Below are 47445 nucleotides of genomic sequence, written 5' to 3' on the forward strand. Positions count from 1 at the left end.
CGGACGACGGTGACCGTCACGCCCTCATCGCGCAGCGTCTCGCCGAGCCCCAGGTAGAACCCGTCCATCCCGGCCTTCGTCGAGCCGTACACGAAGTTCGCCCGCCTGGCCCGCTCGCCGGCCACAGAGGACAGTGCGACCAGTGCGCCGTGGCCCTGTCGGCGAAGCGCCGCGGCGAGCAGCACGCCCACCGAGACGGCAGCGGTGTAGTTCACCTGGGACAGTCGCACCGCGGTCGCGTGGTCGGTCCACGCCTGCTCCTGGTCCCCGAGCAGCCCGAACGCCACCAGGGTGACGTCGACGTCGCCATCGGCGAACGCCTTGTCGACGGTCTCGGCGTGCGTGCCGGTGTCCTCCGCGTCGAACGGCACGACCGACACGGTGGCGCCGTTGGCGCGCAGCCGCGCGGCCGCCTCGTCGAGCCGGTCCGACGGCCGGGCGGCGAGGATCACCCGCAGCGGTCGCCGCGCGAGGTAGTGCTCGGCGGTGGCCAGCGCGATCTCCGAGGTGCCACCGAGCAACAGCAGGGACTGGGGATTACCAACGGCGTCGATCACAGTTCCAGCCTTCTGGACATGTCGGAGGCGAAGATGCCATCTGGGTCTACCGAAGCGCGGATCTTGCGCCACTCGTCGAGGCGCGGGTACATCTGGGCGAACGTCACGGCCGAGGTGCGCGACTCTTTGGCGAGATACAGCCGGCCACCCACGCCGAGCACCATCTCGTCCAGCCGGTCGCACAGCTCGTGCAGACCCCGCTTGATCGGAAAGTCCACAGTGATCGTCCATCCGGGTTGCGGGAAGGACAGCGGGGCCGGGTTCGCCTCGCCCATCCGCTTGAGCACGTTGAGGAACGACACGTGCCCGGACTCGGCGATGCGCCGCACGATCCGCCGGAACTCGTCGGTGGCGTCGAACGGCACGATGAACTGGTACTGCAGGAACCCGTTGCGGCCGTACGCCCGGTTCCACTCACCGAACATGTCGAGCGGGTGGTAGAAGGAGGTCAGGTTCTGGATCTGGCCCCGGCCGCGCTGCGGCGCCTTGCGGTACCAGAGCTCGCCGATCGCGCCGAACGTGAGCTTGTTGGCTAGGCCGTTCGGGAAGACGTCGGGCAGCGTCAACAGCTGTGGCGCGTCGAAACGCAGCGGGTCGGCCCGCAGCTTGCGGGGCAGCTCGTCGCGCTTGGCCAGCGACCCGCGAGACAGCACGGCGCGGCCGAGCTTGGCGCCGACCGAGATCGAGTCGAACCACGCCATCGAGTAGTCGTAGCCGGCGTCGGACCCGTCGCTGAACACCGCGATGGTCTCGTCCAGGTCCGCGGTGCGGTCGGTGTCGACGATGAAGTACGCGCTCTCGGTCGGTTTCAGCCGCACGGCGGCGCGCAGCACGATGCCGGTGAGCCCCATGCCGCCGGTCGTGGCCCAGAACAGGTCGGCGTCCGGGCCGTCCGGGGTGAGCGCGCGGACGGTGCCGTCGGCGGTGAGCAGGTCCATGGCGCGCACGTGGTTGCCGAAGCTGCCCTCGACGTGGTGCGCCTTGCCGTGGATGTCGCTGCCGATCGCGCCGCCGACGGTGACCTGGCGGGTGCCCGGGAGCACCGGCAGCCACAGGCCGAACGGGAGCAGCGTGCGCATCAGCGTGTCGAGCGTGACGCCCGCGTCGACCTCGACCAGCCCGGCGTCGGCGTCCACGTGGTGGATCCGGTCGAGCGCGGTCAAGTCGACCACGACGCCGCCCGCGTTCTGCGCCGGGTCGCCGTAGCTGCGCCCGAGCCCCCGCGCGATGACCCCGCGCTCGCCGGCCTCCCGGACCACCGTGGCGATCGCGTCGACGTCCGTGGTGCGGACCACGCGCGCGCCGGTCGGCGCGGTACGTCCCCAGCCGGTGAGTTGGGCCAGCTCGTCATGTCCTGGCTTCACCGCACCGAGGGTAACGGCCCCGCGGGCGGTCCCTAGACTCGCGTCGTGGCGACGGCGACGGAGGCGGATGTGCCGAGGATCGGGCTGGTCAACCAGCTCGGCCGGTTCGTGCTGATCGGCGGTTTCTGCGCGCTGGTCGACTTCGGCGTCTACCAGGGGCTGCTGCACCTGGGGCTGTGGGTGCACCTGGCGAAGGCGCTCAGCTTCGTCGCCGGCACGGCCACGGCCTACTTCCTCAACCGCCGCTTCACCTTCGCCGCGGGCCGCACCGACGGCGCCGCGCAGCTGGGCGGGTTCGCGCTGCTGTACACGGTGACGTTCTTCGTCAACGTCGGCACGAACGCCCTGATGCTCGCGGTGCTGCCCGCCTCCGGCTGGGAGATCACGCTGGCGTGGGTGGTCGCGCAGGGCACCGCCACGACGATCAACTTCGTGATGCTGCGGACGGTCGTGTTCAGAGCCGCTTCGTGAACCAGTGGTGCGCGTGGTACTCGTCGTTGAACGGTTCGATCGCCTCGGTGAGCGACTGGCTGGTCTCCAGCCGCGCCGTGTCGCAGCCGTTCGCCGCGGCCCGTGACTCCAGCTCGCCGAGCAGTCGCCGGCCGATGCCGAGCCCGCGCGCCTCGTCCGTGACCCACATGCGCGTGAGCTGAGCCGGCTCGCCCGGCGTGAACCGCAGCGCGCCGCACCCCACCGGACTCCCGCGCAGGTCGGCGACGAGCAGCAGGCCGGCGGGCTGGCGCAGCCGGTCGCCCTCGGCCGAGATGCCCCGTGCCGGATCGAAGCCCTGCTCGAACCGCCGGTCGAACGCGGCGAAGTAGAAGTCCCCGCAGTACCGGGCGTGCTCGTGGTCGGGGACCGGCGTGATCGTGACCAAGGCGGCGGTCAGCATCCGGTCGACCTCCTTCATCGCCGTCACGAGCCGCCGGCGCTGGTTCGCGTCGAGCGGCTCGAGGAGGGAGGCCGCAGCCTGGTCCGCGCGGTCGTCGAGCTCCGCGCGCTCCCGCAGGCCCGCCTTCGTCAGCTCGGCGACCCGGACCCGCCGGTCGTCGTCGCTGGCGGCGACCGTGACCAGGCCGGCGGCCTCCGGCGAGCGCAGCGGCCGGCTCACATACCCCGGGTCGAGGTCGAGCCGGCCGCGCAGCTCACGGACGTCCGCGCCGCGGCCGATCTCCCAGAGCAGCCGGGCCTCGCCGAGAGGCCGGTCGCGGGCGAGGAAGTGGTCGTTGAGCGCGCCGACCCGCTAGCGATCCTTGGTTGCTAGCACTCGTGCATTGTGCCGCGTTGCTAGTTCGCGAACCCGTGTCGCTTCGGCTGCCCGCTCCCGTAGACCCGCGCGAGCGGCGGCAGCTCGTCGAGGTGCGCGGTGACCACATGGGCGAAGTTGACCGCGACCGTGGTGCCGTCCGCGAGCTCGGGCGCGTGCACCCGGCCGTCGGCGAGCAGTTCGGTCAGGCGCGAGTCGAGGTCCTGGGCACCGGCCCCGGACAGCGCGAACACCAGCGGTTCACCGCCGTGGGCCAGGTGGATGACAAGAGCACGTTTGGGATCAGCCATACCGAGGACACCACCACCGATGCCGGCGCCCGGCAAGATGAGTTCGCCCGTAGCCGATCAGCCGAGAGCGAAGCCGAAACCGGCCGAGTCGTCCACAACAACGCCGGTTGTCCACAGCCCAACTGTTCATACCCCTGACGGTCCCGCCCACCGGACGCGGCGCGCAGCGACACCTCGACGACGAGCCAGCCGCCGGGCCGGGGCGATGAGCGCCGACCAGCAACAGTCCGGGTCCGGTCGAGATGCGGCTCACCCGGGTCGCGGCGGGCGACCGGGCCGGCCTACCGAGCGCCGGCCCGCAGCGCCAGTACGGCGGCCACCGCTTCCAGCCAGCGAGCCACGCTCTCGTCGCGGTCGGCGGTGGTGGCGGTCTCGGTTGCCGCGGCCAGCCACGGTCGGATGACCGCCGTCTGCTCGGCTGTCGGCAGCGGCTCCGGCAGCCCGGCCGCGTACGAGGCGCCGCCCCGCCGGACGATCTCGGCGAGGAAACCGACCGACCGCGGGATCACGTCCACCCGGTCCAGGAGGATCGCCCCGGCCACCGCGCCGTCGCCGAACAGCGCCGTCCGGTCGGCGTCCGCACCGGCCTCGGTGCCGCCGAGGCCGGCCCGCAGCATCATGTCGACGTCGAGCTCGGCGAGCTGTGCGTCGGTCTTGCCGCTCTGGTTCGTCACCTGTCATCCACCTCGTTCCCAGGGTGCCATGCTCACGTGGGCAGGTGCACGCCGTCGACCGTGGGCAGCCGATCGTCCGACGCCCCTTCCATGTGCCCGTTCACGAAGTCGTCCTCGCTGACCCAGACCGTGTGGCCCCACGGGTTGTAGATCTGCAGCATCCCGTTCTCATGCCCGATGATCATCATCTGGTGGCCGGACCGGTTGCCCTCGTCGTCGAAGCCCTCGACCTGGATCGGCACCGGTCGGCCCTCGTCGACCGACTCGGCGACGTCGTTGAAGACCGCCTCGCGCTCCTCCGGGGTGTTCAGGTCGCGGAACTCGTACTCGCCGCCGGTGGCCGGCCCGAGCTCGTTGTTCGCCGCTTCGACGCCCTGCTCCTTGCTCAGCCCGTCGTCGTCGATCGGCCGGCCGTACACGCGCTCGGTCTCGTCGAGAAACCGCTGCTCGAACGCATCCGGGCTCGTGGACTCCTCGTCGCCGGGGTTGCCGCCGGTGGTCAGCTCGAACGCGTACAGCGGGTCCACCATCGCCCGCGCGGTCACCGTCGACGCCGCGACGCAGGTGCCACCCGTCTGCTCCCACGGCGCCCCGTCGTAGCTCACCGGGACCGTGTCCCCTGTCGTCTCGTCGGTCTGGTTGTACGTCGGCTGCAGGTGGTTGCGAAGCCACTCCGGGTCGTCGCCGTAGGGGTGGATCTGCTCGCCGAACCGCTCGATGTCGTCCATCGAGTGCCCGGCGGCGAGCGCGCGCATCAGGTATGCCTTCTCCTGCGGCGACTTGGCCGCGTCGAGCATCGCGTCGAACCGCTCCCGGTCGCCCGCGCTCAGCTCGTCCAGCCGCTCGCTCGCCCGCTCGGCGTCGTTCGCGCTCATGATGATGTTGACGTCGTGCGGTCCGCCCGGCACCGCGCTCTGTCCGAGCACCAACCGGTCCGCCGCGTCGAGGTGCTCGCTGTCCAGTTGCGAGGCCCTGGCCTGTGCCGCGAGGTCGGTGAACACGCGGGCCGCGCACTCCTGGCTGTCCTTGGCCCGGTCGAAGCCGGCGATCACCTGGTCCATCCCGGTGAGCGCGATGGCGCGGGCCCGTTGGATGTCGCCGGCGACCTCGTTCTTGGCCTGGTGTAAGGCGTCCTGGCCGCTGCTGTGTGTGTCCTGCGCGTCCTGGATGCCGTCGGCCAGCATGTCCAGCTCGCCCCGCGCCTTGCCCATCACGGTCACCGACTGGTCCAGCTCCCGGGCGACCGCGGTGATCACCTCGGACGCCCGCTCGCGCGCCTGGCCGACCCAGACCTCGGGCAGCTTGCTTTTTGCCAGGTTGTCGACCTCGACCTGCGCCCCGTCGGCGTCCTTCCCGATCGACTGGTAGGTCCCGGCCATCGCGCGCAGCTCGTCCGGGTCTCCCTTCGGCGGCGGCACCTCGAGGTAGGCCTCGATCGCGGACGGGAGCACCGCCACGCCGAGGAACCCGTCGGCGCCGGCCATCATGCGCCACTTCACCAGTTCCTCGCGACTGGTCGCCATGGTCGTCCCCCTCCTCAGCGCACAGCGCGGTCGAAGTCGCCGGCGTGCAGCCGGTCCAGCCTGTCGTACTGCTCGGCCGAGGCGTCGAGCTTCACGCCGGTCTCCTCGAGCGCCTTCGACGTGAGTTCGAACTCCTCGACCCAGGCGTTCAGGAAGCTCCCGTACGCGGCGGCCACGTCCGCGTGCTCGCCGAGCAGGTTCTCGCTCGGGCATTGCAGTTGCCGCATCGCCTTGGGGTACGCCGCCACCCGGACGGACTGGTCGTGGACGGTCCCGGCATGCGTGCCGAGGCCCGCCGTGTTGACCTGGTAACCCGTGTCGACAGTCATCGCACCCCTCGCGTCTCGTCCGGCGCAGGGTGAGAGTGGCCCCCGCCGGCTCCGGTTCCGCCCAGGCGCGAGACCGGGCGGAATGCTTCGCACGAGCACACCCGCCGAACCCGCACCGGGCGCGCTGCCACGCGGGTAGGGTCCCCGAAACAGTCAGTGACGACAAAGGGGTGAGCGGATGCGCCGGGTTACCGGGTGCGCGGCCGTCGCCGCGCTCATCCTGCTCGGGTCGGCGTGCGCGGCCGAGCGGCCTGGCACGGCGAGCCCCGGGACCACGGTCCCGGAGGCCACGGAGCCCGAGCACGGCACCGAGTTCTCGGTCGAGGACACCCACATCGAGGTCGCGCGGGGGGAGTCGTTCACCATCGCGGTCACCGACAACGCGTCGGTGGGTGACAAGTGGACACTCAGCGAGGAACCCGACGCCGCCGTCGTGACCACCAATGGCGACGACTACGTCCCGGACTCCGCGGACAACCGGGAGGGCGACGGGGGCACCCGCTACTTCCTGTTCGACGCGACGGCTGCCGGGACAACGTCACTGGCGCTGTTCAACTGCTTCCAGGGCTGCCACCAGCCCAAGGACGAGAGGCGCTACCCGATCCAGATCGAGGTCGGCTGAGCGCCCTCAGATCCGGAAGAAGTGCTCCTTGCGACCCTGCCGGCACAGCTTCAGCCACTGCACGAACGCCTTCGGATCCCGCTTCGTCCCGATGAAGTACAGGCCGAACCGCACGATCTCCAGGAGGCCGATCTTCCGCAGCCCCGGCTGGGACAGCAGGTACCCGCGGTTGCGGTAGGTGTAGTACCGCTTCACCTCGTTCTCGGGGTCCTGCGCGTGCAGCCGGCCGCCCAGCATCGGCTTGAACTCGTCCGAGCCGTCCGGGTGCAGGTACGCCGCCTTCAGGCAGGTGCCGAACGGCAGCCCGGACCGCACCAGCCTGCGGTGGATCTCGACCTCGTCGCCGCGGAAGAAGAGCCGGTAGTCCGGCACGCCGATCACGTCGAGCGTCGACGCGCGGAACAGCGCGCCGTTGAACAGCGACGCGATGCCCGGCAGGAAGTCCGTGCCGAGCTCGGCCGTGCTGCGCTTCCACGTCAGCCCGCGGCGCAGCGGGAACGCCAGCTTGGTGGGCGTCTCGATGTTCGTCACCACGGGCGAGATCTCCGCCAGCCCGCGGGTCGACGCCTCGGTCAGCAGGGTCTCGAGCACGGCCTCGTCGGCCGGTCGCCCGTCGTCGTCGGCGCACCACACCCACTCGGCGCCGAGCGCGAGCGCGTGCAGCATCCCGAGCGCGAACCCGCCCGCGCCGCCGAGGTTGCGCCGCGACATCAGGTAGGTCGTCGGCACCGGACAGGACTCGACGATGTCCCGCACCGGCTCGTCCGGCCCGTTGTCCACCACGACGAGGTGGTCCGGCGGCCGGGTCTGCGCGGCGATCATCTTCAACGAGTCGGCGAGCAGCTCCCTGCGGTGCCGGGTGACCACCACGGCGACGACCGCGTCGGCCGGCAGCTGCTCACTTGACTTCATCAGACCTCGCCGCTCTTGGTGATGAGCACCGGGGACTCGCCGAGCCGCTCGAGGGTCTCCTTGTCCATATGTGAGTACGGGTCCTTGCCCTTGTACGCGGTGATGACCTCGCGCAGCGAGCCCTGCATCTTCATCTGACCCTCGTCCATCCAGATCGCCGTGTTACACAGCTCGAACAATAGGTCGTCCTGGTGTGATGCGAACACCAACATGCCGGAGCGCTTGACCAGGTCGACGAGCCTGGTTCTGGCCTTGTTGAGGAACGGAGCGTCCACGGCGCCGATGCCCTCGTCGAGCAGCAGGATCTCCGGGTCGATCGAGGTGACCACGCCGAGCGCGAGCCGCACCCGCATGCCGGTGGAGTAGGTGCGCAGCGGCATCTGCAGGTAGTCGCCGAGCTCGGTGAAGGCCGCGATGTCGTCGACCCGCTTCTCCATCTGCTTGCGGGTCATGCCGAGGAACAGTCCGCGGATCATGATGTTCTCGAGCCCGGAGATCTCCGGGTCCATGCCGACGCCGAGGTCGAACACCGGCGCGACCTTGCCCACGATCCGCGACGAGCCCCTGGTCGGCTCGTAGATGCCGGCGAGCAGTCGCAGCAGCGTGGACTTGCCCGCGCCGTTGTGGCCGACCAGGCCGATCCGGTCGCCCTCGTTGATGGAGAGCGTGATGTCGCGCAGCGCCTCGATGATCGGCACCTTCTGCTCGGTGCCGATCTTGCCGCCGACCTTGCCGAGGACCGCCTTCTTCAACGACCGCGACTTCGCGTCGAAGATCGGGAAGTCGACCGAGGCGTTCCAGACGTTGATGCTGACCATGTCGATTGTTCGCCTCACTCAGACCCAGTAGGAGATCCGGGCACGGTAGTTGCGCATGGCCAGGAAGGCCAGGCTCCACCCCACCACGGTAAAGCCGCCGACGACCGCCCAGTGGTGCCAGCTCTGCGTATTGCCGATGAGTGGCGCCCGCAGCAGTTGGATGTAGTGGTAGAGCGGGTTCAGCTCGGCGACCAGGACCCGCCAGCCGCCCTCGCCGCCGAAGTTCGCGGTGAGGATGTCGGTGGACCACACGATCGGCGTCATGAAGAACAGCAGCTGGGTCAGGCTCTCGACGACCGGCGGGATGTCCCGGTAGCGGGTGCTGATGATGCCGAAGAGGATCGCCACCCAGCCGCCGTTGACGGCGAGCAGGGCGAAGGCCGGGATGGCCAGCAGGATCGTCCAGCTGATGCCCGGCTGGGCGGTGCCGCCGGGGCTGATGGTGTAGCCAGGTGTGGTCAGGTCGGACCAGAAGATGGCCACGACCACCACGTAGACCAGCAGGTTGTGCCCGAACATCAGGGTCAGCCGCCACACCGTGCGCAGCGCGTACACCGTGAGCGGCGCCGGCAGGTGCTTGATGAGGCCCTCGTTGCGGATGAACGTGTCGGTGCCCTCGGTGAGGCAGCCGTTCATGAAGTTCCACACGATGAAGCCGACCGTGATGTACGGCAGGAACGTCTGGATCTGCGCGTGGAACAGCTGCGAGTAGAGCAGTCCCAACCCGAGGGCGGTGATGGCCATCGACAGCGTGATCCACAGTGGTCCGATGACCGACCGCCGGTACCGCTGTTTGATGTCCTGCCACCCCAGATGCCCCCAGAGCTCCCGCTGGCGGAGGCCCTGGGTGATGTCCTCGAACGCCCGTCCCCAGGTGCGGGACGACGGAGGAGGGGGGGGAGGTGTGGCCTGCTCCTGCTCGGCCGTGCTGGTTGCTGGCACGGCTCTCGAGCCTACCGGCGGCGTGTTGCGGCTCCGCATGGGCCGGATTGCGCGCTCGACCTGGGGCGGCCACCCGATCCGGGACACCTGGTGCTGGTAGCTTCTGCGCTCATGGTCGACGTCGCCCCGGGGCAGAGCATGCTGCGCTCGTTGTTGGACGTCTACGCCGCGCTTCCGGAGCCGCGCACGGTCGCCGTGGTGGGCAACCAGCCGCTGGAGCCGGACGAGGAACGCGGCAAGGCGATCGACGCGGCGGATCTCGTCATCCGGGTGAACGGTTTCCGGATCGACGACCCGGGTACGCCGCCCACGGTCGGCAGCCGCTGCCATGTGGTGGTGTTCAACCGCGCGCTGCGCGCGACGAAGTGGGTCTTCGAGGACTACCGGCGGCGGCTGTACCTGATGGTGGAGCCGGGCCGGCTGCACTGGGAGCCGGACAACGTTCCGGGCTGGTGGCCGGCGGACCTGGGGTTCGTGCCGGTGTCCAACCGCGAGGTGACGCTGCCGCTGTCCGACGCGCTGGGTCTGCCGACGGGCGAGCAGGCGACGTGGGCCACCACCGGGACGATGGCCGCGTGGATCGCGCGGACCAGCTATCCCGAGGCGGAGCTGATCCTCACCGGGTTCTCGTTCGTCGACAACCCGACCCAGACGTCCTGGATGCACGCCGCGGGCGACTCCTGCATCGTCGGCCCGGAGCACCAGATCGCCGCCGAGGGTCGATTGCTGGAGACTTGGCTGCAGACCAGCCGAACCACCCTGCTCCGCTGAGTCGAGGATTGAGAAGTTGACCATGTCAGACAGCCGCATCGCCACCCTGCGCAAGCGCGTCTCCGACCGCATCGGACGCCTCGTCGACTGGCGGATCAACCATCCGGTCGAGGGCAACCGGCTCTACGACTTCTACGGCACCGTCGACAGCCACGGGCGGCACCTCGAGGACGTCGAGCGCGCCCGCAAGGACTACGAGCGCCGGCTGGCCGCCCTCGAGCGCCGGTTCGGCGAGGTGGCGCGGGTGCAGCACTGGTCGGCCAACGAGCTCGAGCGGATCATCCCGCAGATCGCCGCGCAGGAGTCCCAGCTGGAGTCGCTGCGGGAGAAGATCGCGGCCGTGCCGCCGGCGGACCAGCCCCAGATCGACGAGTCGCGCACGCTGATCGACGAGATCCGGCGCGAGCACAGCCAGATCCGGGTGCGGCTCACCGCGGTCGCGCAATACGAGGATCGCTTGCGAAAGCTCGAGGATCGCACGCGGAGTAACTGAACTCCGCTGTATACAACCCTCCGTTACCATTATTCACAGTTGATGCTTCAACTGTGAATTGTTGACCGGAAGACTCCACTACTCAACGGTTCAGTCAACGGTCCCCTTCCTGGACGCTGTGTATACACAGGTTGCGGGAGGTCGGGGCCATGGTGGACGTCCAGTGGTGGTTATCCGGTTACGACAATCGGGTGCACGCGTTCGGCAGCGAGGAGGCCGGGCGCGACTTCGGCGAGGCGCTCTGCGAGCACAGCGTGCCCAACTCCAAGATCACCTGCACCGACGACGGCGAGCGGTGTCTCGCCTGCCTGTTGATCTTCGGCGACCTGCTCGCCGACACTTACGGCGAGGCGACCTGGCGCGCGTCGTAGTTGTACGTTGGTGGCCATGCGTGAGGTCCGAATCGGCAAGCACACGATCGGGCCGGGTCATCGGCCGTTCGTGATCGCGGAGATGTCCGGCAACCACAACGGCGACCTGGACCGGGCCCTGGCGATAGTCGACGCGGTGGCGGCGTCCGGCGCCCAGGCCCTCAAGCTGCAGACCTACCGGGCCGACACCATCACGATCGACGTCGACCTCCCCGCCTTTCGTATCTCCGACGACCACTCCCTGTGGGGCGGGGAGAACCTCTACCGGCTGTACGAGAAGGCCCACACTCCGTGGGGATGGCACGAGCAGATCTTCCGGCGGGCCCACGACCACGGCCTGACCGTGTTCTCGAGCCCCTTCGACCCCACCGCGGTCGACCTGTTGGAGTCCCTGGACGCCCCGGCCTACAAGATCGCCTCCGCGGAGATAGTCGACCTGCCGCTCGTGGAGCTGTGCGCCCGAACCGGCAAGCCGCTGGTCATCTCGACGGGAATGGCGACGGTGGCCGAGATCCACGCCGCGGTGACGACCGCCCGGGCCGCCGGCAACGACCAGCTCATCGTCCTGGGGTGCACGGCGTCGTATCCCGCGCCCCCCGAGGACAGCAATCTTCGGGGCATCCCGCTGCTCGCCGACACGTTCGACGTGGTCCCGGGCCTCTCCGACCACACGATGGGCATCGGCGTCCCGGTGGCCGCCGTGGCCCTGGGCGCCTGCGCGATCGAGAAGCACGTGACGCTGGCCCGCTCCGACGGCGGCGTGGACAGCGACTTCTCCCTGGAACCGGCGGAGCTGGCCGCGCTGGTCGTCGAGACGGAACGCGCCTGGCAGGCCCTGGGCGCCCCGCGCCTGGGACCGCGAGAGAGCGAGCGAGAGGTGCTCCGCCTGCGCCGCTCCCTGTACGTGGTGGAGGACGTGCGGGCAGGCGACGAGGTGACGACGTCGAACGTCCGCTCGATCCGCCCCTCCGGCGGCCTCCCACCCGCCGACCTGGGAACGGTCCTGGGCCGCCACTTCCGCGGTGGCGCGCCGAAGGGAACCCCGCTGACCTGGGACCTGATCTGACCCGGCGCGAGTTGTCCACAACGCCCGGACTTGTCCACAGTCCCGCCGCTAGCGCTGTTCTTGTCGGTCTTGCCCGATAGACTGACTCCGAGGGGTGCCCCCGGAGAGGGTGGGGGCGTTCGGGACTTGGGTTCTGCACGTGCGCGCATGCGCGCGGGAGCTTTCGCGCCACGTCGTCGGTCTTTTGTGCTGGCGGGTCGCGGTTGCGAGACGCGGCGGAGCGCTCCTAGTCGGACCGGGCCAGCCTGGCCAGCCGCGACCGCGCGTAGTCCGGCTCCAACTGCCACCCGGCCGCCGCCTCCCAGGCGTCGATCGCCGCCCGCACCGGATATGGCAGGTCCGAACCCGGCAAGTCGGCCAGGTCGAGATCCGGATGGTCCACCCGAGCCTCGTCCCAGTCCAGCAGGCCGATCCCGGCCGCCGTCACCCGCACGTTCTCCGCGCACGGGTCGCCGTGCACGACCGCCTGCGGGCCGGTCAGCGCCGCCCACGCGCGTCGGCACGCGGCGACCGCCCACGCGGGCATCACGCTCAGGTCCACGTCGCCACCGTGGGAGACGGTCAGCAGCTCTGTGGTCGAGCGAAAGTCGGGGCGCTGCGGCCGGCCGGCCGTCACCGAATGCAACCGGCGCAGCTCCGACGCCACCGCCGGCCAGTCATCCGCCGTCGGCTCCCGGCCAGGCAGCCAGCGCTGCACGACCACCCCGTCGACCTGCCGCCGCCCATCGACCGTCGGCACCACCGCCGGCACCAGGAACCCCGCGCCCGACAGGAACTCCAGCAGATCCAGCTCCCAGTCGAGCGACGCCACCGACCGGCGGCTGACCCGGCCGACCACCCGCTCCCCACCCAGCCGCAGCTCCAGCACCTCGTTCCGACGCCCGCCGCCGAGCCGGCCGACCACCGACACCGCGCCCCAGGCGGCGAAGCTCACGTGCAGAACGCCCGGATCAGGTCGATCACCCGGTCCACATCGGAGTCCGCCAGGTCCGGGAACAGCGGCAGCGACAGCTCCGCGGCGTAGAAACGCTCCGCGTTCGGACACAGCCCGCGCTTGTAGCCCAGATCGGCGAACACCGGATGCCAGTACACCGGAACGTAGTTGACCTGCACCCCGATCCCGTTCTCCCGCAGGAACGAGTACAACTCCCGCCGTCGCCCGCCGAGCACCCGCAACGGATACAGGTGCCACGCCGGCTCGGCGCCAGGCAGCCTCGCGGGTGTCGCCACGCCGTCCACATCGGACAGTCCGGCCGTGTACCGGGCGTGCAGCGTAGCCCTCCGCGCCACGAACGACGCCAACCGCTTCAGCTGGCTCGACCCCAAGGCGCACAACACATCCGGCAGCCGGTAGTTCAGCCCGAACTCGTGCACCTCCTGGTGCCAGCCACCCTCGTCCGGGAACCGCTGCCGGTCCCGCGACCGCACCAGCCCGTGGTTGCGAAACTCCTGCGCCCGACGCAGCAGCGAGGGATCCACGCACGCCACTGCCCCACCCTCGGCAGTGGTCAGGTTCTTCGTGGGAAAGAACGAGAACGTCGTCAGATCCGCCCACGACCCGACCGGCCGCCCCTGCCAAGACCCACCGATCGAGTGAGCCGCGTCCTCCAGGAGCAACGCCCCGGCGTCGTGCGCGACCGGCACCAGGGCGTCCAGGGGAGCCGGATGCCCGGCATAGTCGACGGCGGCCACCACGCGGGTCCGCGGCGTCAACGCCGAGGACACCGACGCCGCCGACACGTTCCCGGTGTCCGGTGACACGTCGGCGAACACCACGGAAGCCCCGCGCAGAACGGCGGTCGCGGCCGTCGCCACGAACGTCATCGGCGAGCACACGACCTCGTCGCCCGGCCCGATCCCCGACGCCGCGTACGCGACGTGCAACGCGGCGGTCCCCGACGTCACGGCCACCACCGGCACCCCACCGGTCCACCCGGCGAGGTCCGACTCGAACCGGGTCACCGCCGGTCCGGTCGTCAGCCAGTCGCCGCGCAGCACCGCCGCCACCGCCGCGACGTCATCCTCCACAATGGACTGACGACCGTAGGGCAGCAGGTCAGCCATACTGCTCGACCAACGTGCGCAGGTCCTCGTCGGTGAGCCACCGGTCGTTGGTGTCCGAGCGATACGCGAACCCTTCCGGCACCGCCGCACCGTCCGTCGGCGGCTCGTAGCCCCAGCCCGCGATGTGCGGCATCACGACGTACCGGTCGCCGAGCAGCAGCGTCCGCCGCGCGTCGTCCTGCGCGATCATCTCCTCGTGCAGCTTCTCGCCGGGCCGCACGCCGACCTCCTTCATCGGGCTGTTCGGCGCGATCACCCTGGCCAGGTCGACCAGCCGCATGCTCGGGATCCGCGGCACGTACAGCTCGCCGCCGTGCATCAGGTCGAACGAGCTCACCACGAACTCGACCGCCTGCGGCAGCGTGATCCAGAACCGGGTCATCCGCAGGTCGGTGATGGGCAGCGCCTCGCCACGCTCCGCGAGCGACCGGAAGAACGGGATGACACTTCCGCGTGAACCCATCACGTTGCCGTAGCGCACGACCGAGAACCGGGTCGGATGCCCTGCGGCGTAATGGTTTCCGCTGATGAACAGCCGGTCCGCGCACAGCTTCGTCGCGCCGTAGAGGTTGATCGGGCTGGACGCCTTGTCCGTCGACAGCGCGACGACCTTCTGGACGCCGCGGTCGATGGCCGCCTCGATCACGTTCTGTGAGCCGGTGACGTTGGTCTGCACGAACTCGAACGGGTTGTACTCGGCGGTGTCGACCTGTTTGAGCGCCGCGGCGTGCACGACGAAGTCGATGTCGTGCATCGCGCGCTCGAGCCGCCGCCGGTCCCGGACGTCGCCGATGAACCAGCGCAGCCGCGGGTCGTCGCCGAACAGCTGCCGCGCCTCGTACTGCTTGAGCTCGTCGCGGGAGAGCACCACGAGCCGTCGCGGGTTGAGGTGCTCGAGCGCGTACGCGATGAACGCCTTGCCGAACGACCCCGTCCCGCCGGTGAGCAGGATGCTGGCCCCATCCAGCAAAGCCATCGTTACCTCCGTGATATCTGGGCTGCGCCAGTGCGCCATCATGGCACCCGTGCGAGTCAACGCGGTCATCCAGGCACGGCTCTCGTCCACCCGCCTGCCCGGCAAGGTGCTCCGGCGGCTGGGCGGGCGCAGCGTCCTGAGCTGGGGAGTCAGAGCCGCGGCGCACGCGGCGAACCTCGGGACCGTGATCGTGGCGACGTCCGATTCGCCCGATGACGACCCGGTCGCCGAGGAGGCCGTCCGCGCCGGGGCCGCGGTGGTTCGTGGCCCGCTCGACGACGTGCTGGCCCGCTACGAGCTCGCCGCGCGCGAGCATCCGTGCGACGCGATCGTCCGGCTCACCGCGGACTGCCCGCTGCACGACCCGACACTGATCGGGCAGGTGATCGGGCTGTGGCTGGCCGACCCGAGCCTGCAGTACGTGAGCAACGTCGTGGTGCGCACGCTGCCGCGCGGGTTCGACGCGGAGCTGGTGCGCCGCGACGTGCTGGCCGAGCAGAACGAGCGGGCCACCGGCGGGCACCGCGAGCACGTGACCTCGGCGATCTACCCGCAGCCGGCCGTCTACCGCTGCGCGGGCGTGATCGTCGGCGAGGACAACTCCGACCTGCGGGTGACGTTGGACACCGAGCAGGACGCCGAACTGCTCGACGCGATCGTCGCGGAGCTGGGCGACGCGGTGCCGAGCTGGCGGGACGTGGTCGCGCTGCTGCGGTCCCGGCCGGACCTGGTCGCGCTGAACGCCGAGGTCGTCCAGAAGGCCATGCCGACCGCATGACGGCGCTGCTGCTCCGGGCCGACGCCGGCCCGGCGATCGGCGTCGGCCACCTGTCGCGGTGCGTGGCGCTGGCCGAGGCCGCGGTCGGGCGTGGCTGGCGGGTGTTCTTCGCCGGCGACGTGGGTGGCGCCGGGTGGCTGGCCGATCGGCTCGCCGCGCTGGGTGTGCCGGTGCTGCCCGCGGTTTCCCTTGCTACACAGGCCGTCGACATCGGGGCGGACGTGGTTCTCGTCGATCACTACGGGCTGGGCGAGCTGCCGGAGGTGCGGTCGGTCGCGCGGCTGGTGTCCATGGAGGACGGCCACTTCGGACGTCGTGCCGCGGACATCGTGGTCGACGCGAACCTCGTCACGGTGCCCCGGCCACCGGATGGTTCGCCGGTCCTGCTGGCGGGCCCGCGCTTCGCCCCGCTGCGGTCGGACGTCGTCGCGGCCCGCTCGGCCCGCTCGGCCCGCCGCCGGCCCGGGACGTCGCCGCGGGTAGTGGTGGTGATGGGTGGCGGCGCGGCCGGCGAGGCGGTGCGTGCCGCGCTGACCGCGTTGCGCGACACGGGCGCGCCGATGTCCGTCCGGGCCATCTCGGCCGCGCCGGTCGACGTCCCGTCCGGACCCGACCAGCACTTCACGGTGCGGCCGCCGACCATCGAGCTGCCGGCCCTGTTCGCCGCGGCCGACCTCGTGGTCAGCGCGGCCGGCGTGACGTTGATGGAGCTGTGCTGCGTCGGCGTCCCGGCCGCGCTGGTCCAGCTGGCCGACAACCAGGCCGCGGGCTACGAGGCGGCGCTGGCCCAAGGCTTGGCCGCGGGTCTCGGCACCGTCGCCGACCTTCCTGGTGCCGGCGAAACCCTCCGCGACCTGCTCGAGAACCCCGAGGCCCGCGCGACCCTGGCCGCCGCCGCGTCGGCCGCAGTGGACGGCCGGGGCGCGGACCGAATCCTGGACGCGTGCGAGCTGACCGTGCGCGAGGCCGTCGAGTCGGATGCGGAGCTGCTGCTGACCTGGCGCAACGACCCGGAGACCCTGAAGTGGTCCCGGGGCCACCAGGTCGTGGCCGAGCCCGTCCACCGGACCTGGCTGCGGAAGTCCATGACCGACCCGAACCGCCTGCTGCTGGTGATCGAGTCCGACCATCCGGTGGGCACGGTCCGCTTCGACCGCGCGGACGAGGTGACGTGGGAGGTCAGCATCACGGTGGCCCCAGGGGACCGAGGCCGAGGCCTGGCGAGCCGAATTCTCGCGATGGGTGAGGGCGCCCTGCGAGCCCGCGAGACACCGGCGACGATCCTGGCCAACGTCCACGAGGACAACACGGCCTCGCGTGCCCTGTTCGACCGAGCCGGCTACACGGAGACGAACCGCCCCACTGACGGCCCCTTCCGCTGGCTGGCCGAACACGCCCCCGACTGACGAGGTTGTCCACAACGCCCGGACTTGTCCACAGTCCCGCCGCGAGCCCTGTTCTTGTCGGTCTTGCCCGATAGACTGACTCCGAGGGGTGCCCCCGGAGAGGGTGGGGGCGTTCGGGACTTGAGGTTTGCACGCGCGCGTGCGCGCGAGTTGTCCACAGGGCGCGGTGCGTGCGTTCCGGACCTGTCGGTGGTCGCCCGTAGGCTGGAATCCGGGGCCGGAGGCCAACAAGCTCACTCTCGAGGATGAGTCGAACCGGACTCCGGAGGGAGCCGCCCCCGCTGTGTTCTCCGGCAGGCTCGTGGCCATGGGGAGCACACTCGAGACCGAGCTGCGGCACCGAATGTCCGAAGTGGAGGAACGGCTGCGGAAGGTGCTGGCCGACGCCGAGCACCGGTTCGTCACCACCGGCACCACGCACCTGATCGAGGCCGGCGGCAAGCGTGTCCGGCCCCGCCTCGCCTTGCTGGGCGCCCAGTTCGGCGACCCGGACCGCCCGCAGGTCATCGACGCCGCGGTGATCACCGAGCTCGTCCACGTCGCCACCCTCCACCACGACGACGTCATGGACGCGGCCCCGAGACGGCACGGCGTCCCGACCGCCAACGCCATGTGGGGCAACAACATCGCCGTCCTGCTCGGCGACCTTCTTCTCGCCCGCGCCGCCGAGCTCGCCGCCGACCTCGGCACGACCTCGCTCAGGCTCCAGGCGGCGACCCTTGCCAGGCTGGTCCGCGGCCAGCTCCTCGAAGCCACCCGCGCACCTCGCCACACCGACCCGATGGTCCACTGCATCCAGGTGATGGCCGACAAGTCCGCCTCCCTCATCGCCATGGCCGTCGAGCTCGGCGCCCGCGTCGCCGACGCGCCGGAAGCACACGCGCGGGCCCTCGCCCGGTACGGCGAGCGACTCGGCATCGCCTTCCAGATCTCCGACGACGTGATCGACATCTGCTCACCCGCGGCCGAGTCCGGCAAGACGCCCGGCACCGACCTGCGCGAGGGGGTGGTGACCGTGCCGGTGCTGCACGCACTCGCCGGTGACGGCCCGGGGGCGGCCCGGCTGGGCGTGATCCTGGCCACCGGCGCGGTCACCGATCCGGCCCGGGTCGCCGAGGCGCTCGACCTCCTCCGCGCGTCTCCCGGTCTCGACAAAGCACGCGCCGACGTGCACCGCTACGCCGAGAGTGCGACCACGGAGCTCGCCGGGCTGCCCCCAACCGAGGCTCGCGAAGCCCTCGGGGCTCTCGCTCGTTTCGTGCGAAATCGCACAGCCTGAATCACATCGGCGCATGGCCGTCCACGTGCGACGATGCGGGCATGGCAGCACGGTTCAAGGATCTGGTCCTCGACGCGAACGACCACCACAAGCTCGCCGACTGGTGGTGCACCGCGATGGGCTATGTGCGCAAGGACGACCTCGAGGTGCCCGAGGACGGCTGGCTGCGCCCGCTGGACTGGCCGGTGCCGATCGTCGACCCGACCGGCGCCGGGCCGCACATCTGGGTGGTGCCGGTTCCCGAGCGCAAGGCCGTCAAGAACCGCATGCACCTCGACGTGGTCGGTCGCACCGACGAGCTGGTGAGCCTCGGCGCCACGATCCTGCGCTCAAGCGACGACGAGAACGACTTCGACGTGCTGACCGACCCCGAGGGCAACGAGTTCTGCGTGTTCCCGCCACGGTGACCCCACTCGAAGGACTCGCCGTCGCGGGCGCGGGCGTGGTGGCCGGCGGCATGAACGCGGCCATCGGCTCCGGCTCACTCGTGTCGTTCCCCATCCTGCTCGCGCTCGGCTACCCGCCGGTGGTCGCCAACGTCTCCAACGGACTCGGGCTCATGCCGGGCTCGGTCAGCGGGGCGTTCGGCTACCGGCGCGAGCTCGCCGGGCGGCGCACCCTCCTGGTGCGACTCGTCACGATGACCTCGATCGGTTCGCTGGGCGGAGCGGCGCTGCTGCTCGTGTTGCCGCCGGACGCGTTCGAGGCCATCGTGCCCGTACTGATCCTGCTCGCCCTCGTGCTCGTGGTGCTCCAGCCGTGGCTGGCGCGAAAGCTCGCCGAACGGAAGCGGCACGAGCACGGTGGCCCGGCGTTGCTGGTCGGTGTCCTCGCGGTCGGGGTCTACGGCGGCTATTTCGGCGCCTCGCAAGGAGTGATGACACTGGCCCTGATGGGCATCCTGATGGACGAGCACCTGCAGCGGCTGAACGCGGTGAAGAACGTCCTCACCGCGACCGCGTACCTGGTGTCCGGAGTGGTGTTCGTGTTAGTCGCGGAGGTGGCGTGGCTCGTGGTCGCACTGCTCGCCGTCGGCGCCGCGCTGGGTGGGCTGGTCGGCGCGCGGTACGGCAGGCGGCTGCGGCCGGCGTGGCTGCGCGGGCTCATCGTGGTGGTCGGGATCGCGGCGATCGTGCAGCTGCTTTTCTGATTACTCCATTCGGATGGGATTCGTTGACTTATGTTCACCTAGACGTGATTGGGTATCGAGATGTCAGGCACCCGTACCGAACCCGTCGTGCTTGCCGACGGGCGTGCGCTCCGGATGACCATCGCCGAACCGCCGGGGGTCGTCAGAGGTGGGCTGGTCGTGTTGCACGAGGCCCGCGGGATCACCGAGACCGTCCGCACGCTGGCCAGTGGCCTGGCCGCGGAGGGCTGGCTGGTGGTCGCTCCGCACATCTACCACGGCGCCGACGGATCGTCCGAAGTCGACGAGGCGTTGGCGGTCGACCGGGTTAGCGGCCTGTCCGGGGAGTCGGTGCTGACCGACACGGACATCGCGTTCGGATGGTTGGCGCAGCACGGGATCAGCGCCGACCGGATCGGCGTGGTCGGCTTCGAGCTCGGCGGCGCGGTCGCGATGGTCGTCGCGGCCCGGCGGGGTATCGGCGCCGCGGTGTCCGTCGCGGGCGGTGGGATCCTGCAGCCGCTGTCGAACGGGCTGCCGGCGTTGGTCGACGTGGCCACCGAGCTGCGCTGTCCGTGGCTGGGTCTCTACGGCGACAAGATCGCCGACGAGGTCGCCCAGCTGCGCGAGGCCGCGAGCCGCTCGGCGACCGCGACCGACGTCGTGTTGTTCCCGGCCGCGGATCACCGGTTCGATATTCACCCGGACGGGGCGTTCGAGGCGTGGCAGCGGATGCTCAACTGGTTCGACTCCCACATGCGCTGAAGCCGCGTCCCTAAGGCATGCTTGGCGCCGTGACCAGCCTGTCCCATCTGGAGTTCGACTTCATCTGGGAGCACCTCGGCCTCGGCGACATGCCGTACCCGATCGATGTCGGCTCGTTCGGCGAGACCATGGACGATCGGGCGGTGCTGCGCGAGCAGGTGCGGGAGTCGTTGCGCGCCAAGGGTTTGCATGACGGTTCCGAGGTGTCGGCCCGGCTCGAGGAGATGCTGGCGCTGTTGGTCCGCGGCACGCTCACGGTCGACGCGCAGCTGTCGGTCGGCGAGTACGTGCGGGTCCTCGCCGCCGGTCACGGTTCGCTCGGAGTGCTGGCGGCTCAGACGGATGACGAGGTCCGGGTGGTGTCGGTGCGCGAGGGCAAGGTGGTGCCGGCGGTGGTCGCGTTGCTGCCCGAGGAGAAGCCCGGCCCCGGCGGTGCGGCCCGCCTGCCGCGCCCGGTCTTCGACGAGGCGATCGACGAGTTCCAGCGCGGCGGCTACGTCGGCCTTGAGCGCGCGCTGACGTCCGGCGGCGTGACGGGCCGCGACCTGCGCACGGTGATCACCCTGGTGGAGTCCGCCCGCCACGGCGGCGGCCAGCTCGCCGCGAACCGCGTCGACGCGATGGGCCGCCGCACCCGCACCCCGGTGGTCAACTGGTTCGACACGGCCGCGGGCCGCTACCTCGCGCACGTCGAGCAGTCGCGCGACCGGGTGGAATGGTTGTCGATCACCCCTGCGGACACCGCGCGCGTCGAACAACGCCTGTCCGACCTGATCGCCGCCCTCTGAACCTTCCACTCGCGCCGTGAAGTTGTCCACAGGCCGCCGCGCACCCTTTTGACCAGCGGGTACACCCAGTAGACTGGCGCTGAGGGGTGCCCCCGGAGAGGGCGGGGGCCTACGTTTCTCGCGTTCTGCACGCGCGCGAGGAAGTCGATCTTCATCGGCTCGCGAAACCTGAGGTGTGCGTTGCGCGTCCAACGGGCCGCAGGCCGCGACCTAGGGTCGGTACTGTGACATCCAGCGCCGAATCGTTCAGGGGAGCACGATGACCGAACCATCCATGCCGGCATTCGGCTCGGCCGCCGGGGGCGCGCTCGCCCCCGTCGCCGGCCAGGTCGAGCAGGTCAAGCAGCACGCGGCCGAGGGCGGCCTGCAGATCGACCTCGCCGCCGCCGAGGTACTGCTCCGCCAGATCCAGACGCTCCGCCTGCGCTCCGGCGACCTCGTCACCGACTGCGGCACCCTCGACACGCCGCTCAAGTTCGGCGACAACTGGGTCGGCCAGATCATGTCCGAGCGCCTGCGCACCGTCGCGGTCGGCCAGGACGGCGGTGCCACCCCGGTCCTGCGCCGCTTCCACGAGCTGCTCGACTCCGTCGAGGCGATCATCCGCCTCGCCGCCGGCCTCTACCAGACCACCGACCAGCAAGCCGCCGACGCGTTGCACCGCGCCGCCGGCCGCCTGAACGCGGAGGAGTGACGATGGCATCGATCGCGCCCGGCGGCTGCTACCCGCCCCACTGGCCGCGGCCGCCGATGTGCTGGCCGCCCTACCCGCCCGCGCCCGAACCCGACCCGGACTCGCTGGACGCCGCGGTCGACTGGCTGACCTACTCGCACCCCGAGCTCTACCAGATGGTCCACAAAGGACTCGACCTCACCGGCGCGATGGAGGTCTCGGCGCAGTGGGCCCGGCTCGGCGACGAGTTGGCCGACATCGGCGCGGAGCTCACCAAGGTCGTCGACGCCGCCGCCACCGCCTGGCAGGGCGAGGCCGCGGACCTCGCGCGCGACACGCTCAGCGCGCTCACCCATTGGGCCGCCGACACCGGCACCCTCGCCACCAAGGTCTCCGGCTGCGTCACGATCCAGGTCGACAACGCCACCAACGCGCGCGACGAGATGCCCGCGCCGCCATACCCGATCATCGACCTGCCCACGCCACAACCGGTCCCGCTCAGCCCGGTCCCGCCGAGCGCGAACGCTTTCATCAGCGGGGACTTCGCCGACGCCGCGGCGATCACCGCCGATCCGCACGGCCCGATCAACCATGAGAAGGCCCTGCACGCGCAGGCGGCCCGCACGATGGAGCGGTTCCAGTCGTCCTCGCGCGAGGTCTATGGCACCGTGCCGCAGTTCAGCCCGCCGCAGGTCGGCAGCACGCTCTACACCGGCCCCGTCGAGCAGCCTCCGCAGCCGCCACCACCGCCTCCGCAGCCGACCCCGCCCGCCTCGGTTCCCGTCCCGCCGCGCGGCCCCGGCTACTCGGGCGGACCGGGCCCGACCGGCGCCGGCGGCCCCGGCAGCTCCGGCGGCCCCGGCAGTTCGGCCGGCGCGGGTGGCCGGGCCGCTCCGACGCCGAGCCCAGGTCAGGGCGCCGGCGCCGCCGAACCGGCTGCGTCGACCCGTCCCGCGGCGGCGAGCGCCCAGGGCCACCCCGGCGGCCAGCCCGGCATGGGCGGCATGCCGATGGGCGGCGGCGGATCCCGCGGCGACGAGGACGCCGAGCGCACGAGCTCGCCCTACCTCAAGGAGGACGAGGACATCTGGGGCATGCACGACACGCCGGTGATGCCGCCCGTCATCGGGGAGGACCACCGCCGTGCGTGACCCGGCCTCGGGGTGGATCCAGCTGAGCTCGGCCGAGTTCTTCCTGCTCTGGACCGCGATGGGGCTGGGCGAGCCGCCGACCGCCCTGGAGGTCACCCACATCGGCCGCACCCGCGAGTCCCGCGCGGAGATGACCGATGAGGCGTCGGGCGCCCTCGCCGACCGCGACCTCGGCACCGTCTACGACCCGGCCCGAGACCTCGCCGGGATGCTGCACACGCTCGCAACCGGTCAGGTCACCCTCGACCTGCGGGTCCTCGGCCCCGGCTCGCCGCTGGTCGGCTACGCGGCCGCCAACGCTCAGAACGCGGCCGTCGCTGCCCGGGTCGACGGCGAGATCCGGCTCGGCGCGGTCCGGTCGAACGCCGTGGCCGGGTCGCTGCTCGGCTCGCTGCCGCCGACAACGGCCGGCACTGGCCGACCCGCGAACGTGAGTGTCGCCGACTACGAGCGCGCGTGCGCCGAGGGCGAGCGGGACGGCGTGTCCGGGTTCGTCCGCGTCCTGCACGAGGCCGGCCTGCGCCCGGCCGACGCGTCGGTGTTCGCCGCCGCGTTGACCTCACGGCGCGGCGGCGGGCAGCTCGGCGCGTCGAGTCGTGGGGTCCGGTCGCCGAGCACGGTCAGCTGGCTGGACACCGACGACGGCCGATACGCGCTGCGCCGGCACGGCGCGTGGATCACCGTGACGCCGGTCGACCTGCCGCGCCTCACCGGGATGGCCGAGGAGATGCTGGAGGGTCTGTAGGTGTGGGGGCGAGCACCATGGCCACCTCCCGGGATATGGGATATGAACTGGAGTCATGACCCCCACTCCAGAGCTGTTGTGGCGCCCCGACCCGTCGCGGGTGGAGGCGAGTCGGATGGCGGCGTTCCGCGCGTGGCTGCGTGCCGAGCGCGGTGTCGACGTGCCGGACTACGCGGCGTTGTGGGAATGGTCCACGACCGATCTCGAGGGGTTCTGGGGCGCGCTGGCCGAGTTCCTGGACGTCACGTTCCACACGCCGCCCTTGCGGGTCCTCGGTAGCGACGCGATGCCCGGCGCCGAGTGGTTCCCCGGCGCGACCCTCAACTACGCCGAGCACTCGCTGCGCCCCGGACCGGGCAAGGCCGACGACGACCTGGCGGTGCTCTTCGAACGCGAGGACGGGCTGTCCGCGCAGGTCACCTACGGCGTGCTCCGCCGCCAGGTGGCCGCGATGCGCGCGGCGTTGGTCGAGCTCGGCGTGCGGCGTGGCGACCGGGTGGTCGCCCTGGCACCGAACACCCCGCAGACGCTGGTGGCGTTCCTCGCAGCCGCGAGCCTGGGCGCGACCTGGTCGTCCTGCTCCCCGGACTTCGGTGCCCGCGCCATCGCCGACCGGTTCACCCAGATCGAGCCGGTGGTGCTGTTCGCCGTCGACGGCTACGTCTACAACGGCCGCGCGTTCGACGTCTGCCCCACCGTTCAGCAGCTCCGCGACGACATCCCGTCCCTGCGCGCGACCGTGCTCATCGACTACCTGTCGCCCGAGGCGGCACTGGACGGCGCCATCCCGTGGTCGTCGCTGCTCGCCGAGCACGACGGCGCTGAGCTCGCCTTCGACCCGGTGCCGTTCGACCACCCGCTGTGGGTCCTGTACTCGTCCGGGACGACCGGCCTGCCGAAGGGCATCGTGCACGGTCACGGCGGGATCGTGCTGGAGCACCTGAAGACGCTGGCTCTGCACTGCGACTTCGGGCCGGGGGAGCGGTTCTTCTGGTTCACCACGACCGGCTGGATGATGTGGAACTTCCTGATCTCGGGCCTGCTCGTCGGCTCGACGATCGTGCTGTTCGACGGCAGCCCGGCGCACCCGGACCTGTCGACCCTGTGGCGCCTGGCGGAGCGCCACCGCGTGACGTATTTCGGTACGTCCGCCCCGTATATCCAGTCGTGCCTGAAGCAGCACCTGACGCCGGGTCGCTCGCAAGACCTGTCGGCGTTGCGGGCCCTGGGCTCGACCGGAGCGCCGCTGAGTCCCGAGGGCTTCCGCTGGATAGCCGACGAGGTGGGCGCGGACGTGCAGATCTGCTCGATCTCGGGTGGCACCGACCTGTGTGCGGCATTCGTGGGCGCGGCCCCGGACGTGCCCGTCTGGCTGGGCGAGCTGTCGTGCCGAATGCTGGGCGCGGCCGTGGCGGCCTACGACGAGGAGGGCAAGGAGCTGACCGACCAGGTGGGCGAGCTGGTGATCACCCGCCCGATGCCGTCGATGCCGATCCACCTGTGGAACGACCCGTCCGGCGCGCGCCTGCACGAGGCGTACTTCGAGCCGTACCCGAACACCTGGCGCCACGGCGACTGGATCAGGATCACCGACCGTGGTTCCGCGGTGATCTACGGCCGTAGCGACTCAACCCTCAACCGCGGTGGCGTCCGCATGGGCACGAGCGAGTTCTACCGGGTCGTCGAGGGCTTCGACGAGGTGGCGGACTCCCTGGTCATCGACACGTCGGGGAACGTCGAAGGTGAGCTCCTGTGCTTCCTGGTCCTGGCCGACGGCGTGGACCTCGCCACACTGGAGCCGCGGCTGCGGAGTGCGCTCCGCAGTGCCCTGTCCCCCCGCCACGTGCCGGACCGCTTCATCGTGGTGGCGGAGGTCCCGAAGACCCTGAACGGCAAGAAGTGCGAGGTCCCGGTGAAGAAGATCCTGGCCGGCACGCCCCCCGAGCGCGCGGTCAGCCGAGATGCACTCGCGAACCCGGACTCCCTGCAGGCGTTCCTGACCTTCAAGGGGTGAGGCACTTTGCGGGTCGTCCCGGGCCCCCTGTAGGCTCTCCGCTGAGCGGCCTGGGGCCCCGGGAGGCTTCGCCTAGTCTGGTCTATGGCGCCGCACTGCTAATGCGGTTGGGGGCAACCCCTCCCGGGTTCAAATCCCGGAGCCTCCGCCATTCGGCCCCGCGCCGAGTGACAACTGAACATGCGCCCGTAGCTCAACGGATAGAGCATCTGACTACGGATCAGAAGGTTGGGGGTTCGAATCCCTTCGGGCGCGCAAACACAAACCGTCTTTCACCAGGCGGTTTGTTTCTTTCTAGTCCCTTCGGACAGACTCTGCTTGATCGACTTCCCCCGTTGTGTGCCCGAAGTGTGCCCATCGGTACCGGTGCGCCGATTGACCAGGCTCGCGATCTTCTCGGCCGCGTCGGCAGCGGTCTCCGGCATCACCGACGAGTACGTGTCACTCGTCACCGTGATCGAGCTGTGCCCGAGCATCTCCTGCACGACCTTCATGTCGACGCCGGCCGTGAGCGCCATCGTCGCCGAGCCGTGCCGAAGATCGTGCAGCCGGATCGGCGGCAGGCCGGCGTCGACGCACAGCGCCTCGAACCGGTCCGTTACCCAGGAAGGCCGAAGCTGCTCGCCGTTCTCCCGCGTGAATACGCGGCCGGAGTCGACCCAGCCTTCGCCCCAGGCGAGCTTCTCCTTGGCCTGCTGCGCGCGATGCTTGCGGAGTACCTTCACACTCTCCTTGTCGAGCGCGACGCGGCGGTCGCCCGCCTCGGTCTTGGGGTCGCTCTCCTCGACCGCGTAGTCGACCTCGGTGAGCTGCTTGGCCACGTGGAGGTATCGAGCGTCGAGGTAGAGGTCCTCGTTCCGCAGGCCGCACACCTCGCCCCGGCGCAGGCCCCGGAAGGTCAGCAGGTGCCATATGGCGTACAGCCGATCGTCCTCGACGTGCGTGAGGAACGTAGCCGCGTGCTCGGGAGTCCAGACCATGACGGGCGACGGCCGGATACCGTCCTTGCGCCACTGCTCGACGCGCTCGTCGGTCCACACAACCGGCTTCGGCCGCTTGGCCGCGATACGGAAGTGCTCGGCCGCGTTGAACGTGATCAGTTGCTGCGCGATCGCATCGTTCAGCGCGGCCCGCAGCGTCGCCCGGATCCGGTTACGGCTCGATGGGCCGACCGAGCGCCGGTACGGCGGCAGGCTGGCGAGTTGCTCGCGGAGCTTGCGCTTCTCGGCTCGGCGAGAGGTCTGCTTGACCTGCAATTCCAGCGCCTTGCGATCGCTGTTGTTCGCCTGAACCTTCTCGTTCTGGTCCTCGATGGCCTGAAACATCTTCGCCACGTGACCGACCTGGAGCGGTCGAGTGGCTGCGTGGCTACCTCGCCGATCAGGGCGGCAGCGCGAAGGCGGGCGAGGCCATCAAGGCCGCGCGAGCGGGCGGCATCGCTGAGGCGACACTGAAGCGGGCACGCCAGAAGGCCGGTGTCTACTCGCGCCGCGTACACGGCTTCGGCAAGGGCTCCGTGTGGTCCCTGGAGCCCGAAGACCCGCCATTCGGATCACGTTCGGATCATTCAGATCAGGCCCCGGAACGTGATCCGAATGTGATCCGAATGCGGAAACCGAGGATGGTCTTCGCGCCCTGGGAGTAGTTCACCGTCGCCACCCGGCCCGCCGTCACACGTTCGGGTACCGCCTCGACCGTGCATCTCCGATGCGGCACGCAGCATGCCGATACCGCACCCGTCGAAGCCGGGCAACGCACGCGCTTGGCTGACACTCAAGGCAGGAGAGGCCACATGGCCCGACGTACCAGCTCAAAGCCCACGGTGGAAGCCACCGAGACCGTGCCGACGACACCCGAACAGTACGACGCAGCAGCCAGCTTGTCCGCATCCCTCATCAATCAGGTTCGGGTGACGATCAAAGCCGGTGCTGACCACGCCGCCCCCTGGATCATCGTCAACTGCATGGACATCAACCGGGTGATACCCGCGATCGATGCGACGATCACGGCTCTGACCAGCCGCTTTCCGGCGACAACCCGATCAGGCACCCCAGGGGAGGTAACCCCGGCCCCGGGTGTCGCCACCACCGGTACGTGATAGCGACTCGCTGTGTGTACGGAACTGGGGGATTTCGGGCTACGGCACGTCCGACTCGTCGAGCGACCCGCCGATGACGCCCTCGCCGCCCTCGTCAGAGACGGCGAGGCGCACGTAACCGCGCGGAAGACGCGGGTTCGGCGCGGCAGCGCAGCGCAACAACCAGTCCAGCGCGTTAGTGGCGTGGCCGGTCTGGAACGCCACCACCGCACCGTGGTCGGTGGGTCGTCGGTAGTCGAAGGATGCTTCGGCGCGAAGTGCATAGGCGAGTCCGTTGTGACGTAGCGCGAGATACTCGACGTACCCGCCACGCACTCGCCACAGTCGCGTACCGATCAACTCGCCGTCGTCATCGACGTCGGGCAGCGGCCGGAATCCTTCGTCATGCAGACGCCGCCCAAGCTCGTCGGCGACACTCGCGGGCAGCTTGGTCAAGGTGGATGCTCCGTGTGTCGGGAGGCGCGCGGCGGACCGAGGTCGGCCGAGGGACCCGAACCTCGGCCCACCGCGCTTGAAGCTCCGGTGGCACTGCGGACCCAATGGGTGCGGGCGGGTCAACGCAGTACGTCACCGGAGCGGGTCTCAGTGCTGGCGCGGCCAGTCGCGCACCGCGCTACTCAGATCGAGGCCAGTCGTCGCGACGAAGACCAGCGCAAGCACCGTCATCGCGAGTAAGGCCGCAGCGGAGGAGGTCACGACAAGCCGGCCGGCTCGGTCACGGCGCGCGTCGCGCCAACGACGGCGCTGAACGGTGGCAGCTTCGGCCCATCGATCGACGGCGGAACGTGCCAGGTGACCGCGCCCGACTCAAGCCGGCTCGGTGGCAGCGGAACCAACGTGCCGGAGCGGTGCACAAGGGCGTTCCTCGCGCGTAGCCGGACCACGCTGACCGGCGCGGCGTCGTCGGCCGACTCGGTGAGCATCAGCCAGTGTCGGGGCACGCCCGGCAGCGCGACCACTGGACCCGCGAGTAGCCGTACCGCGAGGTAGTGGTGAACCTCAGCGCCGATCGCGGCCGGCAGTTCGACGGCGCTGACGCGCTCGTTGGCGGCGAGTAGGAGGCGGCTGCCGGCGCGAAGGACCAGCCATCCCCATCGCTCGTATTGCTCGGCGCTCACTGTCAGGCCGCCGTCTTGCGGACGTTGCTCGGGTTCGTCGGGGTCGGCGACGAGCGTCGTTGTGGCCATGGGTTCTCCTGGTCAGCGGGTGATTGGTCTGTCACAAGAAGCGAAACGTGCAGCTAGCCCGCATGGCAGTCCTGAACGCCGAGCACTTCGACCGATTGGTTGTCAGGGGTCGCACTTCCCTCCCACTTCGCGCGCGAGGGGTTCACAGAGACCGGCTGATGGTTCACGATCGACTACGGTTAGTGATCGCACGACAGCACGGGGATGTGACCTGATGGAGCGCGACGGCAGAGGGGCCGCCGGCAACTCTGACCTGCCAGTGCTGTTGTCCGAGGCCGGGCTGAGCAACGCGGCACTTGCCCGTGCCGTTGTCACGACCGGCTCGGAGGAAGGCGTTCACCTCGGAACGACCGCGACCTCGGTGAAGCGGATGCTCGACGGATCTCAGCCGCGTTGGCCAGTTCCGCGCTTGGTGGCGAAGGTGCTCACACGCGTGTTGCGTCGGTAGATCACCGTCACGGAGTGCGGGTTTGTCGACCAGTCTCCGGCGGTCGATGATCAGTACGACGGGCTGCGTTGTTCCGGCACACTGGACGGCACGGTCCGCACTGTTGTCGAGCTGTCGGGGTGGGATATGAACCGGCGCAAGTTCTTACTCGGATCCGCCTTCGCGGCGGGGGCCTTCTCGGAGCCGGCGTTGTTCGCGATGACGGTTCCGCCGGCCGAAACGACCGCGCGGGTCGCCGGTCGGCGAGTGGGCATGTCCGACGTCGAGATCATCACCGAGCACGTCACCCACCTGCGTCGGCTCGACTTCCGGTATGGCTCCGCGCGCATCCGTGAGGAGGTCGTGCAGCTCCTGAACCGAGAAGCGAACACGATCATGCACGGTAGCTACTCGGAGAAGACCGGCAAGGCACTGCTCGGCGCGGTCGGTCAGGTGTCCCGCCTCGCCGGATCGATGGCCGCCGACATCGGCAGGCACTCGCTGGCCCAGCGCTACTACATCCAGACACTCAACCTGGCCATGAGCGCGGGCGATCGGCTGTTCGCGGCGAACATGCTGTGCGACATGAGCCGATTGACACTCCACATTGGACAGAGCGCTCCCGTTGAGAACGAACGACTGCGTGCCGCACGTCAGGCCGTCGCGCTCGCCCGCGCCGGCCTGAACGTCGCCAACGACAAGGCGACGCCGTTGCTGACCGCCCAGATCAACGCGGTCGAGGCACGAGGTCACGCCGTGCTCGGCGACACGAGTAGCGCACGCGCCTCGGTGCGAGAAGCGGAACGCCGGCACGGCCGGGCGCACGCGGACGGTGAGCCGGCCTGGTTCAGCTTCTACACGGACGCCGACCTTGCCGCCGACCTCGGCCGGTCCATGCGTGACATCGGCGAAGCGGACCAGGCGACCCGGCTGATCACACAGGCCATGGACACCTACGAGCCGTGGCGTGTCCGCAGCCGGTGCTTCGTGCAGACCGATCTTGCCGCAGCGCACCTGGTCGGCCGCGACTACGAGCACGCGGCCGCCCTCGGCAGAGACGCCGTTCGCACCGCCGCCGAAGTCGGCTCGACTCGCACGCTCGACCGGCTTCGCGCGCTGCAACGTAATGTTCGGCCGCTGGGACGCAGCTCGAAGCATCTCGGCGACCTGGACGATCGGATCACGAACCTGTTGTCCCGCAACAAGTTCCAGCGCACTGAGGATGTCCGTTGATCGACTTTGACGCCGCCCGTGGCTACTCCATCCCGATGCGCACTCGGTTCCGGGGCATCACCGTGCGCGAGGGGAAGCTGATCGAGGGACCGGCCGGGTGGGGCGAGTTCTGCCCGTTCGCCGAGTACGACGATCGCGAGTCTTCGTCGTGGTTGGCGACGGCGATCGAGCAAGTCGCCGAGGGCTGGCCGGCTCCGGTACGTGACCGCATCCCGATAAACTGCACCGTGCCGGCCGTCGTGCCCGAGCGTGCACACGAGATCGCGGCCAACTCCGGTTGCCGGACTGCCAAGATCAAGGTCGCGGATCATCCCGAATCGCTCGCAGAGGATCTCGCCCGCGTCGAGGCGGTGCGCGACGCGCTCGGCCAGGACGGCGCGATCCGGGTGGACGCCAACGCTCTGTGGGACGTCGACACCGCCGTCAACCACATTCGCCAGCTCGACAAGGCGGCTGGTGGCCTGGAGTACGTCGAGCAGCCCTGCCCTACGATCGAGGAACTCGCTGCCGTGCGCCGCAAGGTTGAGGTACGCATCGCGGCCGACGAATCGATCCGCCGCGCCGAGGACCCGCTACGCGTTGCTGTCGCGGGTGCTGCCGACGTCGCGGTGATCAAGTGCACGCCACTCGGCGGTGTCCGTCGCTCGCTCCAGGTCGCCGAGGCGGCAGGGCTGCCCTGCGTGGTGTCATCAGCGCTGGAAACCAGCATCGGGCTCGCCGCGCAACTAGCACTCGCCGGAGCGCTGCCCGAACTCGACTTCGCCTGCGGCCTCGGCACGCTGTCACTGCTCGACGGCGATGTCGTCGCGGACCACGCGTCGCTGCGGCCGGGCAATGGGTACCTGCCAGTACCGAGCACACCGCCAGCGCCGGACCCCGTGTTGCTGGACGCCTACGCCATGGCCGATCCAGAGCGGGCGGCGTGGTGGCGTGACCGGCTTGCCCGAGTGCGCGCCGAACTCGCCCGCGCGTCGGCGTAGGACGCTCAAAACATCTGGTCAGCGCGATGGGTAGGCCGATCGCGCCCTTCATGGGGGAGGTACCACGTCGTGAGCGCTGTCTCGCGATCCACTCTTGCTGAGGAGCTTCCCTCAGCTGTTCACGCCGTCCTCGCGGCGTTCGCCGTGGGTAACCGCATCAGCCCCTTGGCGTTCGCCGATGCGTTCCGCGGCGCTGTGGGGCTGGCCGCGCCAACACGTGATGTCGTGCTTGGTTCGCTCATGACCGCCGTAATGGCGCGGGGACCTGTCGCCGATGATGTGGTCGCGTTGTTGCACGCGGCGCTCGACATGGACGGGGCGACGCCTCGACCGGTGATCAGCGGCAACGACCGTCCGACGATCATGCTTGCCGGGAGCGGAAAGAAGGGCGTGCGCACGGTCAATGTGTCGACGCCGGCAGCGCTGGTGGCTGCCGCCGCAGGAGCGCAGGTGATCAAGGTTGGTTCATCGGCCACGTCATCCACGCTCGGCTCCCGTGACCTGGTGCGCGCGCTTGGGCTACGCGAGCAACGGACGGCGGCCGGGGTACGCGCCGAGTTGGCCGCAACCGGGTTCGCGTTTGTGGCCGTAGAGCCGGAGATCCCGGCACTCGATCGGCTCTATGGCGGCCGGTTCCACGTCCCAAATCCGTTCAGCTTCGGGCTCGGCGCGTTGGCCAGTCCTGTGCGGGCCGACGTCGCGCTGTTCGGCCTGGCACATCCACGCGTTGATGTGGCGGCCGAAACGCTGGCGCGCTTCGGTTTCGCTGAGCTGGATGTGGTGGCGACGAGGCTGCCGAGTGGCCATTACCTGGACGAGATCGTGCCGCAGGGAGTGCGGAAGTGGTGCTCGGTGCGAGGCGGCACCGTTGGGCCAACGATGGACGACCCGACGACGGACCTCTACGCGGAGTTCAGTGCACTGCCGACGCCGAGTGGGCCGATCCAGGCCGTCGAACGAACGGTGGAACTGCTTGCCGGCCAAGGGATTCCGAGTCATCGCGTACTCGTCGCGACGAACGCGGCACACCTGCTGGTACTGAGCGGCGTCGCGCCGTCAACGTCAGCCGGGTTCGCGATCGCCGACGACATCTTGCACACCGACGAGGCTCTTCGTTGCGCCAATCAGAGCCAACTTGCTGGGAGGAGCGCGTGATCATGGCCGAACTGGACGCGGATTTGCATTACCTCGCTCGCGGCTACGTCGAGCGTGTTCCACCCGAATACTTCGTCGACGAGGACGACACGGGAATTGTCTGGCAGCCCGATGTATACCCGGAGACGTTGAAGCTCGCTCGCGCAAGCGGCCGAAGCATAATTATCGATCTCGGCTGTGGTCGAGCCGGAAAGCTCGTCGAGCTGCGTCGGGGCGATCCGAATATCGAGATCGTTGGCGTCGATTTCGGCGCGAATATTTCCTGGTGTCGCAACCACCTTCCCGACTGGTGTTGGCTTGACGTCGATCTCGAAACGGCGACCGCGCTGCCGCTTGAGGAGGCCACCGTCGCCCGCTCGGTCGTGGTCTGCTCAGACGTCCTTGAACACCTCGTCAACCCTCAGCCGACGATGCGACTGATCTGCTCCCTGCTTGCCAGCGGCGCGGCATGCGCGGTGCTTTCCACACCAGCCCGTGACAGGCGAGCAGGCACCGAACACCCTGGTCCACCAGGTAATCCGTCCCACGTGCGCGAGTGGACACGCACCGAGTTCTCCGCGTTCGTCGAGAGCTTCCCAGTCGTGGTCGATCGGTTCGAGCTGACGCGAAGCGATGATGGTGGAGGCGGGCTGACTACGCAGCTCGTTGTGCTCAGCGCATTGGACCGGCGATGACCGTTCGTGTCGTGCACGTCCCAGGACGGACGCCATATGCGAGCAAGATCCGAGACGAAAACGTTCACATTCTGAACGAAACCACGGTGGACGGTCGAGAAGTTCCACGCGATGTAACGCTTTCCTGGCTACTCGACCACCGGCCGTGGAAATGGCTGGACGTGATCCACATACACCATCCAGATTTCGAATCGATTCCCATACTCCAACAAGCGCTCACCGAGGCGAGCCGCGCGGCGAAACACGTCGTGTTCACCGCTCACGACACGACACCGGTGTTCGGCGACAGGGAGTCGCATGACGACCGCATTCGACTGTTGGCCGAGAAACGCGCGCTGTTCGTCTGCCTCACCCGAGGCGCGGCGCGCGAAGTTTCAGAACGATGGAGTCCGCGCGCCGTCCTCGTGCCGCATGGCTACGTCGCTGAGCCAGCGGAACACGGGCGAGCGCAGGTACGGGAGCCCGGACCGACCCGCTTTCTGCTCTACGGATCGCTTCGCGCCAACCGGGACATCGAGACCGTGCTGCACTGCTGGCGTTTTGATCGCCAGCTCGCCAACACCACCATTCATCTCCTGCTCAGAGCGCCGTCGCGGGCAAGTCTCGACGCCGAGGCCGTCGCGTGGCGGGCAATCCTCGACCACGCCGCAGATCCTCGGTTGCTGGTCGACGTGCGGCCGTTCCCGACCGACGCGGAGGTGAACCAGGCCGTCCGCGAAGCCGACTGCCTCCTGTTGCCCTACCGGTGGGCGAGCCATTCCGGCCAGCTCGAACACGCCTACGATCTCGGCGCACTTCCCGTGGCCGCGCGCACAGGGTTCCTCCCCGACCAGGTTGTGCATCACCGCGATCGGGTCAACGAGCCCGTCTGGTTCGACTGGTCGGACGGCTCGACCTACGAGTACGGCGCCCGACTTCTGACCGCGATGAGAAAGGCGCATCACGAGATTCAGGACGGCTGGCGACCGCACGACTCGGTGAGCTTCTCGCGCTACCGCACTGAGGAGCACGAGGACATCATGGCCGACTACCGCGAAATCTATGACGGCCACTGATGAACTTGCCATCTGTGTCCATCGCGGTGCTCAGTCACAACTACGAGCGCTATCTCGACGAGGCGATCGCCAGCACGACTGACCAGGAGCCCGGCGACTACCGGCTCGCCGAGGTCGTCGTCATCGACGACGGATCGACGGACGGCAGCATCGTGGTGTGCGAGCGGTATCCGAACGTCCGGCTGGTCCGCAAGGCGCACGCCGGGTTCGGCGACACACTGACCAGAGCCGTCGAGGAGACCGCCGCGGACTGGATCGCCCTGCTCGACGCCGACGACGCGTTCATGCCGAACAAGCTGCGCACCCTCAGCCCTTACCTTGCAGACCGGCGGCTTCTGTTCGTGCAACACGCCGAGTACGTGGTCGATGCGGACGGCTACCCGTTCGCCGAAGACTCACATCCCGGCGGCGCGACGAGCACATTGGTCGTGCGTACCGACGCCGCACGCGCATTGCTGCCGGTCACCAATGAACTGTTCTTTCATGTGCTCGCTGAGCTTGGGTACGGAATCAAGGTCGACGAGCCGCTAACGCGCTACCGGGTACACGACGCGAGCATGACCGACCGGCGTACTCCGGGCGCGTTCTCGAACTACATGGCCGGCGTCATGGCGAACGTCGCCGAACGACTCGCCGAACTCGCCACAACGCCACCGGCATGGGCAACGGCCGCACGGCTCGTCGAGTTGGCCGCCACCTACCGACGCCGCGCGGCCAGAATCCGAACACACGCCGACCGAGAACGCAGAGAGGGGCGCATGCCGTGACCGCCGTGCTGTTCTCCGAGGACTACTACCGGCAGGTACTCGCCGAGTTCGGCTACACACCGTTTGACCTGCGGCGGTTCGACTTCCCGCTCGCCAAGCTCGACCCGGACACGCTCAACGTCCGCTACCTCTGCCACCACCAAGGCGAGGACTTCGCCAACGCCGACCAGCGACGTCGGATCGTCACCACGGGGTTCGGCATGTCCGGCGTTCCGCATCTGGCCACCGTCTCGCACATCCTGAAGATGATCGAGCTGCAACGTGGCGGCGAACGCTGTCAGATCGTGCTCGGCGACCTGGACGCCTACAACGGCAAGGCAAGGCCCTACGCCGAGGTGCGGGACCTCGCCGACCGGTTCGCCGAGTACTGCATCCGGCTCGGGTTCGACGCCGACGCCGGCATCGTGCGAAGCCAGATTGGCCACGTACCGGCGCTCGAAGCGATGTACCTGCTCGGCCGTTACGTCGACCAGGTCGACTTCGACGCCGCTGAGGAGGACAACCACGGCTACTACGTCGAGCGCGGTCTCGTCGACCCGACGATGACCTTCCGCCGCGCATTGTCGCTGTCGCTCATGGCCGGCGACTTCCTCGCCCTCGGCCAGGACCACGACGCGGTGCTCGTCATGCTCGGCGTCGACGAACACCGGTACGTGCGCTTCGCGCAACAGGTGCGCGACCGTCTCGACGAGCACGCGCCGCTTCGAGCCGAGTTCGCGCTGAGCGCCGCCTACACGCGCATGGTGCGCGGTTTCGGCGGCCACCCCAAGTTCAGCAAGAGCATCCCCGGCTCAGCGCTCGACGTGACCATCCGCCCGGAAGACGTGCACCGCCTGCTCGCCGACGAACCGCCTGTCCCAGAGGAGTCCGCGACCTACCAGCTCATGTGCCAGCTGCCGCGCTACGACTCAGCCACCCTGCTCGACCTGCACCGGCACTGCCGCGAACACGGCTCCACCTGGCGCACCGCAGTCGCCGAGTTCGCCGACTACATGACCTGGCTGATCGACCTGTGGCCGCGTTGACCAGGCAGAACCACTCGGCCTGACACGCCACAGTTGCTGCAACCCAACGTCCGGGTTGTAGCCCAGCCGATACGATTTGGTGGCTATCCACCTACGGGAGACCTCAATGAGCCGACTGAGCCAGTCCGTCGATCGCGCCTCTGACCTGCTGAGGAGCGGCGATCTCGCGACCGATGACACCGTGCGCGAACTGCTCGCGGAAACCGCCTCGCGTCGCACGATGGACTACTCGGACCTGTCGCCGGCCGAGCAGGCGACGCTCATCGCGGACCGCTCTCAGCAGCTCCAGCCCTCCGCCGAGGCACTCGCCGAGCGGATCACCAACGCCGAGAAGGAGGGGCGGCGGTTCATCGCGAAGTTTGGCATCGACCCGACCGGCGCTGAGGTGCACCTCGGCCACGCCGTGCCGATGCTGATCTTGAGCCGCTTCCAGCGGATGGGTCACCAGGTCGTGTTCATCGTCGGCGACATGACCGCCAAGATTGGCGACCCCTCCGGGCGGTCGGACGAGCGTCCGGCGCTGACCGACGAGGACATCGCGCGCAACCTGGTTACTTACCGCGAGCAGGTCACGCCGTTCTTCGACTTCACCCGTGCCGACTTCAAGCACAACGGTGACTGGCTTCGCGACATCAGCTTGCCCCAGATCATAGAGATCACGGCGCAGATCCCGGCTTCCATGCCGTTGCAGCGCGAGGATTTCCGCAAGCGGCTTGAGGCTGGCCAGGGACTTTCTCTCGCGGAACTCATGTACTCCGTCGTCATGGCTCTCGATTCCGTGGAAACGGGATGCGATCTTGAGGTCGGCGGAATTGACCAGTTCCTCAACATGCAAATGTGCCGCAAGGTAATGGACATCTGCGGCCAGACATCGGAACTCGTTGTGGCTACGTCGCTGATTGAGGGGACGGACGGCACGGGCGCGAAGATGAGCAAGTCCAAGAGCAACTACGTCCCCTTGACCGCTCCGCCCGGCGAAATCTTCGGCAAGATCATGTCGGTTCCAGACCGTCTGGTCGAGCCGTATTTCCGAGCCCTGTCCGAGTGGCGTGACGCCGAACTCGCCATCGCCAACGAGCGTGTGCAGGCAGGCAGTCTCCACCCGATGGACCTCAAGAAGACCCTCGCTGGCGAGGTCACCGCCGCGATCCACGGCGTCGATGCCGCGATGACCGCGCGGGAGGAATTCGTCGCACGCTTCTCCAAGCGCACCTTCGCCGAGGCTGGCGACCTGCCCGAGATCGGCGATCTGGACCAGACGATCACCGAGACAGTGCGAGCGCTCGGCTTCGCCAAGAGCAACGGGGACGTGCGCCGCGTGGCGCAACAGAACGGTTTGCGCCTGGTCGCCGAGGTGGACGGCGAGCAGACGCAGGTGACGCTGACCGCCGACGAGGCGCGTGAGCCGCTGGCCACCATGGTCAAGGACAAGCTGAGCGGGCAGCCCGGCGCGTACTTCCTCAAGGTCGGGCGCAAGCTGGCGCGGATTCCGTCCCCGTAGCCCGCAGTGGACGCCGTGGTGTTCGACCTGTTCGGCACCCTGGTGTCCGCGCCAACGCCCGTCGAGCGTCGCCACGCGGCTGCGAGGGTTGCGGCAGCAGCCAACTGCCCGGCCTCGGCCGTCGATGGCTACTTCCGCCGGTCGTGGAGAGCGCGCAACAACGGTGACCTGCCAACGGTTGAGGCTCTCGCCGAGCACCTCGTCAGCGAGATCAGTTCGGGGGCCGCAGTTCAACCGGTCGCCACGGTGCTACGCGCGCTCGCGCCGGCTCGCCTCCACCCGGATGATTCAGTTACTCAAGCCATGAATACGTTGTGTGCCAACGGAATCAAGCTCGGCTTGCTCAGCGACGCAAGCGCCGAGATCGCGGAGGCATGGCCGTCGAGCCTGCTCGCTCCCATCGTGGAGGTGGCGTTGTTCAGCTGCCGCATCGGCCGAGTCAAGCCCGACCCGATGCTGTATGCCGAGATGACCGAGATGCTGGCGGTTCCGGCCGACCGCGTGCTGTACGTCGCGACGGCGGTGGCGACGAGCTGCACGGCGCGCTCGCGGCCGGTATGTCCGCAGTCGCGGTACGCCGTCGCGGACCACATGACGCGCTCGCCTTCGGAGCCACGACGTGGAACGGGTATCAGCTCGACGGCGTGGAGCAGATACCCGGCTACCTGGAAGGCATGCCATGAAGGCGTGGGAAGTCCACGACGGTGCACTCGGCTTCCACGATGTCGCCGACCCGACTGCCCGCGCGGGCGAGACCGTCGTGCGGGTCAGTCACGCTGGACTCTGCGGAAGCGACACCGCGAAACTGTTGCACCCCGACAAGTTCGACCTGCCTCGACCGTGGCGACCAGGGCACGAGATCGTCGGAATGGTTCCCTCCGGTGAGATCGTCGCTGTAGATCCACTCGTCCCGTGCGAACACTGCGATGTGTGCGGGCGCGGCGAGATCCACTTGTGCGGGTCGCTGCACCGGATCGGTTGGGACCTGCCCGGCGGATTCGCCGAACGTGTCGTTGTGCCGGTCGGCAACGTGCACCCGCTGCCGACCGGGCTTGTGCCTCACCACGCGGTGCTCGCCGACCCTGCCGCAGTCGCCATCCACGGACTCCGCTGCAACCCAGTCGGTCCACCGGCACGACTCGCCGTCATTGGCGCGGGCGCGGTCGGCTTGCTCAGTGCCCTCTACGCCGAGTCGCAAGGATGGGCTGTAACTCTTGTCCATCGACGCAGCCCGAGCGTGCCGGTGGTCGAGACCGTCCCGGTTACCTTCGCATCTTCAACCGACGTGGAGGCCGGGACGTTTGACGTGGTGGTCGACGCGGCCACCGGGGCCGACACGTCGCCGCTAGCGCTGGCGTTACGACTCGTCCGAGACGGCGGCACGGTCGTGGTGCAGAACGCGTACCACCCTGACGTAGCGCTGCCCGTCCCGCTGCGCGGCCTCTTCCGTCGCTCAGTTCGACTCGTCGGCACGTTCTCCTTCTGTCGGCGAGAACGGCCAGGCGACCTCGAACTTGCCCTCGAATTGCTGCGCTCACGAAGAAAGGCGTTCTCCACTATCATCCGTATGGTCGGCGGGCTTGTTGACCTTGGTCGGGAAATTGATTCCGCTGAAAAGCACATCCGGCAAGTCGTCTCTGTTTAGCCCGAGCGGAAAGGAGCAATCATGTCACGCGAACTGAGCGAGTTGACAGTAGGCGAGCGATGGGCGTATCGGAAGAAGGGAACAGACCCGGTGACCTGCGTCGAGGTTGTGCGCCTCGGCACCGGGAGACCGTCTCGGGTGCAGGTCAAGTTCATCGACGACGAGTTCGAGGGACGTGAGGAATGGGCGCCTCCCGCGCGCTTGAAAGTCTTGTGGTCCGGAGTTGACGCATGGCGTGAGAGCGAGGATCGCTGGTCGAGACTTCGCGAAGCATCCGAATGCGCACTAGATAGCCCGGAAGAGAACGCGTTATTGATGGTCTTTGAATATCTTCCGGACTGGAATTTGCTTAACGTTCACTACCGTGATGATGGGATTGGGAGAGTCTCCGATCTGGAGGCGCTCCTTGTCGACCTTGGCCTAGATCGGGAACTAATTATCGGCGACCCGGTGTCCTTCCGTGAAGATGATATCTGGTTCGTTCCGCGACGCGTGACGCAAGTCATTGTCGAGCGGCTGACTAGGAAGTACGCTGACACGGTCATCAAGGAAGTTGAGGCGGCAGAGCAAGAGGCGCAAAAGGAGCGACAGAGGGGAAGTCAGAGCATAAATTACTACTTCAGTCCAGAGTCGTGCGCCAAAGTAGACGAGCAGTATGCGCCAGCGCGAGCCCAGATAAGGCAATGGTGTGGAGCTGAGGCAAAAGATCGTTATGACGAGTTGGTTGCGTTGCGGGGCGAGGCCGTCCGGCTAGGTAAGTTGGTGGAGAGAGCGATCAACGCAGTCCGGTCCGCTGGCAATGTTGGTGAGGCGGATGTGCTGGAGCGCGAGCTAGGGATACCGCTGGAAATGATTCGCAAGGTTCCCGAATCTGATCAAGTTCCGTAAGGGCTGAATCGTCTCATGTAGGGCTTCAAGTCGGATGGCGTTGGTTCGATCTCGTCGGGTGCTCTCGTGCCGGTTTTGGCGGGGTCGATGTGGTCGGCGTAGGCCCTGCACCATTCCATCCAGCGAGCTTGCGCATCCGCTTGCTCGGTGTCGTGTTCGACCGAACGCGCTCCTTCGACGTCGGTGCAGTAGGCGCGGATGGATGCCGCTTTCTGCCAGTTCTTGAGTTGCCTGTTGAGTGCGTCGATTCGGCGATCTTGCTGGAACCGGGCACGGGCGTTGGCCATCGCGGCTTCCCGGTCACGTTGACGTTGGAGCCGTGCTCGTTCCTCCTCGACGATCCGGTCGCGCTCGGCCTGCACACGTCGATTGATCTCCGCGACCAGCTCACTGAGCTTGTCCTCGACGCGCCAGCGTTTGCGGTCCGCCCACCAGGCCGGCCGGTCCCAGCGGGCGCCGCTGGTGCTGAGCTGGATCTTCAGTTTGCCCGAGTGAACCCACTTCGTTTCGGGTTGAATACGTTGCCAGGTATAGATCTTCTTGTTGGCCAGCTCTTCCGGCGTCGGCAAGAGGTCGCGTTGTTTCCGCTCCTCAGTCATGGTGATGTGCAGCCGGAAGTTGCCGTCTCGGATCTCGACGCCTTCTGACGTGTCTTCTGCCCATCCGGTGTCGTATCCGCGGCGCTCAGCCTCGGTGAGCACGGTGTGCATGATCCTCAGCGCGCGTGGTGCCTGTTCAGGCGACACGTCCAGGGTCGCGGCGGAGTTCTTCAGATGTGACAGCAGCGGGTGTAGCTGGTCAACGTAGTCTGGCACGTCGACTCGTTGTGCGGGATCCAGTGGCGGCTTCGCGTTGAAATGACCGCCGTCGAGCAGGGCGATGCGGAGGTCTCCGTCCCACATGCGGGTCTTCTCGATGCGCTTGCCGTCCGGCACCATTCTGTGACGCTTGGCGAAGTCCACGATCTTGCGCCACTCGGTGACCTCGTCATCGTCGGGGTTCGAGATCATCACGCGCTCGTCGTCGACCAGCCGTGCGACGAGGTCCGTGGCGGCCTGACGGCGCTCGGCCGCGATCCTCGCCGTGGTGTGCGGCGGCTTACGTTTCGGCGTCGTCCGGGCAGGCTTCGCGCTTGAAGGTGGCGTTGGGCTCGCCGTGGCGCAAGACGGCTCGCACTCCCGAGCGGGGTGCCGTGGTCGAGGTAGAAGCGGCCCGCGTCGGTGATCTCAGCGTGCCAGCCGCCCCGTGTGCTGACCTCCGCCAAGCCACGACCATGCAACGCCCTCGCAGAAGTCTTTGCTGTCGGGTCGCCCCCGATGTCCTCGCCCGACGAGATCCGGCGCAGCACGTCCAATTGGCGAGCGTTCAGCGGGTCTGTCTTACGCACTGCACCAGCCCACACCAGTCCACCGCCAGCTCGCAAACCGGGACGGGCACTCGCGGCTTAGCGGCCGAGCGCCCACCAGAGCGCCTCGTCTGCGCCGGAGTAGACAGTGCGATCCTGGCCGCGATAGATCCGCCCGGTGACGTAGTGGTGCTCGGCGTCGACCTGCGCCGGCCTCGGTACCTGCTCTGACGGCCAGCTCCGCAGCGAGCCGGGACAGGTGGAGCCAAAACCGGCGACCCAGTTAAGAGCCAACCGCTGCCCGAGAATGTTCGGGTCGGGTGTTCGGTCGGCGGCCATGGTGACGCTGAGCGCCTTGCGCCTGATCTCGTCGGTCGATCGTGTGTTCGGCTTTGGGTCGGCGAGGCCGAGTGCGTGGATGATCTCGAACTGGTCGGCGCGGGTGCGCTCGGCGATCTCCAGCGCGATGGAGCCCGGCCATGGGTAGGTCACGGTCACCCCGGACAGCCAGATTTCCGGGGAGTCCGACGAACTGCCGTTGGCCCAGAGCTGAGCGAAGAACGAGCCGCTGCCCTCGTCGTAGCCCCACACGCTCTGCTCGTCCCAACCGGGGAGCGCGATCGCGTCACGGAACTCGTAGCCAGGTCGGCAGCGATGGTTGCGGGAGGCGAGATCAGTCATAACCGACAGTGTGTCGGATGTCGCTCTCCGCGTCCTGATTCGACACGATGAAGGTGTGCCCATTGTGTGCCCGAAGTGTGCCCGGATGAGGTGGAACGACTTGTGACCATTCGGCACCAAAGACAGCAGTACCGCGCCTGACCTGCATAGATCGGCCAGGCGCGGTACTGGGTGTGATCACGGATCATGATCACTTGGGAACTACGGATCAGAAGGTTGGGGGTTCGAATCCCTTCGGGCGCGCACACAGATCAGCAGGTCAGAGACTTGTTGATCGTGCACAAGGGATGGGATCTCATGATCTGTCCCTTTTAACTATCCCTGTAAGTACAGGGATGCGCCCGCTGGTTAAAGGGATGACCGCGTGTCATTCCTGCAGCTAGAACCTTCTGATCCCGTAGTTGTGGCCGCGTGGACCACTTGTCGGCGGTGTGTCGTTGGCAGGCGAGTCGGCGCACGTCTCGGCGGACGAACACGATGGTCGCGTCATGATCGGCTAACCGCAGGTTGTTTCCGGGGCCGGTGGTGGCCATCACAGCTACGCCCAGTGCGCGCGGCATAGCACCATGCGCGGGTGGCCGAGAAGTGGAGTTGAAGTTCCGTACGGCGTTGCGGAGCTGGGCTGCGTCCTGCCGGGTCAGGCAAGCGATGAGGTCAACGGCGTGAGGCTGAGCGGCGGGGGTCGGGGAAGCCGAGGCTGACGTAGCCGGGTGCGCGTTTGGTCAGGGATGAGGCTAGGACGCCGGTGCCTATGTCGTGGTAGTCGTGCACCTCGGCGGTGGTCTTGCCCGGGTATGCGCGCAGGATCCGTCCGGCGTACTGGACCAGGCGCCCTTTGAAGGCGATCGGTGCGGCGAGGAAGAGTGTGTCCAGGACGGGGCAGTCGAATCCCTCGCCGACGAACGGGCCTGTGGCGACCACCAGCAGCGGTGATCCGTCCGCTTTCAGTCGGGCGAGGGCGTGGTGGCGGGCCTTGGTGGTCATGCCGCCGCGCAGCACGACCGGGTCGAGACCGCGCCTTCGGAACTCGTCGGTGAACCGCTCGATGTGGGTGGTCCACTGGGTGAGCACCAGGCAGTGCCGGCCTCGTTTCAGTGCCGCGGTCACGTCGTCGACCACCTGGATGGTGCGGGCGTCGTCGGCGACGAGGTCGCGGTAGATGGCCGCCATTCCGCCGGGCATGGTGGGGTCGGCGTCGCCGAGGTAGCGGTACGTGGTGTCGTGCACGTGCAGTACGGGTGCCGGTCGCTGCTCGGTTTGCTCGAGCTCGAGTTGGGGTGTGTCACGGGCCGGAGCGGGCTGCGTGGTGTGGGTGATGGTGTGGCGGACCGGGCCGAGTTGCAGTGCGATCAGGTCGTCGAGCTTGTCGCGGCGGTACGGGGTGGCGGTGAGCCCGAGCCAGCGTCGGGCCGGGATTTGCTTGACGGCGTGCTCGAACGCCGCCGCGGGGATGTGGTGGCACTCGTCCACGACAACGAGGCCGTACCCGCCGACGAGCTCAGTTAGGTTGTCCTTGCGTGCCAAGGTTTGCAGCATTGCGACGTCGACCACGCCATGGGTCTTGCGGCGGCCGCCGCCGAGTTGGCCGGCCTTGACTTCCAGCAAGTCGGCGATGCGGGTACGCCACTGGTCGGCCAGGGTCTTGCGGTCGACGAGCACGAGCGTCGACGTCGCATGGGCGGCGATCAGGGCGCAGGCGATGACGGTCTTGCCCGCGCCCGGTGGCGCGACCAGCACGCCCAGGTCGTGTTCACGCAGATCGGTCACGGCGTCCTGTTGTGGGCGGGTCAGTGTGGCCGTGAAGGTGAACTCTCGTGGCTCGCCGGCCGCTCGCTCGTCGGTCACTTCGAGGCGGCTGCCGGACTGGTCGACCAACGCGGCCACATTGTCGGCCAAGCCGCGGGGCAGGATGAGTCCGCCGTCGATGGTCTCGTCATAGTTGCGCAGGAACCGCGGTGTGTCCCAGGTGGACATTCGCAGTCGCTGGCGTTCGTAGAACAGCGGGTTCGACATCGACGCGGCGTGTTTGAGTGTCGCGTGCAGCGGCGGGGTTAGCTCGCCCGCCTCCACCCGGATCCCCGCGCCGAGCCGTGCGTGCACGATCGGTGGTGGTGCTACACGGATTCGGGTCGACACCGGTGCGCCGATCCGATCAATGCTCGCGCCGACCGTGATCTGCCCTGCTCGGCGCGCGACCCGGTTGATCTCGGCCGGGCTCATCCGGCCAAGTGTGGAGAGGAACACCCATTGGTCCTCGTGCGGTTCCATCGTGGCCAGGTCGAGGAACATGGTCGCCCCATCCTGGCGGGCCTTGCCGTGCAGGGGCGCGGCGATCAGGTTTCCCACGCCGCCTGCGGGTAGCACGTCCTGCGACGGGAACAACCGGTCGTAGCTGGCCAGGTCCATGTGACCGCGTACTGCCATCGCCTCCCGCAACAGCGCGGAACCCAGCCGGCGGGCGGACTCGGCGGGCACGGGCGCGGTGAAGAACACCCACGTGTGCGCGCCGACTCCGGACCGGGATACCTCCAGCGCCGCGGGCACCGACCAGGTTCGGGCGGCCTTCAGGTACGCCAAGGCGTCGAGCATCGCCGTCTGCCCGTCGAAGTCGGCCGCCAGCCACCAGCAGAGGTCTCCGTCCAGCAGCGGATACAGCCCGACGTGCGTCTCCCCGGTCAGGTGTGCACGCAGAACCTCCTTCGTGAGCGGCAGGTAGTCCCGGTCGTCGTGCCGTACGCCCTTGCGCCACCCACCACGCACCGCCGGTAGCCAACCGGCCTTGCCTGCGCGCGTGTTCTCCCACCGGGTGGCATAGATATCAGTCCGGGCAGCGAACAGGGCAGCGAAGAACTCGAGCTTCACGTCGGGCGCTGACTGCCGGCCGACCGGGCCCGGATGCGCTTCGAAGAAGCCGGTCTGCGCCGGGCCTGGCGGCGCCGCCTGTTTCGGGGTCAGCTCCAGCAGGCGCAGCAACCGTGCGTTCTCCGCCCGCAGTTGCGCAGTCAGGGCGCGCAGGCTCGCCAACTCCTCCGCCAGCCGGAGATCGTCCACGCGACCCACCGTAGAGCCGTCGCGCCGTGTTCGGCGGGCAGGTGGCAACGGTTACCGCGGGAAGGCGATGCCGAGGCGGCGTGGCATGCGGCGGTTGACGGTGGTTGCCAAGACGAGTTTGTGGCTGCGGCTGGCCCGGCACCGCGCCGCCGACCACCCGGCTGACACGATTCCGGTCCTGCCCTCTGCCGCCGACCAGTCGATCGGCCACAAGGACCGGGACTCTTACCGGGTTGCCGCGGGCCTGTTGAGCGAGGCCAGAGCGTTGTTCACCCGCGGTGACCGTGCGGAGGACTTCCAGTCGCACCTGGCCGCGTTGAGTGCCGGCCCAAGCGGGCGTTACGGGAGGAACTCGACCACGCCAACCTGCCTGACACCTCACTCGCCTTCGGTCGGCCGACGAGTGTCAGCACAGGATGCCGTCCCACTCGGGCAGGAGATCGGGTAGTTCCGCGCGGGGCAGGTCGATGCCGAGTTTCGCGCACTGGTCCACCACGTTCGCGGCGCGTTCGGCAGCGTAGTCCGGGGAGTATTCCAGCAGCGTTTCGCTGCTCCCGTCGCGACACTCGTACAAGCCCAGCAGGATGCGTACCGCGAGTTCGGTAGCCGCGGTTGTCATGCCGAGCGCCGCTCGACGTTCGAGATCGCGCAGAAAGGGCTCCAGCGCTTCGTCCATGATCTCGGCCGCGGCCTCGACCGGATGGACATACCCACGACCCGGCCGGTACCCGGCGCGGCCGTTGAGCTCCTCGATATCCAGACCACGCAACCTGCCGGCGACGGCGACGGTGACCGCGGAACGGTCTTCGGTCGACATAAGCCGGACGGCATAGGTTTCGGCGAGCTCTCGAAGGTCCGGTCGAGCGATGAGCAGCCCATTGAGCACGGTGGCCTTCTCGTCTGCGGACAGGGCCGCCAGAGCGGATGTCGAACGGTTCACGTTTGCCCCATGTCGGTATGAACCCGGTCGTGCCGGTACGTCGCTGTCAGTGGAGAGGTCCAAGGCACGTAGGTGGCAGCCTGAGAGGTTACGCGCAGTAACATCTGCGGTTCCGTTTACACAGAGTGCCCCAGGTCAACCTCCGTCTCTGAGTGGACAATAGTGGTGGTGACTGGCTGCGGCGGCGTGTCATGGACGTTGCCGTGTGGCTGAAGCCGAGATGATGTGAGCCCACGGTGGTGGCGGAAGGTGGTGATCTCTGCATGAGCGTTGTCGATGAGCGCACCGATGTCCTTGGTCGGTTCTCCACGGCGCTCTACACGGTGCCCGAGGCTGCCCGCTACCTGGACGTTCCTACGAGCACGTTGAACTCGTGGGCGCACGGCTACCGGAACCATCCGCCCGGGCGCCGAGAGGCGGTCGGTGCGCCGATCCTCACCACGCTTCCTCGTCGTGCAATACGGCTGCCGATCATCCCTTTCATCGGCTTGGCTGAAGGGGCGGTGTTGACCGCGATCCGCCGCAGCGGTGTGCCGATGCAACGCATCCGCCCGGCCCTGGAGCAGCTCGACACCCAGATCGGGCTGTCCCATGCGTTGGCGAGTCGACGTCTGTACACCGACGGCGCCGAGGTCTTGTTCGACTATGCCGAGGCGACCGACGACCCTGGCTTGGTTCGTGCCGCGCGCGATTTGGTGGTGGTGCGCAACGGTCAGCGGGTGTTCAACGAGGTCGTGGCTGCCTACCTCCGGCGTTTGGAGTTCGACGACCACGGCTACGTGCGCCTGATCAGGCTTCCCGCCTACGAGGTCGCCGAGATCGTGGTCGATCCCACCCGCGGGTTCGGCCAACCGATCTTCGTTCGCGGTGGCGCCCGGCTCGAAGACGCACTGGGACTGTTCCGCGCTGGTGAGCCCCTAGACGTGGTAGCCGACGAGTACGGCATCCCAAGCGACCACCTGGAAGACGCGGTCCGCATCGCGACACGGTCAGCGGCCTGAGATGACGATCGGGCACCCCGACGGC

At 68.7% G+C, this 47445-nt stretch carries 49 protein-coding genes, 2 tRNA genes and 1 pseudogene; 32 read left to right on the forward strand and 20 right to left on the reverse strand.

Annotated features, from left to right (window positions below; all coding sequences use genetic code 11):
• Together GEV28_RS17035 and GEV28_RS17040 are read right to left on the reverse strand one after the other, a co-directional pair.
• Window positions 1-557: decaprenylphospho-beta-D-erythro-pentofuranosid-2-ulose 2-reductase (locus GEV28_RS17035; protein WP_291413057.1), on the reverse strand; the 557-nt coding region annotated here is incomplete at its 3' end.
• Window positions 554-1921 carry an FAD-binding oxidoreductase gene (locus tag GEV28_RS17040; RefSeq protein WP_291413058.1) on the reverse strand — a complete coding sequence of 456 codons (1368 nt, stop codon included), beginning with the start codon at window positions 1919-1921 and terminating at the stop codon, window positions 554-556. The genes GEV28_RS17035 and GEV28_RS17040, both read right to left, overlap by 4 nt.
• 45 nt (window positions 1922-1966) lie before the next feature.
• On the opposite strand from GEV28_RS17040, the gene GEV28_RS17045 reads away from it, so the two are divergent.
• Window positions 1967-2392: a GtrA family protein gene (locus GEV28_RS17045; protein ID WP_291413059.1), complete on the forward strand. Its 426-nt coding sequence runs from the start codon at window positions 1967-1969 to the stop codon at window positions 2390-2392.
• Here the strand turns inward: GEV28_RS17045 and GEV28_RS17050 are convergent.
• From GEV28_RS17050 to GEV28_RS17070, 5 genes are all read right to left on the reverse strand, one after another.
• A complete protein-coding gene (locus tag GEV28_RS17050; RefSeq protein WP_291413060.1) occupies window positions 2376-3032 on the reverse strand; it encodes a helix-turn-helix domain-containing GNAT family N-acetyltransferase in 657 nt (218 codons plus the stop codon). The genes GEV28_RS17045 and GEV28_RS17050 overlap by 17 nt on opposite strands.
• 176 nt (window positions 3033-3208) lie before the next feature.
• Complete coding sequence (locus tag GEV28_RS17055; protein ID WP_291413061.1) at window positions 3209-3478, reverse strand: hypothetical protein; 270 nt, start codon at window positions 3476-3478, stop codon at window positions 3209-3211.
• A gap of 281 nt (window positions 3479-3759) precedes the next feature.
• Window positions 3760-4152 (reverse strand): hypothetical protein, encoded by a 393-nt coding sequence (locus GEV28_RS17060; protein WP_291413062.1) that lies wholly within the window; start codon window positions 4150-4152, stop codon window positions 3760-3762.
• Window positions 4153-4184: 32 nt separating this feature from the next.
• On the reverse strand, window positions 4185-5675 hold the full coding sequence (locus GEV28_RS17065; RefSeq protein ID WP_291413063.1) for a hypothetical protein: 1491 nt from the start codon (window positions 5673-5675) through the stop codon (window positions 4185-4187).
• Window positions 5676-5689: 14 nt separating this feature from the next.
• Window positions 5690-6004: a hypothetical protein gene (locus GEV28_RS17070; RefSeq protein ID WP_291413064.1), complete on the reverse strand. Its 315-nt coding sequence runs from the start codon at window positions 6002-6004 to the stop codon at window positions 5690-5692.
• A gap of 178 nt (window positions 6005-6182) precedes the next feature.
• Between GEV28_RS17070 and GEV28_RS17075 the strand changes: the two genes are divergently transcribed.
• Entirely contained in the window at window positions 6183-6626 is a 444-nt protein-coding gene (locus tag GEV28_RS17075) for a protease inhibitor I42 family protein (RefSeq protein WP_291413065.1), read from the forward strand.
• A gap of 6 nt (window positions 6627-6632) precedes the next feature.
• Here the strand turns inward: GEV28_RS17075 and GEV28_RS17080 are convergent, their stop codons facing one another.
• From GEV28_RS17080 to GEV28_RS17090, 3 genes are read right to left on the reverse strand one after another with little or no spacing between them, the layout of a single operon-like run.
• Complete coding sequence (locus GEV28_RS17080) at window positions 6633-7541, reverse strand: glycosyltransferase family 2 protein (RefSeq protein WP_291413102.1); 909 nt, start codon at window positions 7539-7541, stop codon at window positions 6633-6635.
• Window positions 7538-8356 (reverse strand): ABC transporter ATP-binding protein, encoded by an 819-nt coding sequence (locus GEV28_RS17085; RefSeq protein ID WP_291413103.1) that lies wholly within the window; start codon window positions 8354-8356, stop codon window positions 7538-7540. Before GEV28_RS17085 ends, GEV28_RS17080 begins: the two co-directional genes overlap by 4 nt.
• An 18-nt stretch (window positions 8357-8374) precedes the next feature.
• The gene (locus GEV28_RS17090) at window positions 8375-9298 is read right to left on the reverse strand and encodes an ABC transporter permease (protein WP_291413066.1); all 924 of its coding nucleotides are present in this window, start codon (window positions 9296-9298) and stop codon (window positions 8375-8377) included.
• A 141-nt stretch (window positions 9299-9439) separates the two neighbouring features.
• On the opposite strand from GEV28_RS17090, the gene GEV28_RS17095 reads away from it, so the two are divergent.
• The 4 genes from GEV28_RS17095 to pseI all read left to right on the forward strand — a co-directional run bounded on the left by GEV28_RS17095 (window position 9440) and on the right by pseI (window position 11999).
• Entirely contained in the window at window positions 9440-10069 is a 630-nt protein-coding gene (locus GEV28_RS17095) for a glycosyltransferase family 29 protein (RefSeq protein WP_291413104.1), read from the forward strand.
• 22 nt (window positions 10070-10091) lie between these two features.
• Window positions 10092-10562 (forward strand): hypothetical protein, encoded by a 471-nt coding sequence (locus GEV28_RS17100; RefSeq protein WP_291413067.1) that lies wholly within the window; start codon window positions 10092-10094, stop codon window positions 10560-10562.
• Between the two features lie 149 nt (window positions 10563-10711).
• Complete coding sequence (locus GEV28_RS17105) at window positions 10712-10933, forward strand: hypothetical protein (protein ID WP_291413068.1); 222 nt, start codon at window positions 10712-10714, stop codon at window positions 10931-10933.
• A gap of 16 nt (window positions 10934-10949) precedes the next feature.
• The gene (pseI, locus tag GEV28_RS17110; protein ID WP_291413069.1) at window positions 10950-11999 is read left to right on the forward strand and encodes a pseudaminic acid synthase; all 1050 of its coding nucleotides are present in this window, start codon (window positions 10950-10952) and stop codon (window positions 11997-11999) included.
• Between the two features lie 226 nt (window positions 12000-12225).
• Here the strand turns inward: pseI and GEV28_RS17115 are convergent, their stop codons facing one another.
• The 3 genes from GEV28_RS17115 to pseB are packed head-to-tail and all read right to left on the reverse strand — an operon-like array spanning window position 12226 to window position 15039.
• Window positions 12226-12933 carry a phosphotransferase gene (locus tag GEV28_RS17115; RefSeq protein WP_291413070.1) on the reverse strand — a complete coding sequence of 236 codons (708 nt, stop codon included), beginning with the start codon at window positions 12931-12933 and terminating at the stop codon, window positions 12226-12228.
• Window positions 12930-14063, reverse strand: a complete 1134-nt coding sequence (locus tag GEV28_RS17120; RefSeq protein WP_291413071.1) for an aminotransferase class V-fold PLP-dependent enzyme — start codon at window positions 14061-14063, stop codon at window positions 12930-12932. Before GEV28_RS17120 ends, GEV28_RS17115 begins: the two co-directional genes overlap by 4 nt.
• A complete protein-coding gene (pseB, locus tag GEV28_RS17125; protein ID WP_291413072.1) occupies window positions 14056-15039 on the reverse strand; it encodes a UDP-N-acetylglucosamine 4,6-dehydratase (inverting) in 984 nt (327 codons plus the stop codon). Before pseB ends, GEV28_RS17120 begins: the two co-directional genes overlap by 8 nt.
• Window positions 15040-15079: 40 nt before the next feature.
• Between pseB and GEV28_RS17130 the strand changes: the two genes are divergently transcribed.
• The 13 genes from GEV28_RS17130 (at window position 15080) to GEV28_RS17195 (ending at window position 26022) form a co-directional block, all read left to right on the forward strand.
• A complete protein-coding gene (locus GEV28_RS17130) occupies window positions 15080-15817 on the forward strand; it encodes a glycosyltransferase family protein (RefSeq protein WP_291413073.1) in 738 nt (245 codons plus the stop codon).
• Window positions 15814-17223: a GNAT family N-acetyltransferase gene (locus GEV28_RS17135; RefSeq protein ID WP_367115116.1), complete on the forward strand. Its 1410-nt coding sequence runs from the start codon at window positions 15814-15816 to the stop codon at window positions 17221-17223. Before GEV28_RS17130 ends, GEV28_RS17135 begins: the two co-directional genes overlap by 4 nt.
• 307 nt (window positions 17224-17530) lie before the next feature.
• On the forward strand, window positions 17531-18502 hold the full coding sequence (locus GEV28_RS17145; protein WP_291413074.1) for a polyprenyl synthetase family protein: 972 nt from the start codon (window positions 17531-17533) through the stop codon (window positions 18500-18502).
• Window positions 18503-18543: 41 nt separating this feature from the next.
• On the forward strand, window positions 18544-18909 hold the full coding sequence (locus GEV28_RS17150) for a VOC family protein (protein WP_291413075.1): 366 nt from the start codon (window positions 18544-18546) through the stop codon (window positions 18907-18909).
• Complete coding sequence (locus GEV28_RS17155; protein WP_291413076.1) at window positions 18906-19652, forward strand: sulfite exporter TauE/SafE family protein; 747 nt, start codon at window positions 18906-18908, stop codon at window positions 19650-19652. Before GEV28_RS17150 ends, GEV28_RS17155 begins: the two co-directional genes overlap by 4 nt.
• Window positions 19653-19712: 60 nt before the next feature.
• On the forward strand, window positions 19713-20396 hold the full coding sequence (locus GEV28_RS17160; RefSeq protein WP_291413077.1) for a dienelactone hydrolase family protein: 684 nt from the start codon (window positions 19713-19715) through the stop codon (window positions 20394-20396).
• A 29-nt stretch (window positions 20397-20425) separates the two neighbouring features.
• Window positions 20426-21184 carry an ESX secretion-associated protein EspG gene (locus GEV28_RS17165; protein ID WP_291413078.1) on the forward strand — a complete coding sequence of 253 codons (759 nt, stop codon included), beginning with the start codon at window positions 20426-20428 and terminating at the stop codon, window positions 21182-21184.
• 259 nt (window positions 21185-21443) lie between these two features.
• Window positions 21444-21878, forward strand: a complete 435-nt coding sequence (locus tag GEV28_RS17170; RefSeq protein ID WP_291413079.1) for a hypothetical protein — start codon at window positions 21444-21446, stop codon at window positions 21876-21878.
• 2 nt (window positions 21879-21880) lie between these two features.
• Window positions 21881-23008, forward strand: a complete 1128-nt coding sequence (locus GEV28_RS17175) for a PPE domain-containing protein (RefSeq protein WP_291413080.1) — start codon at window positions 21881-21883, stop codon at window positions 23006-23008.
• Complete coding sequence (locus GEV28_RS17180) at window positions 23001-23753, forward strand: ESX secretion-associated protein EspG (protein ID WP_291413081.1); 753 nt, start codon at window positions 23001-23003, stop codon at window positions 23751-23753. The genes GEV28_RS17175 and GEV28_RS17180 overlap by 8 nt, the downstream gene beginning before the upstream one ends.
• A gap of 55 nt (window positions 23754-23808) precedes the next feature.
• Window positions 23809-25767, forward strand: coding sequence for an acetoacetate--CoA ligase (locus tag GEV28_RS17185; RefSeq protein ID WP_291413082.1), 1959 nt, complete (start codon window positions 23809-23811; stop codon window positions 25765-25767).
• 61 nt (window positions 25768-25828) lie between these two features.
• Window positions 25829-25918, forward strand: a tRNA-Ser gene (locus GEV28_RS17190).
• A 31-nt stretch (window positions 25919-25949) separates the two neighbouring features.
• Window positions 25950-26022, forward strand: a tRNA-Arg gene (locus GEV28_RS17195).
• A 17-nt stretch (window positions 26023-26039) separates the two neighbouring features.
• Here the strand turns inward: GEV28_RS17195 and GEV28_RS17200 are convergent.
• Window positions 26040-27092, reverse strand: a complete 1053-nt coding sequence (locus GEV28_RS17200; protein WP_291413106.1) for a site-specific integrase — start codon at window positions 27090-27092, stop codon at window positions 26040-26042.
• Between the two features lie 467 nt (window positions 27093-27559).
• On the opposite strand from GEV28_RS17200, the gene GEV28_RS17205 reads away from it, so the two are divergent.
• Entirely contained in the window at window positions 27560-27865 is a 306-nt protein-coding gene (locus tag GEV28_RS17205; RefSeq protein ID WP_291413083.1) for a hypothetical protein, read from the forward strand.
• Between the two features lie 39 nt (window positions 27866-27904).
• Here the strand turns inward: GEV28_RS17205 and GEV28_RS17210 are convergent, their stop codons facing one another.
• Window positions 27905-28300, reverse strand: a complete 396-nt coding sequence (locus tag GEV28_RS17210; protein WP_291413084.1) for a hypothetical protein — start codon at window positions 28298-28300, stop codon at window positions 27905-27907.
• A gap of 257 nt (window positions 28301-28557) precedes the next feature.
• Window positions 28558-29052 (reverse strand): hypothetical protein, encoded by a 495-nt coding sequence (locus tag GEV28_RS17215; RefSeq protein ID WP_291413085.1) that lies wholly within the window; start codon window positions 29050-29052, stop codon window positions 28558-28560.
• A 700-nt stretch (window positions 29053-29752) separates the two neighbouring features.
• On the opposite strand from GEV28_RS17215, the gene GEV28_RS17220 reads away from it, so the two are divergent.
• The 11 genes and pseudogenes from GEV28_RS17220 (at window position 29753) to GEV28_RS17270 (ending at window position 40402) form a co-directional block, all read left to right on the forward strand.
• Window positions 29753-30712 (forward strand): hypothetical protein, encoded by a 960-nt coding sequence (locus GEV28_RS17220; protein WP_291413086.1) that lies wholly within the window; start codon window positions 29753-29755, stop codon window positions 30710-30712.
• On the forward strand, window positions 30709-31692 hold the full coding sequence (locus GEV28_RS17225; protein WP_291413087.1) for an o-succinylbenzoate synthase: 984 nt from the start codon (window positions 30709-30711) through the stop codon (window positions 31690-31692). Before GEV28_RS17220 ends, GEV28_RS17225 begins: the two co-directional genes overlap by 4 nt.
• Window positions 31693-31761: 69 nt before the next feature.
• The gene (locus GEV28_RS17230; protein WP_291413088.1) at window positions 31762-32847 is read left to right on the forward strand and encodes a hypothetical protein; all 1086 of its coding nucleotides are present in this window, start codon (window positions 31762-31764) and stop codon (window positions 32845-32847) included.
• A 2-nt stretch (window positions 32848-32849) separates the two neighbouring features.
• Window positions 32850-33521 carry a bifunctional 2-polyprenyl-6-hydroxyphenol methylase/3-demethylubiquinol 3-O-methyltransferase UbiG gene (locus GEV28_RS17235; RefSeq protein ID WP_291413089.1) on the forward strand — a complete coding sequence of 224 codons (672 nt, stop codon included), beginning with the start codon at window positions 32850-32852 and terminating at the stop codon, window positions 33519-33521.
• Window positions 33518-34576, forward strand: a complete 1059-nt coding sequence (locus GEV28_RS17240; protein ID WP_291413090.1) for a hypothetical protein — start codon at window positions 33518-33520, stop codon at window positions 34574-34576. The genes GEV28_RS17235 and GEV28_RS17240 overlap by 4 nt, the downstream gene beginning before the upstream one ends.
• Window positions 34576-35343 (forward strand): glycosyltransferase family 2 protein, encoded by a 768-nt coding sequence (locus GEV28_RS17245; protein WP_291413091.1) that lies wholly within the window; start codon window positions 34576-34578, stop codon window positions 35341-35343. The genes GEV28_RS17240 and GEV28_RS17245 overlap by 1 nt, the downstream gene beginning before the upstream one ends.
• Window positions 35340-36368 (forward strand): hypothetical protein, encoded by a 1029-nt coding sequence (locus GEV28_RS17250; protein WP_291413092.1) that lies wholly within the window; start codon window positions 35340-35342, stop codon window positions 36366-36368. The genes GEV28_RS17245 and GEV28_RS17250 overlap by 4 nt, the downstream gene beginning before the upstream one ends.
• A 106-nt stretch (window positions 36369-36474) precedes the next feature.
• Window positions 36475-37869, forward strand: a complete 1395-nt coding sequence (tyrS, locus tag GEV28_RS17255; protein WP_291413093.1) for a tyrosine--tRNA ligase — start codon at window positions 36475-36477, stop codon at window positions 37867-37869.
• Between the two features lie 42 nt (window positions 37870-37911).
• Window positions 37912-38322 (forward strand): annotated as a pseudogene (locus tag GEV28_RS42375) (hypothetical protein); the annotation flags it as partial.
• Between the two features lie 226 nt (window positions 38323-38548).
• Window positions 38549-39514 carry an alcohol dehydrogenase catalytic domain-containing protein gene (locus GEV28_RS17265; RefSeq protein ID WP_291413095.1) on the forward strand — a complete coding sequence of 322 codons (966 nt, stop codon included), beginning with the start codon at window positions 38549-38551 and terminating at the stop codon, window positions 39512-39514.
• A 21-nt stretch (window positions 39515-39535) separates the two neighbouring features.
• Window positions 39536-40402, forward strand: coding sequence for a hypothetical protein (locus GEV28_RS17270; RefSeq protein ID WP_291413096.1), 867 nt, complete (start codon window positions 39536-39538; stop codon window positions 40400-40402).
• Here GEV28_RS17270 and GEV28_RS17275 read toward each other — a convergent pair.
• From GEV28_RS17275 to GEV28_RS17290, 4 genes are all read right to left on the reverse strand, one after another.
• Window positions 40390-41412 (reverse strand): hypothetical protein, encoded by a 1023-nt coding sequence (locus GEV28_RS17275; RefSeq protein WP_291413097.1) that lies wholly within the window; start codon window positions 41410-41412, stop codon window positions 40390-40392. The two genes, GEV28_RS17270 and GEV28_RS17275, sit on opposite strands and share 13 nt — an antisense overlap.
• Window positions 41413-41846: 434 nt before the next feature.
• Window positions 41847-42428, reverse strand: a complete 582-nt coding sequence (locus GEV28_RS17280) for a hypothetical protein (RefSeq protein ID WP_291413098.1) — start codon at window positions 42426-42428, stop codon at window positions 41847-41849.
• 654 nt (window positions 42429-43082) lie between these two features.
• Window positions 43083-45479, reverse strand: coding sequence for a DEAD/DEAH box helicase (locus tag GEV28_RS17285; RefSeq protein WP_291413099.1), 2397 nt, complete (start codon window positions 45477-45479; stop codon window positions 43083-43085).
• A gap of 406 nt (window positions 45480-45885) precedes the next feature.
• The gene (locus GEV28_RS17290; RefSeq protein WP_291413100.1) at window positions 45886-46419 is read right to left on the reverse strand and encodes a hypothetical protein; all 534 of its coding nucleotides are present in this window, start codon (window positions 46417-46419) and stop codon (window positions 45886-45888) included.
• Window positions 46420-46655: 236 nt separating this feature from the next.
• On the opposite strand from GEV28_RS17290, the gene GEV28_RS17295 reads away from it, so the two are divergent.
• Window positions 46656-47420, forward strand: coding sequence for a hypothetical protein (locus tag GEV28_RS17295; RefSeq protein ID WP_291413101.1), 765 nt, complete (start codon window positions 46656-46658; stop codon window positions 47418-47420).
• Window positions 47421-47445: the final 25 nt, after the last annotated feature.

The sequence above is a fragment of the Actinophytocola sp. genome, from assembly GCF_009379765.1.
In the GTDB taxonomy this organism is placed as follows: domain Bacteria; phylum Actinomycetota; class Actinomycetes; order Mycobacteriales; family Pseudonocardiaceae; genus Actinophytocola.

Excerpts from the sequence above, each read along its gene's own strand:
- GEV28_RS17055 (WP_291413061.1), bottom strand. The coding sequence starts at position 3,478 with ATGGCTGATCCCAAACGTGCTCTTGTCATCCACCTGGCCCACGGCGGT.
- GEV28_RS17065 (WP_291413063.1), bottom strand. The coding sequence starts at position 5,675 with ATGGCGACCAGTCGCGAGGAACTGGTGAAGTGGCGCATGATGGCCGGC.
- GEV28_RS17070 (WP_291413064.1), bottom strand. The coding sequence starts at position 6,004 with ATGACTGTCGACACGGGTTACCAGGTCAACACGGCGGGCCTCGGCACG.
- GEV28_RS17075 (WP_291413065.1), top strand. The coding sequence starts at position 6,183 with ATGCGCCGGGTTACCGGGTGCGCGGCCGTCGCCGCGCTCATCCTGCTC.
- GEV28_RS17085 (WP_291413103.1), bottom strand. The coding sequence starts at position 8,356 with ATGGTCAGCATCAACGTCTGGAACGCCTCGGTCGACTTCCCGATCTTC.
- GEV28_RS17100 (WP_291413067.1), top strand. The coding sequence starts at position 10,092 with ATGTCAGACAGCCGCATCGCCACCCTGCGCAAGCGCGTCTCCGACCGC.
- GEV28_RS17105 (WP_291413068.1), top strand. The coding sequence starts at position 10,712 with ATGGTGGACGTCCAGTGGTGGTTATCCGGTTACGACAATCGGGTGCAC.
- pseI (WP_291413069.1), top strand. The coding sequence starts at position 10,950 with ATGCGTGAGGTCCGAATCGGCAAGCACACGATCGGGCCGGGTCATCGG.
- GEV28_RS17120 (WP_291413071.1), bottom strand. The coding sequence starts at position 14,063 with ATGGCTGACCTGCTGCCCTACGGTCGTCAGTCCATTGTGGAGGATGAC.
- pseB (WP_291413072.1), bottom strand. The coding sequence starts at position 15,039 with ATGGCTTTGCTGGATGGGGCCAGCATCCTGCTCACCGGCGGGACGGGG.
- GEV28_RS17130 (WP_291413073.1), top strand. The coding sequence starts at position 15,080 with ATGGCACCCGTGCGAGTCAACGCGGTCATCCAGGCACGGCTCTCGTCC.
- GEV28_RS17135 (WP_367115116.1), top strand. The coding sequence starts at position 15,814 with ATGACGGCGCTGCTGCTCCGGGCCGACGCCGGCCCGGCGATCGGCGTC.
- GEV28_RS17145 (WP_291413074.1), top strand. The coding sequence starts at position 17,531 with ATGGGGAGCACACTCGAGACCGAGCTGCGGCACCGAATGTCCGAAGTG.
- GEV28_RS17150 (WP_291413075.1), top strand. The coding sequence starts at position 18,544 with ATGGCAGCACGGTTCAAGGATCTGGTCCTCGACGCGAACGACCACCAC.
- GEV28_RS17160 (WP_291413077.1), top strand. The coding sequence starts at position 19,713 with ATGTCAGGCACCCGTACCGAACCCGTCGTGCTTGCCGACGGGCGTGCG.
- GEV28_RS17170 (WP_291413079.1), top strand. The coding sequence starts at position 21,444 with ATGACCGAACCATCCATGCCGGCATTCGGCTCGGCCGCCGGGGGCGCG.
- GEV28_RS17175 (WP_291413080.1), top strand. The coding sequence starts at position 21,881 with ATGGCATCGATCGCGCCCGGCGGCTGCTACCCGCCCCACTGGCCGCGG.
- GEV28_RS17185 (WP_291413082.1), top strand. The coding sequence starts at position 23,809 with ATGACCCCCACTCCAGAGCTGTTGTGGCGCCCCGACCCGTCGCGGGTG.
- GEV28_RS17200 (WP_291413106.1), bottom strand. The coding sequence starts at position 27,092 with ATGTTTCAGGCCATCGAGGACCAGAACGAGAAGGTTCAGGCGAACAAC.
- GEV28_RS17205 (WP_291413083.1), top strand. The coding sequence starts at position 27,560 with ATGGCCCGACGTACCAGCTCAAAGCCCACGGTGGAAGCCACCGAGACC.
- GEV28_RS17215 (WP_291413085.1), bottom strand. The coding sequence starts at position 29,052 with ATGGCCACAACGACGCTCGTCGCCGACCCCGACGAACCCGAGCAACGT.
- GEV28_RS17220 (WP_291413086.1), top strand. The coding sequence starts at position 29,753 with ATGTCCGACGTCGAGATCATCACCGAGCACGTCACCCACCTGCGTCGG.
- GEV28_RS17235 (WP_291413089.1), top strand. The coding sequence starts at position 32,850 with ATGGCCGAACTGGACGCGGATTTGCATTACCTCGCTCGCGGCTACGTC.
- GEV28_RS17240 (WP_291413090.1), top strand. The coding sequence starts at position 33,518 with ATGACCGTTCGTGTCGTGCACGTCCCAGGACGGACGCCATATGCGAGC.
- GEV28_RS17245 (WP_291413091.1), top strand. The coding sequence starts at position 34,576 with ATGAACTTGCCATCTGTGTCCATCGCGGTGCTCAGTCACAACTACGAG.
- tyrS (WP_291413093.1), top strand. The coding sequence starts at position 36,475 with ATGAGCCGACTGAGCCAGTCCGTCGATCGCGCCTCTGACCTGCTGAGG.
- GEV28_RS17265 (WP_291413095.1), top strand. The coding sequence starts at position 38,549 with ATGAAGGCGTGGGAAGTCCACGACGGTGCACTCGGCTTCCACGATGTC.
- GEV28_RS17270 (WP_291413096.1), top strand. The coding sequence starts at position 39,536 with ATGTCACGCGAACTGAGCGAGTTGACAGTAGGCGAGCGATGGGCGTAT.
- GEV28_RS17275 (WP_291413097.1), bottom strand. The coding sequence starts at position 41,412 with ATGATCTCGAACCCCGACGATGACGAGGTCACCGAGTGGCGCAAGATC.
- GEV28_RS17280 (WP_291413098.1), bottom strand. The coding sequence starts at position 42,428 with ATGACTGATCTCGCCTCCCGCAACCATCGCTGCCGACCTGGCTACGAG.